The organism is Actinoplanes sp. NPDC051388, assembly GCF_055586225.1.
The window spans coordinates 281944-338885 of the sequence record NZ_JBVJIP010000008.1; the positions used below are offsets into that span (position 1 = coordinate 281944).

Consider the following 56942-nt stretch of genomic DNA (forward strand, 5'->3'; position numbering starts at 1 on the left):
GGTCCGCGTTGCCCGCCGACGGCTGGTGGCGGATCCCGAAGATCTCGGCGAGCTCCGACTCGAACCAGTAGCGCACCGGCGTGCCGCGCAGCAGCGGCCAGTTGGCGCAGAGCAGCCGCCACGCCGAGCGGGCCCGGTCCTCCGGCATCGGCCCCTCCCCCACGCCCAGGTCCTCCAGCGACACCCCGCCCGCGTGCAGCAGCCGCGTCAGGTAGTGGTCCGGCTGGATGAACAGCGCCGCCGGGTCGGCGAACGGCGTGTCGTCGCGCAGCATCCGCGGGTCGACGTGGCCGTGCGGGGACACGATCGGCAGGTCACTGACGGCTTGGTAGAGGCGCCGGGCGATCGGCCGGACCGCGGGATCGGCGGGCAACAGCCGATCCGCGTGCGGGGAGAGGGCAGCCATGCGGCTGAGCCTGTTCGCGACGCGACGTGTCGGCAAGCTGTTGCCATCTGTTGCCAGACCCGAGGTGGCAACTGTTGGCAACAGATTGCCTTCACCGGACGTCTCCGGAAACCATCGCGTGACAGTGATGCAGGTCACTGCATGGCGGCGGGTATCCCGAGGAGACGATTCTGATGCGTTACAGGAAAGCGATCGCGCTGGCCGGCGCCACCGTGCTCGTCGCCGCGCTGGCGGCCTGCGGGGGCGGCGACGACGGCGGTGGGGAGGGTGGCGACGGCAAGACCCTCAACGTGCTGATCGGCGCCAACACGCAATATCCGGCCGAGTTCGCCGCGTGGAAGCAGGCGGTCAGCGACAAGTTCAAGGCGCAGACCGGCGCGACGGTGAAGTTCGAGGAGTTCGCCTCCGCGAACGACGAGCTCACGAAGATCCAGACCTCGGTGGTCTCCGGCACCGGCCCGGACGTCTACGCGGTCGGCACCACGCTGACGCCCACCGCCTATTCGACCGGCGCCTTCGTCAAGCTCGGCGACGAACAGTGGACGAAGATCGGCGGCAAGGAGAAGTTCAACCCGGCGACGCTCGGCATCTCCGGGCCGGACGATCAGAACCAGGTCGGCATCCCGTGGGTCAGCCGGCCGTTCGTGATGGCGTACAACACGGAGTTGCTCGCCGCGGCCGGGATCGACAAGCCGGCGACCACCTGGGACGAGTTCGGCCAGCAGGCCAAGCAGCTGACCAAGGAGGGCCAATACGGCCTGGCGATCGCGTACAAGGACAACTTCGACCCGTGGAAGTTCGCCTGGGGCATGTCGGTGACGGCGGGCAACCCGCTGGTCGACGGCAAGACCGCGCGGCTGAACGACCCGATCACGAAGAAGGCGTACCAGACGTACTTCGGCTGGCTGGGCACCGACAAGGTGGTCGACCCGGCGGCCATCGGCTGGACGAACGCGCAGGCGGTGGCCGAGTTCGCCAAGGGCAAGACCGGCTACGTCGCGCTGGTGTCCGGAACCGCCGCCAAGGCGCTGGACTCGGGCGCGGTCAAGGACAAGTGGAAGTTCGCGCTGCTGCCCACCGTGCCGCCCGGCGCGACCACCCGCCCGGCCGGCGGCATCGACGCGGCCAGCATCCTGTCCGGCGACAACCTGCTGGTCGCGGACTACTCCAAGAACCAGGACCTGGCCTTCGAGTTCGTCAAGCTGGTGACCGACCAGGAGGCGCAGCTGGACTACTACAAGGCGGTCGGCAACCTGCCGGCCAACGCGGCGGCGCTGCAGACCCTGGTGTCGGACCCGAAGCTGGGCCCGGTGACCGAGGCCGCGAAGAAGTCGGTGGCGACCCCCTTCACCGGCGCCTGGGGCGACATCCAGCTGGCCCTGACGAACGTCGTGGTGCAGTCGCTGCCCGACCTGTCGAAGGGCGCGGTGAGTGACGCGACGCTGGACAGCCGGCTCGCGGACGCCCAGAAGGCCGCACAGTCCTCATTGGACCGGGCGAAGTAACACGGTGACCACCGAGAAGCGGCGCCGCGGCGTCACCCAGCAGCAGCGCCCGCTGTGGCTGCTCGCTCCCGGCGGGCTGCTGATGACGCTGATCATCATCATCCCGCTGGGGCTGGCCTTCTACATCTCGCTCATCGACCTCGACCAGTACACGCTGCGGCGCTGGCTGGACGCCGACTTCATCGGTCTGAAGAACTTCACCGAGGCGTTCCAGTCCGGCCTGCTGCACTCGATCTGGATCAGCGTCTCGTTCGCCGTGCTGTCCACCATCGCGACGGTCCCGTTCGGGATCGCCGCGGCGGTGGCCACCCAGAACGCCTTCCGCGGCCGCGGCCTGGTCCGCGCGGTCTTCCTGATCCCGTACGTGCTGCCGTCCTTCGTGGTGGCCACGGTGTGGCGGACCATGCTGCAGCCGGACGGCATCGTCAACAACCTGCTGGCCAAGGTGGGTGTCGACGGCGGGCTGTGGCTCAGCGGCCCGAAGTCCTACTGGACGCTGATCCTGGTGGAGATCTGGGCGGCCTGGCCGTTCATCTATCTGATGGCGCTGGCCGCGCTGCAGAGCGTCGACGGCGAGGTGCACGAGGCCTCGGCGATCGACGGGGCGAACTGGTGGCCCAAGCTGCGCTACGTGATCCTGCCCTACCTGCGCGGCCCGGTGCTGCTGGCCTGCCTGCTGGCCACGCTCAACCACATCAACAACTTCACGCTGCCGTTCGTGCTGTTCGGCGCGCCCGCGCCGGACGACGTCAACGTGATGCCGATGATCGTCTACGTGACCAGCTTCCAGAGCCTGCGCTTCGGTCTGAGCGCGGCGATGGCGATCGTGTCGCTGCTGCTCATCGCCATTCCCCTGTTCGTCTACCTGCGTGCGCTCCGGCTGGACGTGCACGAGGACGGAGGCCGGAAGTGACCGCCACCGCCGCCGGCGCGCGCCGGCCCCGACGCCGCCCGGCCGCCGGGGAAGCACATCGGCTGCTGCCCGCGCCGCTGCTGGTGATCGTGCTCGTGGTGCTCTGCCTGATGGTGCTGGTGCCGACCGCGTACATCGTGCTGGCGTCGCTGAACACCGACATCGGCGTGGCCGAGGGGCAGTTCTGGCCGAGCACGTTCACGCTGGACAGCTACAGCCGGATCTGGACCACCGCCGATCTGGACAACGGGCTGGTCAACAGCCTCATCGTCTGCGGGGCCACCGCGGTGGCGTCGGCGCTGCTCGGCACCATCACCGCATATGTGCTGGTCCGCTACACCTTCCTGGGCCGGCTCACCATCCTGCGCGGGCTGGTCGGGCTGCAGAGCGTCCCGGGCACGCTGATGCTGCTGCCGGTCTTCGTCCTCTACTCCTCGGCGGGCAACTACCTGGGGATCGCGATGGTCGGCACCCGCTGGGGGCTCTTCCTGGCCTATCTGACCTTCGCGCTGCCGTTCTCGACCTGGGTGATGGTGACCTATCTGCGCGGGCTGCCGCGGGAGCTCGAGGAGGCGGGCCGGGTGGACGGCGCGTCCACGCTGCGCATCCTGTTCCGCATCATCATCCCGCTGAGCGGGCCGGCGATCGTCGTCTCGGCGATCTTCGCGTTCCTGCTGGGCTGGAACGACGTGCTGTTCGCGAACGTGCTGACCCGGCCGGAGACGCACACCGCCGCGGTCGCGCTGTCGATCTTCGGCGCGACCCAGGAGGGCGGCGCGCTGCCGGTCTACTCGCAGGTGATGGCGGCCGCGCTGGTCACCGCCGCGCCGGTGGTGATCCTCTACCTGGTGTTCCAGCGCTACCTGGTCGGCGGGCTGACGGCCGGCGGGGTGAAATAGATGACCCGGGCGGTGGTGATCGGGCTCGGGACCGTGTCGGTGGTGCACCTGGCGGCCATCGACGCGCTGGCCGGGATCGAGCTCGCCGGCACCGCCAACCGGGACTACCGCGCACTGCTGGACGAGGTGCGGCCGGACGTCGCGCACGTGTGCACGCCGCACGACCGGCACGCCGAGGTGGTGATCGACTGTCTGGAACGTGGCGTCAACGTGCTGGTGGAGAAGCCGGTGGCGCACACCGTCGCGGAGGCCGAGCGGGTGATCGCGGCGGCCGCCGCACACCCGGAGCTGAAGGTCGGGGTGTGCCTGCAGAACCGCTACAACCTGGCGGCTCGGGCGGCCCGCGAGCTGATCGGCCGCCACCGGATCAGCGGCGCGAGTGCGACCGTGCTCTGGCACCGGGACCAGGCCTATTACGACGCCGCGCCGTGGCGCGGGCAGAAGAAGCGCAGCGGCGGCGGCGTGCTGATCAACCAGGCGATCCACACACTCGACCTGCTGGAGTGGCTGCTCGGGGAGGTGACCGACGTCCGCGGCGCCATCGGGCACTTCGGCGGGACCGACACCGACGTCGAGGACACCGCGACCGCCCTGCTCACCCACGCCGGCGGGGCGACCAGCACTTTCTTCGCCACGACCACCAACGTCGCCGACTCCCCCGTCACGATCGAGATCTTCACCGACGACGCGACGCTCACCATCCGCGGCGACCTGACCATCGAACACCGCGACGGCCGGGTGGAGACCGTCGCCGAACCCCGCGCCACCACCGGCAAGGCCTATTGGGGGGCCTCGCACGAACTGCTGATCGCCGACTTCCACCGCACGCTGCACCAGCCCGAGCCGTTCTGGATCGGGCCGCACCAGGGGGCCCGCTGCCTGCGGCTCGTGCACCGCATCTACGACCTGTAGGAGGACCGCGTCCGATGTGGACTCTTTCCGGATTCGCCGACGAGATCTCACCCGATTTCACCGAGCAGTGCCAGGTGGCCTCCGGGCTGGGACTCAGATATGTGGAAGTCCGCAGCGCGTGGGGCGTGAACATCCTCGACCTGGACGACGCGCAACTGGCCCGGATGAAGAAGACCCTGGCCGAACACGAACTCGGCGTCTCCAGCATCGGCTCGCCGATCGGCAAGATCTTCATCGACGAGGACTTCGGCCCGCACCTCGAACGGATGCGCCACGCCGCCGAGGTCGCGCACTTCCTCGGCGCGCCGTACATCCGGATCTTCTCGTTCTTCATCCGGCCGGGCGCGGACCCGGCGGACCATCGGGCCGAGGTGATCGACCGGATGCGCGCGCTGGCCCGGGTGGCCGAGGAGGCCGACCTGATCCTGCTGCACGAGAACGAGAAGGAGATCTACGGCGACATCCCGCGCCGCTGCCTGGACATCGTCCGCTCGGTGGGCTCGCCGCACCTGCGGCTGGCCTGGGACCCGGCGAACTTCGTGCAGGTCGGGATCGAGCCGTACACCGAGGGCTACGCGATCCTGCGGCCGCACCTGGAGTACATCCAGATCAAGGACGCGCGGGCCGCGGACGGCACGGTGGTGCCGGCCGGCGAGGGCGACGGCGAGGTGGCCCGGACCATCCGGGCGCTGCGGCACGACGGCTTCGACGGCTTCTTCTCGCTCGAACCGCACCTGGCCGCGCAACACGCCACCGGCGGGTTCTCCGGCCCCGAACTGTTCACCACCGCCTGGCGGGCCTTCACCGGCCTGCTCACCGCCGAGGAGATCGAATATGCATAGGCTCGCGCTGGTCGGCGCCGGGGTGATCGGCACGCACCACAGCAAGGTGATCGCGTCGCTGGCCGATCGGGTCGAACTGGCCGCGGTCGCAGACGTCGACCTGGACCGGGCCCGCGCCCTTTCGCCTCGCGCCTACGCATCGCTCACCGAGGCGCTGGCCGCGGAGGAGTTCGACGTGGTGGCGGTCTGCACACCGACCGGCCGCCACGGCTCGCTCGCCATCGAGGCCCTGGAGGCCGGCAAGCACGTCATCGTCGAGAAGCCCGCCGAGATCACGGTCGAGCGCACCGACGAGATCATCGAGGCGCAGCAGAAGGCCGGCAAGCTGGTCACGGTCATCTCGCAGCACCGGTTCGACCCGTCCACCGAGACCGTGATGGCGGCCATCGCGCGCGGCGAACTGGGCCGGCTGACCTCGGGCATCGCGTCGATCGACTGGTGGCGCGGGCAGAGCTACTACGACTCCGGCGACTGGCGCGGCACCTGGGAGCTGGACGGCGGCGGCGCGCTGATGAACCAGGGCGTGCACACGGTGGACCTGCTGGTCGCCGCGCTGGGCCGGCCGGTCGAGGTGTTCGCCTATGCCGGCACGCTCGCGCATCAGCGGATCGAGGTCGAGGACGTGCTGACCGCGGTGGTGCGCTTCGAGAGCGGCGCGCTCGGGGTGCTGCACGCGACCACGGCGGCCTATCCGGGGCTGAGCGCGCGGCTGCAGGTGCACGGCGATCGCGGCTCGGCCGTCATCGACAACGATCAGCTCGCCTTCTTCCAGGTCACGGCCGAGGGGGAAACCCCGTCCGAGGCATTGATGGGTACGACCACAGCCCGCGCCGTGCCCACCGCCGGCAGCGACCCGTCGCAGCTCTCGGACGCGCACCGCCACCAGTATCTGAACTTCCTGGCCGCCCTGGACGGCGAGGAGGAGGTCCGGGTGGATCTGCGCACCAACCGGCAGTCGATCGCGGTGATCACCGGCGCCTATGCATCGGCGCGCACCGGAAAGCCGGTGGCGTTGTGAGTCGCGTCGCCGCCAACCCGATCCCCTACTGGTCTGCGGCCGGGAAGACGCGTGAGGTCTTCGAGGAGGCGTTCCGGGACTTCCAGGACATCGGGTTCACCGCGGTGAAGGCCGACGTGCCCGAGGGGATGACGGCCGCCGCCTATCGGGAGTGGATCGCGTCCTTCGGTCTGGCGCCGTCGCTCAGCCTGTTCAACTCGCCGTTCGACGAGACCGTCGACCCGGCCGCCGAAGCGGAACGGGCCCGGCTGTTCGCCGCCGACCAGACGGCGCTCGGGCTGGATCGCACGATGGTGTCCTCGATGTCGCTGCCGGCCCGGCTCGCCCAGCCGGCGATCGGCGCGGACTTCGACGCGGCGCGGCTGGATCGGGCGATCGAGTTCTGCGGCGAGATCTGCCGGGTGCTGCGGGCTGAGGGTTTGCGGCCGCTGCACCACTCGCATGTGGGTGGCGTGTTCGAGACCGAGCACGAGATCACCAAGCTGCTCGACGACCTGGGTCCGGACGTGATCGGCGCCGGGCCGGACACCGGTCATCTGCGGTGGGCGGGGATCGATCCGGCGGCGTTCATCCGGCGTTACGCGGACCGGCTCGGCGGCATCCACATCAAGGACTGCTTCCCCGACCTGCTGGCGCCGCTGCCCGGCGCAGACCCCGACCCCGGCCTTGGCGCCGCCGGCGCCGCCGGCGCTGGCGAGGGTGTTGCCTATATGTGTGCAGAGCAAGCGAAGCGCAGCTATTCCGAAGCTACCGCGACCAAGCGGCTGTGGGCCGAACCGGGTCTCGGGGTGGTCGACTTCGACGCCGTGCTGGCCGCGATCCCGGCGGACTACGACGGCGACTTCATGATCGAGGTGGACGAGCCCAGCGTGGATTCGAAACGCGAGTCGCATCGGATGTCGTTCGACTGGGCGCGGCGCACCCTGGCGTCGCGAGTCAGCTGACGATCGACGGCCTGGTGATCCCGCGGGCCGACGCGGCGCCGGTCGGGCTGCGCTGGGCGGTGGACTGCCGCACCACCAGCCGGGTCGGCAGCACCAGGGGCGTGCCGCTGGGCCGGGCGCCGAGCGACACCGCGATGCAGTTCTGCACGCCGGTGAAGCCCATCCGGTAGAGCGGGGAGGCGATCGTGGTGAGCTGCGGCTCGACCAGTCCGGCGAACACGATGTCGTCGAACCCGACCACGCTCACCTCCTCGGGCACCCGTACGTCGAGTTTGCGGAGGCCCTTCACGATGCCGAGCGCGACCTGGTCGTTGTAGGCCAGCACCGCGGACGCCTCCTGGTGCGCGACCTTGCGGGCGGCGCTCAGCCCGGCCAGCACGTTCGGCTCGTTCGGGCCGATCCGGCGCGCGTCCAGGCCCAGGTCCGCCGCCGCGTCCCGCAGGGCCCGCCAGCGCACCGCGTCCGACCAGCTGGTCTCCGGCCCGGCCACGTAGTGGATGCGCTCGTGACCCAGCGCGCACAGGTGCTCGGCGGCCATCCGGATCCCGCGGTGGCTGTCGTTGATCACGCAGTTGGCCTCCGGGATGGTCCGGTTGAGCAGCACCACGGCCTTGCGCTTGGCGACCATCCGCAGCGCCGCGTCGGACATCCGCGAGCTGGCGATCACGATGCCGTCGACCTGGGCCAGCTCGTGCTCGATGGTCTCCCGCTCGACCTCCGGCGACTCGTTGGTGTGGGTCAGGATCAGCTGATAGCCGGACTCGCGCGCGGCTTCGTAGGCGCCCTTGATGATGTCGCCGTAGAACGGGTTGGTGACGTCCGCGACGACCAGGCCGATGGCGTTCTGCGGCGGGTGCTCGCCGGGTTGCCGGGCGGCCTGCGGCGCGGTGCGGTAGCCCAGCCGCTCGGCCGCCGCGAACACCCGCTGGGCGGTGTCGGCGTGCACCCGGCCGGGCCGCGAGAAGGCCCGGGACACGGTGGAGGCCGCCACGCCCGCCTCGCGCGCGACGTCGTAGATCGTCGGGCGGCCCATCGACACATGGTAGGGGCGGCAAAGTTCCCGCAACAGCTCTGTCATCAGGCGCCGACATATCGGTAGACGGCCCAGGGCAGAATGGGCGTTCGTGGAGATCCGGGTCCTCGGGCCGCTCGAACTGCGCACCGACGCCGGTGAATCGGTGCCGGTGGCGGGCGCGCGGCTGCGTACCCTCCTGATCTTGTTGGCCCTCGACCCGGGCCGCACCGTCGCGTCCGACCGCTTGATCGACGGAGTCTGGGGTGCCGAGCCGCCGGCCGCGGCGGGCAACGCGCTGCAGGCGCTGATCTCCCGCCTGCGCCGCGCCGGACTGACCATCGAAACCGTGGCCACCGGTTACCGACTGGTCATCGCTCCCGAGCAGCTGGACGCCTACCGCTTCGCGCAGATCGCCATGGACCGCCCGGCCGAGGCGCTCGCGCTGTGGCGCGGCGACCTCGAGTTCCCGGAGGCCTCCCTGCCCGAGGCGGTCGGCCTCACCAAGCTGCGGCTCACCGCGCGGCGGCTGGCGCTGGCCGACCGGGTGCGCGACGGCGAGGACGTCACCGCGGAGGTGGACGCGCTGGTCGAGGCCCACCCGCTGGACGAGCCGCTGGCCGCCCTGTCGATGCGGGCGCACGCGCGCGCCGGCCGGCCGGGCGAGGCACTGCGGATCTTCGAGGATCTGCGCCGCCGGCTCGCCGACACGCTCGGCACCGATCCCACCGCCGAGCTGGCCGAGCTGCATCTCGAACTGCTGCGCGCCGACGGCCCGGCGCCGCGCGGCAACCTGCCGGCGCCGGTGAGCAGCTTCGTCGGGCGGGTGGACGACGTGCGCAAGGTCCGGGAACTGCTCGGCGCGCACCGGCTGATCACGCTGACCGGGCCGGGCGGCAGCGGCAAGACCCGGCTGTCGGTCGAAGCGGCCGCGGGCGTCGCGGGCGAGGTGTGGCAGGTCGAGCTGGCGCCGGTGACCGACCCGGCCGAGGTGCCGTCGGCGATCCTCACCGCGCTGCGTCTGCGCAGCCAGATCCTGCTCGGCAAGCCCGGCGGCGGCACGGTGGCCGAGACGATCGACCCGCTGACCCGGCTCACCGAGGCGCTGGCCGGCCGCCGGATGCTGCTCGTGCTGGACAACTGCGAGCACCTGATCGCGGCCGCGGCCCGAGTCGCGCACGAGCTGCTGCGCGCCGCGCCGGAGCTGCGTCTGCTCGCCACCAGCCGGGAGCCGCTGGGCATTCCCGGCGAGCAGGTGTGGCCGGTGGAGCCGCTCGGCCTGCCGCCGGTCGACGCGTCCGCCGACGTGGCGGCCGCTTTTCCGGCAGTCCGGCTGCTGCTCGACCGGGCCGGTCCGGGCCTGATGCTGGACGACCGCAACGCCGGGGCGGTGGTGCGGATCTGCCGGGCGCTGGACGGCATCCCGCTGGCACTGGAACTGGCCGCCGCCCGGCTGCGCGCGCTGCCGCCGGAGGTGATCGCGGACCGGTTGGCCGACCGCTTCCGCCTGCTCACCGCCGGCAACCGGGCCGCGCTCCCCCGCCATCAGACGCTGCGCGCGGTGGTCGACTGGAGCTGGGACCTGCTGCCCGAGCCGCAACGCCGGCTGTGGCGCCGATTCGCGGTGTTCCAAGGTGGCGCGGACCTCACCGCCGTCGAGACGATCTGCGGCGCGGACGTCGACCCGCTCGGCGCGCTGGTGGACAAGTCGCTGCTGACGCTGCACGACGGCCGCTACCGCATGCTGGAGACCATCCGGGAGTACGGCCGGGAACGGCTGGCCGAGGCCGGCGAGGCCGAAGCGGTGCGCCGGGCGCACGCCGCCTTCATGCTGGCCCTGGCCACCGAGGCCGAGCCGCACCTGCGCCGCGCCGAGCAACTGACCTGGCTCGGCCGGCTCAACGACGAGCACGACAACCTGCACGCGGCGGTGCGCGGCGCGATCGAGGCCGGGGACACCGCGACGGCGCTGGCGCTGACCGCGCGGCTGGGCTGGTACTGGTGGCTGAGCGGGCACCGGGCCGAGGCGGCGGCGCTGTCCCGCGACGCGCTGACGCTGACCGGCGACGCGGATCGCGAGGATCGCGCCACCACGCTCACCTTCGCCGCCCTCAACGGGCTGGAGAGCGGGGCCGCGATCGACGAGGTGGTCGGCTGGTTCCACGAGGCCGAGCGACTGGTCGACGAGGGCCCGGTGCACGACTCGGCGCTGCTGCTGGTGGGCCCGATCGGCGCGGTGCTCAACGACGGCGGCGGATCGCGGGCCTTCGCGATGATCGAGGAGCTGCACACCGCCGAGGACCCGTGGCTGCGCGCGGTGGCCACGATGATGGGCGCCCAGCTGCGGCTGAACTACGGGCAGAGCGCCGACGTGGCGATCGCCGAGCTCCGCGAGGCGCTGGAGATCTTCCGGGCCATCGGCGAGCGCTGGGGCATGGGCTTCACGCTCAGCTCGCTGGGCGACCTGGCCGCCGCCCAGGGGGACTTCGCGCAGGCGGTGCGGTGGCAGCGGGACGCGATCGCGCTGGTCCAGGAGGTGGGCATCCACGAGGACATCCCGCAGTTCCTGGTCAAGCTGGCGCACCAGCTGTGGCTGGCCGGCGACCAGGCCGAGTCGCGCCGGGTGCTGAAGCAGGCCCGCGAGTCCGCCGCGGAGATCGGGCTGGGCGAGGTGATGGGCTCGGTGGAGTACAGCGCCGCGACCATCGCCCGGATGGAGGGCGACCTGGCCACCGCCCGCGAGCGGATGGTCGTCGCGACCGAGAAGATGGACCGCAAGACGTTCGCCCGCCAGTTCCGCGCGATCGTCCGGTCCAGCCGCGGGCTGATCGAGGCGGCCGACGGAGACCTGCCCGCGGCCCGCCGGCTGCACACCGACGCGCTCGAGTTCGCGGTGGGATCCAACGACCAGCCGGTGATGGCCGTGGTGCTGGTCGGCATCGCGGACCTGGCGTTGCGCGAGGGCGACCCGGCGCAGGCCGCGCGCATGCTCGGCGCCGCCGACGGGATCCGCGGCTCGATCGACCGCTCGGTGCCGGACGTCGATCGGATCAGCGCCGAAGCCCGCGCCGCACTGGGCGACGCGGGCTTCGAGGCGGCCTATTCGGAGGGCAGATCGGTGACCCCGTCGACCGCGATCGAAGCGGCCGGGCTACACCCTCCGCCGGAAGGCCCAGATGGACAGCGGCGCGAAGACCACCAGCAGGCCGGCCGCCCAGAGCAGTGACTGGGTCACCGGCCCGGCCACCGGACCGCCGCTGAGCAGCCCGCGGGTGGCGTCCGCGAGCACGGTCACCGGGTTGACCTTGACCCAGGCCTGCAACCAGCCCGGCATGCTCGCGGTCGGCGCGAACGCGTTGCTGGCGAAGGTCAGCGGGAAGATCAGCGCGAAGCCGAAGATCTGCACCTTCTCCGGCGCGCTGACCAGCATGGCCACCAGCACCGACATCCATGAGGCGCAGAAGCCGAAGAGCACCAGCAGACCGATCGCGGCGGCTACCTCCAGCGGGCCGGTGCCGATCCGGAAACCGAGGATGATCCCGACGACCAGCAGGAGTGCCACCGCCCACGCCTGCTTGACCAGGTCGGCGAGGATCCGCCCGGCGAGCGGCGAATACCGCGCGATGGGCAGCGACCGCAGCCGGTCGAACACACCCTTGGTCAGGTCGGTGTTCAGCCCGACGCCGGTGTTCATGGTGGCGAACAACAGGTTCTGCACGGTGATGCCGGCCAGCCCGAAGGTCAGGTACTCCCCCGGCGAGCCGGAGATCGCGCCGCCGAACACGTAGGTGAACAGCAGCAGGAACATCACCGGCTGCACGCTGAAGTCGATCAGCTCGAACGGGTTGTGCTTGATCTGCACCAGGGTGCGCCAGGCCAGCGTCCCGGTGTGCCGCACGCCGGCGACGGCGGTGACGGTGGTCATGCGTCGGCTCCTTCCTCGGCGGGGTGCCCGGTGAGGCTCAGGAAGACCTCGTCCAGGCTGGGACTGCGCAGGGCGAGCTCGCCCACCACCAGACCGGCGTCGTCCAGACGCCGGACCAGGGCCGCGAGCGCACCGGGGTCGGTGACCGGCGCGGAGATCACGTCGCTGCGGACGTCCACCGGGCCGGCCGCGATCTGGCGGACCACGGCGGTGAACTTCTCGGTGTCGTTGAGATCGGCCGGTCGCACGGTCAGGGTCTGCGCGCCGGCCTGCGCCTTGAGCTGATCGGCGGTGCCGGTCGCGATCACCCGGCCGTGGTCGATCACCACGATCTCGTCGGCCAGTTGGTCGGCCTCGTCCAGATACTGCGTGGTGAGCAGCACGGTGACGCCGTCCGCGACCAGGCCGCGGATGATCGCCCACACGTCGTTGCGGGCGCGCGGGTCCAGGCCGGTGGTGGGCTCGTCCAGATAGAGCATCCGCGGCCGGCCGACCAGGCTGGCGGCCAGGTCCAGTCGGCGGCGCATGCCACCGGAGTACTTGCCGGCCGCCCGGTCCGCCGCGTCGCTGAGATCGAAGCGGGCGAGCAGTTCGGCCGCGCGGGCCCGGCTGTCCCGCCGGGACATCCCGAGCAGCCGGGCGATCATGATCAGGTTCTCGGTGCCGTTGAGTGTCTCGTCCACGGACGCGTACTGGCCGGTCAGGCCGATCTGCTCGCGGACCTGGTGGGCCTGCTTGACGACGTCGAAGCCGCCGACCGTGGCGTGCCCGGCGTCCGGCCGGATCAGGGTGGCGAGGACGCGGACCGCGGTGGTCTTACCGGCGCCGTTCGGGCCCAGCAGGCCGAGCACCGTGCCGCTGCGCACCGCAAGGTCGACGCCGTCGAGGGCCACGGTGTCGCCGAAGCGCTTGACCAGCCCCTCAGCGACGATCGCGTGAGTCATCGAGTTTCTCCCGTCGTGTGGGTTACGACGGAAGACTGCGCCCAGCCGCTGACACGACGCTGATGTGTCGGCGGGCGCCGTGTCAGCCGGTGTCAGCGAAGCTTGCCCAGCCGCAGGGTGTTGGGAGGGGGCGCGAGCTTGTGGGGGGTGGAGGTCAGGGGCAGCCAGATCAGGAAGGCGACGGTGAAATAGACATAGAGGTTGCTGCCGATCAGTTCCAGGGGTGGGCGGGGGCGGGGTTCCCAGACCCAGAGCAGGCGGGACGTCATGACCACGTAGGCGGCGACGGCCAGCCAGAGCAGGCGGCGGCGGGTCAGGCCCTCGTCGACCAGGCGGATCAGGGCCGGCAGCAGCCACACGCAGTGGTGCACCCAGGTCACCGGGCTGATCAGGCAGCCCAGGACGCCGGTCAGGGCCAGGCCGCCGACGATGTCGTCGGGGGTGCGGTGCACGCGCCACGCCCAGAGAGCAAGCGCGGTCAGGACCAGGGCGATCCAGACGTACGAGGCGACCGGGTCGATCGGCAGCCTCGCCACGTAGCCCCGCAGGGACTGGTTGGACAGGAAGGACAGCACGCCGACGCGGTTGGTGTCCCACAGCGCCGAGGTCCAGAACTCGCGGGACTGGTCGGGGAAGAGCAAAGCTGCGAGGACGGTGGCCGCGGTGGCCGTACCCATGGCAGTGAAGGCCGCCCGCCAACGGCGGGTGACCAAAAGGTAGAGGATGAAGACGCCGGGCGTGAGCTTGATCGCCGTGGCCAGGCCGATGCCGACGCCCGCCCAGCGCCGGCCGCGGCTGAGCCCGAACAGCAGATCGGCCGTGACCAGGCAGAGCAGCAGCGTGTTGACCTGGCCGAAGGTGATCGTCTCGCGGACCGGCTCGAACGAGACGGCGAGGCAGTAGGCCACCGCGAACGCGAACCACGGCGTCCAGCCGAGGCGGCGGACCATCGGCCCGATCAGCCAGTGCACCAGCAGGCCGGTGGTGACCAGCGTGCCGAGGGTGGCGATGATCAGCACGAGCGGGAAGGGCAGGAACGCCATCGGCGCCATCACCAGGCCGGCGAACGGCGGATAGGTGAAACCGTACGGCGTGCCGGGCCGCAGCCAGTCGTAGACCATGCCGCCGTCGCGGAACCAATATTGCACCGCGCCGTAGTAGACCCGGCTGTCGAAGAACGCGTTGCGGGTCTCCGCCAGCCACACGATCACGACCGTGACGACCACCAGGCCGGCGACGATCGCGATCCGCTTCCTCAAGCTCGGATCCTTCTGACGAGCAGGACCAGCAGCAGAGCCGTCATCGCGATCGCGCCCTGCGCTTTCGTCGCCAACGCGAGGTTGTAGCCGTCCGGAAGACACAGCGCGGAAGCTACCGCACACGGCACGACCAGCCAGAGCGTGTCCCTCCGCAGCGTGGCGGCGAGCACGGCGAGCGGCCAGGTCAGATACCAGGGATGGAAGACCGGCGCCAGGACGACCGTGGCGGCCAGGGCCAGCCCGGCGCCGAGCAGCGGATCGCCGGTGCGCGACCGCCACCAGAGCACGACCAGCACCACGACCAGGCCGGCGATGCCGAGGGCGCGGGTGACCGGCACGGCGTCAAACGGAAAGCCGAACAGGTCGATCGTCATCCCCAGCGCGGTGGACGGTGAGGTCCACTGCACCGAGACGCCGCTGCCGGAGAGCCCGCGGATCCACCCGATGCCGAGCAGCGACGCGAGGCCGAGCGCGGCGACCGCTCCCCCGCCGAGGAACCACCGGCGACGACCGGGCGGCGCGAGCAGCATCGCGAACGGCAGCACCACGACCGCGGTGGCCTTCACCCCGATCGCCAGGCCGATCAGCACGCCGGCCGCGACCAGGATCCAGGTCTTCTCGCGGAGAGCCAGCGCCAGCCCGGCGACCAGCAGGCCGACCATCACCGCGTCGTTGTGCGCGCCGGACACCAAATGCACGGCGACCAGCGGGCAGGCCAGCGCGAGCCACACCGCCCTCGGAAGGGGAACGGCACGGCGGCGGGCCAGGGCCGGCAGGCTCACCGCGATCAGCACCACGCCGAGCACCGCGATCAGCCGCAGCACGACCAGCGCGCCGGTGAGCGAACCGGTCTTCGCCGCGACGGCCGCCAGGATCAGAAAGACCGGACCGTAGGGCGCGGGCGAATCGCGCCAGGTCGGCGCGACGGCATCCGTCCAAGGACAACCAAGCTGCTGTACGCCCGCCGAATACGGATCGTGCCCGGCGGCGAGAGCCCAGCCCTGGCACGCATAGGAGTACACGTCGTAGCTGCCCATCGGCAGCACCACCAGCAGCGGCAGGACCCAGAGTCCGGCCGTCACATAGGCCCACCGGGCGTCCGTCACGACCGACCGGCCGAGCACCCAGGCGCCGATCAGCAGCAGCGTCCCGAGCAGCCAGCACAGCGGGGTGAGCACGCCGTCGTCGCCGGCCAGAATCGTGCGGGCGGTCATCGTCGGCGCCCACGGCCGGTCCGCGCCGTGCCCGGCGGCGGCCACCGCGAGCAGCAGACTTCCGGTCAGCCCCGCGTAGCGGATCACGGCGGGGCGGCGCATGGCGGCCACCCTACATTGGGCTTCATCTGGGGTTTTCCGCCGCGGGTAAGCTCAGCGGTCTTCATCTGGGGTTTTCCGCCGCGGGTCAGCTCAGCGGTCTTCATCTGGGGTTTTCCGCCGCGGGTCAGCTCAGCGGTCTTCATCTGGGGTTTTCCGCCGCGGGTCAGCTCAGCTGACGCCGAGCGACCACCGGTAGGGTCGGCGGGATGTGGGCGCGGCGACGGCTGGAGTGGGTCACCGCCGGGTGGGCGGCGCTCCTCGGGGTCGCATACCTGGTGCTGCCGCCCATGGGTTCGGACCTGTCCGCGCAGGTCGCACGGGCCGGCTTCTTCGCCGCGCACGACTACACGCCGGTCGACCTGCACTGGTACGGCGGGGTCAACCAGCTCGGCTACAGCCTGGTGTCACAGCCCGTGATGGCCACGCTGGGTGTCCGGGTGACCGGCGCGCTGACCCTGGTCGCCACCGCGCTGCTGCTCGCGGTGCTGATGCGGCGCACCGAGGCGCGGCGGCCGTGGCTCGGCGCGCTGATCGGCGCGGCCTGCGTGGCCGGCAACCTGGTCTCCGGCCGCACCACCTATGGCCTGGGCGTCTGTGCCGGGGTGGGCGCGGCGCTGCTGCTGACCTATCGGCGCGGCGGGTGGGCGGCCGCGCCAGTGGCCCTGCTCGCCGCCGCGATCAGCCCGGTGGCCGGGCTGTTCGTCGGCCTGGCCGGGGCGGCGCTGCTGCTCAGCGGCCGGATCCGGAGCGGGCTGCTGCTCGCGGTGCCGGCCGCGATGCCGGTCGGGCTGGCGGCGGTGCTCTTCGGCGACGGCGGCTGGATGAACATCAGCCGCGCGGACACCGTGCGGGCGGTGGTCGTGAGCCTCGCGGTGGCGGTGCTGGTGCCGCTGCGCCCGGTGCGGATCGGCGCCGCACTGTCCGCCGCCGGGGTGTTGCTGGCCGGCCTGGTGCACACGCCGGTCGGGCTCAACGCGACCCGCCTGGCGATCATGTTCGCGCTGCCGGTGCTGGCGGCCTATGCGGTGCTGCCCGCCGTCCGGTGGACCCTGGCGCCGGTGCTGGTGGTGGCCGCGGCGGTGCAGCCACCGGTGGTGGTCGGCGACCTGCGGGACATCGGCAACCGCACCGCCGATCCGGCCTATTTCGAGCCGCTGCGCGCGCAACTCGCCCGGCTGCCGCTGACCGGCCGGCTGGAGGTGCCGCCGACCCGCGACTACTGGGAGGCGGCGCATCTGCCGGACGTGCCGCTGGCCCGCGGCTGGCTGCGACAGGCGGACATCGACCGCAATCCGCTGTTCTTCACGGTCGTCCCGGGGGCGCCCGGCACCGGGGTGCCGCTCAACGCCGACACCTATCGGGAGTGGTTGTCCGAGCTGTCGGTGCAATATGTCGCGGTGCCCGACGCGGAGCTGTCCTGGTCGGGCCGGGCGGAGGCGGCGCTGGTCACCGGCGGCCTGCCCTACCTGCGCGAAGTGTGGTCGGGCCCGGACTGGCGGCTCTACGCGGTGGCCGATCCGCAGCCGATCGTGGCGCCGCCGGCCGTTCTGGTGTCGCAGGACGCGGCGTCGCTGACCTTCGACGCGCCGGTCGCCGGGGACGTGATCGTGCGGGTCCGGCACTACCGCTGGCTGCGCTTGACGCCGGCCGCGGTGGTCGAGCCGTCCGGGGTGTGGACCCGCATCCGGATCCCCACCCCCGGCCGCTACACGCTTACTTCTTGACCCGGTAGAGCAGGTGCGTGACGCCGACGCCCTCGACGACCGAGATCGGGCCGTCGAGCAGCAGCGGCTTGACGCCCAGCGAGGGGAAGAACGGGGTGCCCGCGCCGAGCAGCACCGGCGCCAGGTCGACGCCGATCTCGTCGATCAGCCCGGCGTCCAGCGCCTGCTGCGCCATCTGGCCGCCGTTCACCGCGACGTTCTTGTCGCCGGCGATCTCGCGGGCCTTGGCCACCGCCGCCTCGATGCCGCCCTCGGTGACGAAGACGAAGTTCTCGTCGTCCTCCGGCCGGTCGTCGGGCCGCTGGTGGGTGAGCACCACCGTGGTGCAGTCCAGCGGGTGCCGGCCACCCCAGGCGTTGGTGAAGTCGTAGAGGTGCCGCCCGACCAGCAGGCAGCCGATGCCCTCGGTCAGCTCCCGCCAGTGCTCGGCGCTCGCCTTCGAGGTGCGGAAGGTCATGTCCGCGTGGCCGGTCGGGATCTCCACGTCGCCGTTGCTGTACCACTGGAACAGCAGGTCGAAGCCGCTTTCGCCGGGGCCCGCGATGTAGCCGTCGATCGACATCGTGGCGCCGGTCATGATCTTGCCCATCTCGGTTCTCCTTCGCTGGGTTCTCCTTGCCTACACCCAGGGGTCGGAGACGGACTCAGCTTCTCGACATCGCCGTCCCGATTTCTCGCATCGAATTCATGACGGCGGGGGTGGCATCGCCGGCCGTGGGGTCCCAGTTGGCCAGCACGGCATATCCCAGCAACCCCGCCGAGCTGCGCAGATAGCCCACGTCGGCGCGGATCGCGGTGTCCGTGCCGGTCTTGTTGCGCAGCGGGGTCGCGACGTGCGCCAGCGGATCGAGGTGCAGGGCGGAGGCCACCATCGACAGATCGGTGTTCAGCGCCAGCCAGCGGTCCAGCCGCTCGGACACGGCGGCCGAGATCAGCTTCCGCCGTCCGATCCGGAGCATCAGGCCGGCCAGCTCACGCGCCGACCCGTGTGACAACCGGGTGGTGTCCCCGGGCGCGCGGAAGCCGCGTACCCGGTCGTTGAGCGCGGTGTGCTCCAGCCCCAGCGCCGCGGTCAGCGCGGTGACCCGGGGCAGCCCGACGCGGTGCAGCAGCACGTTGGTGGCGTAGTTGTCGCTGACCGCCGCGACCAGCACGGCCACGTCGGCGACCGGCAGCGCGTCCACCGCCAGGTGCTGCCAGAGCCCGGAGTCGGCGACCGCCACCGCCGGATCGCGGGGCAGCATCTCGCGCTCGTCGAGGTCGCCCTCCTCGATCTGCCGGGCCACCTCGGCGAGCAGCAGGATCTTGCCGATGCTGGCGGTGGAGAGCCGCCGGCCGGGGTCGTGCGCGGCCTCCGCGCCGGGCCGCCCGGTGACGGCGATCGACCAGCTCACCTGCGGCGTCGCCGCTGTCACCCGGCCGATCGTCTCCCGAATGTCGCTCATCCGGCCATCATCGCGCAGGCGCCTTCTCGTCCTCCTCTTCGCGCGGCCCGGTCGGCGTGCGCGCCGTCGGCTGCTTGTCCGGCGGCAGGTTGCGCAGCAGAGCCTCGGCCATCTGCTTGAACTCGGCCTCGGTGAAGCCGAGCTTCACGTCCCAGAGCTTCGCGCCCTCCGGCCCGAACGTGGTCAGCTGCGGGCTCTGCTGCATCTTGTCGAGGGCGAGCTGCTGGGTGATGTCGGCGCCGAGGCCGCGCTTGCCCTCCAACTGGAAGACCTGCGTCGTGGACTTCTGCTCGCCCACCGCGCGCAGCTCGGTGACGGCCCTGGTGAGCTGGCCGGACGCCTCGGTGGGGGTGTTGTGGGCGCCGGTCTTGGCCTCGGCCAGCTCGAGGATGGCCAGCCGCCCGTCCGGGCCGGGCTCGACCACCATCGTGTCGACCTCGCCGACGGCCCGATAGATCTGGCCGTCCTTCTCGAACATCTTGGCGGTCTCCCCGCCGACCTGCTTGTCGATGTCCTTGGCCGACATCCGCCCTTCCTTGGTGAGCCGGGCGCGCTCGGCCTTGGCCCACTCGCCCACCGACTTCACGTCCGGCAGCAGGCGCATCAGCCCGATGTTGCTCAGGAATCTGACCTTCGGCCGGGTCGCGTACTGCGCGCGCAGGATCGATCGCTGCAGCGCCTCCCCGATCGCTCCCTGCGTCTCGGTGGGGCGGAAGTCCGCCGCGGTCTTGCGGACACCCTCCACGGCCTTGCGGAGCATCTGGGCGATCGCCTTCGCGTCGCCGCGCGCGATCGCGTCCTGGAACTCGGCGGCGTCCCACTTGCCGAGCTCCTTGAGCACCTGCTCGATGACCTGACCCTGCTCCTGCTGCACGGTCTTGCGCAGGGCCGCGTCCTTGAACGTCTCGGCCAGGATCAGCCGGGCCCGGGCCATCTCGAACTGCGCCTCGGCGAGCCCCGCCTTGGCCGCCGCCTGGGCCTCCTTGGTCATCGCCCGTTCCGCCAGCATCCGCAGCGGTGACTTGCTGCCCTCGACCGCGGCCAGCACCTTCTCGGGCGGCGTCTTGGCCCGGAAGTTCGCCAGCCCGGTCCGGGCCGGCTCCGGCAGCCGGGCGGCCAGGGTGTCGAGCACCTGTGCGGGGGTCGCACCCTCGCCGGCTGCCGCACGGGCCTCGGCCACCGGGTGCGGGCCGGTCTCCGGCGCGAGCGCGGCGCCGCTGCCGGGCTCGGCCTTCGCCGCGTCCAGCTTGTTCTGTGCGCGGGCGAGGTCCATCTCGGCGCCCTTGCGGGCCAGCTTGGGGCCGGCCTTCTTGCCGATCCGCCACATCACCACGAACATCATGATGTCGAAACCGATCGGCCCGATGCGCTTCAGGAACGCCTCGCCGGCCGCCTTCAGCTCGGCGGTCGAGGTGGCGGTGGTGCTGGCGTCGGAGAGGTCCGACCAGGCCACCGCGAAGCCGTAGATGTCCTCGATGGCGAACTGGCTGAGCATCACCGCGGTCAGCACCCCGGCCGCGATCTTGGTGACCCAGCTCGGGTCCGGCGTCAGCCACAGTCCGACGTAGATGCCCATGCTGACGACCAGCGTGACGAGAAACTTCGGGTCGGTGAACGCGTTCTTCGCCGCCTCGGCCAGCTCGCCCAGCACCGTGTTGTCGGCCAGCCGGAGCGCCATCATGATCTTCTGGCCGGAGCTGATCCGGTTGAAGTCGATCTTCTTGTCGGAGGCCGGGCCCGGGGTGCTGCGCGCGTAGTCCAGCAGCAGCTTGCGGTCGACCGGGCTGAGATTGCGCCACCCGGGGTCGTACTTGAACTCCTTGTCGTAGTCGGCGTCCGACTCGAGTTTGTCCGGGCCCGCCTGGTCCTTGGTCATGGCCAGGAAGGCGCCGTAGTCGTTGACGATCTTCTGCAGCACCGCGGTGGTGACCTTGCCGCCCTTCGAGGTCTTGAAGTACCCCTCGATCTTGTCGCGGTTCTGCTCGAGGAAGTGCGCGAACCTGATCCAGGACTCGCCGGTGGTGCCGAACTTCGGGTCCACCACCATGGCCCGGAGCACCTTGAAGAGGCGGACCGTCTCGGCCGGGCTCTCGGTGCCGGCCAAGCCGCCCGCGCCCTTCATCAGGCGGGCGATCTCGCGCCAGACCTCCTCCTCCTCGGCGGTCAGCCGGACCGCGTCCTCGTCGCCCGCGCCCTGCGGGTCGGCGCCGCGGCCGGCCTGGTCGGACTGCTGCGAGCCGGCGCCGTCCCCCTTGTCTGCCTGGCCGGCGCCCTTGTCGCCGCCGCCGATGCCGTCGCTGTCCCGGCTGCCGCCACCGCCGTCCCGCTCGTCCTGGCCTTCGCTGCCGTCCTGCCGGGTCGCCGGGCCGTCGCTCGACCCGGGACGCCCGGCCACCACGCTGAACCGGAACGACGCCGCCTTGGTCAGCTTGGTGCCGGGCGGATCCGTCCACTCCACCACGAAGCCCTTGCTGTTGGCCGTGCCACCGATCGGGGGCGTCGATGTGGTGCCGCTCACCGCATAGGTGCCCTCGCCGGGCTTGCCGTTGAAGCTCGCCTTGAGCGTCACCGTCTCCTTGCCGTCCAGCTCGAGCACCACGATGTCGCGGTCGACGAAGAGCGTGACCTGGGTGATCGTGTGCCGCGCCACCTTCGGCGCCGGCCCGGCGCCACCGGCCGGCGCGCGCATCACCTGCGCGACCGCGCGGTTTCCCGCGGTGGCCTGCAGCCGCAGGATGTCCGCGTAGGGAGCCGGCGCGGGCTGGTCGTGGACGACCGGCGACCGCGGCTCGACGGCCGGCGCCGGCTCGAGGTCCTGCTTCCTGTCGCTCACCGCGACAGCCTCGTCTTCCCTGATCAACCTCGCTGTCATCCAGCTGACATCGTCCACTGTGGGGGCACCGCGGCCGCCGACGCGGGCGTATGGTGCCGGGATGGCGATCGTTCACGGGCCGGAGCCGTGGATGGTCCGGATTCTCGACGAGCGGGGCGCAGTGTGCGGCGCCGGCCTGCTCGTCGCCGCCGACCGCGTGCTGACCTGCGCACACGTCGTGCCCGCGGCGCCGATCGTCGACTTCGTCGACCCGCCCGGCTCGGGCCGCTCCCGGGCCACCCCGGTCACCGGCGGCTTCTTCCCGCCGTCACCGACCCAGCTCGGCGACATCGCGTTGCTCGCGCTCGAGACGCCGCAACCCGGCCGCCGCACCGCCCGGCTGCGGCATTTCCCGGTGGGCCAGGTGGAGAGATTCCGGGCATACGGGTTCCCGCACGCCGACGAGATCGGTGTCTGGGCGGTGTCCACCCTGGTCGGCAAGGCCGGACCGGGCGGCGAGTGGATCCAGCTGCACAACGCCGGCGGCGGCCCGGTGCGCCCCGGCTTCAGCGGCGCGGGCGTGCTGGCCGAGGGCTACGACCACCTGGTCGGCATGATGGTCGCCGCGCACCCGGCCGACGACCAGGCGTTCATGATCCCGGTCCGCACCATCGCGCGTTACCTGCCCGGCGTGCCGTGGATCGTCGGACCGGCCGCGGTCGCCGCCGAGTTCGCCGGGTGGCGGCCGACCCGCACGCCCGACGTGGCGACGCTGCGCGAGGTGTCCGAGTTCGTCGCCGGCCCGTCCGGCGCCAACGTGCGGGTGCTGGTGAGCGGGCCCGACGACTCCCCCGGCACCGCCGCGGTGCACGCCGCGGTGATGTCGTCCGACCAGGTCACCGGCGGGGTGGACCTGATGGTGGACTGCGCCGGGCGCACGGTCGCGGAGATCGTGCGGCGGATCGCCGACCGGGCCGGCGTCGAGCCCCGGCACATCGCGGACGAGCACGCGCCGCCGATGACGATCGTGGTGAGCCGGGTGGACCGGGCGGTGGATCCGGCCGGGGTGCTGCGGTCGGTCGTGCATCCGCTGAGCGAGCGGGACCGAAACCGGATCCTGCTGACCTTCGGCGAAGAGCACTCCGCGGCGCTGCCGCTGGCCCGGTCGATCGAGAAGGAGCGGTCGTCCCGGCCCACCGCCGAGTTGACCGCCGCCGGCGCCCGGGTCGCCGAGGCGCGGCTGGCCGAGCGCACCACGGCAAAGCTGCACCGCCGGGCGGACTCGCTGGTGCGCGGGCTGCTGCCGCCGGTCCCCCGGGCGCCGGAGCTGCGCCGGGAGCTGGCGGCGCTGACCGCGGCGGCACGTGCCGGGCAGGACGTCGGCGCGGCCGCCGCGAGCCTGCGGGACCGGGCCGGCGAGGCGGTCGCGGACGCGCTGGCGGACGGCGACCGGCTCGCCGCGGTGCTCGCCGCGCACGCCGACCTGCGCGGGCTGCTGTCGTCCTATCAGCAGCTCAGCGCGCAATACGGGCACGCCGAGGACGCCACCCTGACGGCGCTCTACCGGCGGGCCTATGCGCTGCTGCACGACGGGCCGGCGGATCAGGCGACGGCGGAGGCCGCGGTGGACGAGTTCGCGGCGGCGGTCCGGGCGATGCGCCCATGAGGTGCCCACGGGCGGGGTGCGCCGGCACGGTCGATGACACCGGCTTCTGTGACACGTGTTTTCGGGCCGCTGTGGTCGTACCCGAAGAACCGGTCTTCGCGGTGCCCACCGCCGGCGTGCACAGTGCGGACTGCCCGCTGGCCGCCGGGGCGGACGCGGCCGGGAGCTTCGACGTCGCCGGGCTGGTGCCGCTGCCGGTGCTGGTCGCCTCCGATCCGACCAGCCGGCTGATGGACGGCACCGAACTGCTCAGCTCGCGCCGACGGTGTGGCTGGCAGGGCTGCGATGGCGAGATCGGCGGGAGTTACCGGGGGCAGCCGGGCCTGCTCGAGGGTGGTTGCGACAAGTGCGGGCATCCCTATTCGTTCCAGCCCAAGCTCAAGAAGGGGGACCTGGTCGCGGGGCAATACGAAGTGATGGGCCCGCTGGCGCAGTCCGGTTTCGGCTGGGTCTATCTGGCCCGCGACCGGCATCTCGACGGCAACTACGTGGTCCTCAAGGGACTGATCAACGCGCACGACAGCCGGGCCGCGGAGATGGCCGTGCGGGAGCGGCAATACCTGACCCGGCTGCATCACCCCAACATCGTGCGGATCTACAACGCCGTCACGCACGCCGACGCCGACACGGCCGAGCACACCGGTTACATCGTGATGGAATATGTGGACGGTCCGTCGCTGGACGAGGTGCGGCGCACGGCGCGGTCCTGCCCGATGGGCTGCGGGCGGCTGCCGCTCGAGCACATCCTGGGCATGGGCCACGAGATCCTCGCCGCGATGGACTACCTGCACGGCCAGGGGCTGCTCTATTGCGACATGAAGCCGGCCAACGTGATGCGCGGCAGCGACCGGATCACGGTGATCGATCTGGGCGGCATGAGCGAGATCGCGGCCGCCAACCGCGCCTCGGTCGGCACCCGGGGCTACCAGGCGCCGGAGGCCGAGATGCAGTCCCGCGGCGCGACGGTCAAGTCCGACGTGTTCACGCTCGGCCGCACGCTGAAGCGGCTGTTCGAGGACGCCGGCCGGGCCGAGGACGTGCCGCCGGTCGCCGCCGAGTCCTTCCGGCAGCTGCTGCGCCGGGCCACCGACGAGGACTACCCGCGCCGGTTCGCCTCCGCCGCCGAGATGTCCGAGCAGCTGCTCGGCGTGCTGCGCGAACTGCTCTCGCTGCGTGACCGGGCCGAGCACGCGGCCGCGTCGCTGCTCTTCGCGCCGACCGCCGCGGTGATCGACGGCGGGCTGGGCGCGGTGCCGCCGCTGGAGCGCTGGACCGCCACCCGGTTGCCGGCCGGCATCGCCGATCCGCCGTCCAACCGCTCGGTCGCGCTCGGCCTGCCGATCCCCCGGATCGACCCACACGACCCGGGTGCGCGCTTCCTCGGCAGCGGCGTCCGGCACGACCCCCGCGACCTGATCGCCCGCCTCACGCAGGGCGACGACGACTCGGCCGAGCTGTGGTTGCGCGGTTGCCGGGCGCACCTCGAGCTCGGCGACACGGCGCCGGCCGAGCTGTGCCTCCGCGCCGCGGAGACAACCCTGGGCGGTACGCCCGGAGCGTGGCGGCTGGAGTGGTACAGCGGTCTGCTGGCCTTCGCGAGCGGCGACATCGCGGCCGCTCGCGGGGAGTTCACCGCGGTGCGCGACTTCTGGCCCGGTGAGGTCGCGCCCAAGCTGGCCCTCGCGCTCTGCGCCGAGCGCTCCGGCGACTCCGAGGACCTCTTCCGAGCGGTGTGGCTGCGCGACCGGTCGCAGACCAGCGCCGCGTTCGGGCTGGCCCGGCTGCGGTTGCGGGCCGGTGACCGGGCCGGCGCGGCGGCCGTGCTCGACGAGGTGCCGACGATGTCCCCGCATCGGGACGCCGCCCGGATCGCCGCCACCCGCGCCTTCGCCGAGGCGCTGCCGGACCGGCCGGCCGAGGCGGACGTGTCCGAGGCGGCACGGCGGCTGCCCGAGTTGCGGCTGGACGGCGGCGACGCGAGACGCCGGCTCACCGCCGTCATCCGGCAGGCCGCCTTCGAGACCTCTTCGTCGCCGGACCAGGACACGGCGAGGCGGCTCGAGCTCTCCTATCGGGAGCTGGCCGCACAGGCGCGCACGCCGCGCGACCACGAGATCCTGGTCGACCTGGCCAACCGGGTGCGGCCGCGGACCCTGCTGACCTGGTGGCGGTGATGGACGAATTCGGCCTGGTGATCAGCGACCACAAGCACGTGGCGCTGGGCGTGACCGAGGTGCGTGCGGTGCTCACCGTGACGGCCGGTGCTCCCACGTCCGGCGGCCCGCCCGCCGCTCTCGCCGAGGTCATCGTCGTGGACACGTCCGGGTCGATGATGGTCGGTCCCAAGATGGCGGACGCCCGCCGGGCCACGGTGGAGGCGGTGGACGCGCTGCCCGACGGCGCGTTGTTCGCGGTGGTGGCCGGCGACCAGGACGCCCGGATGGTCTACCCGCTGATCCAGGAACTCGCGGTGGCCGGGCCGCGGACCCGTCGCGAGGCGCGGTCGGCGATCAAGAAGCTGCGGGCGTACGGCGGGACGGCGATGAGCACCTGGCTCAACCTGGCCCGGTGGCTGCTCGTCGACCAGGGCTACGACGTGCGGCACGTGACGCTGCTGACCGACGGCCGCAACGCCGAACGAGCCGGGCACCTGACTCGCGCGCTGGCCGAGTGCCGGCACGTCTTCCAGTGCGACGCCCGCGGCATCGGCGCCGACTGGAACGCGCGGGAGCTGATCGGCATCGCCGAGGCGCTGCGCGGCCAGGCCCGGGCGGTGACCGGCGACAGCGACCTGGCCGCCGAGTTCCGGGCGATCATGCGCACCTGGACCGCCAAGTCGGTGCCCGAACTGGTGCTGCGGCTCAAGCTCAGCCCGTTCGCCGAGCTCAAGCACCTGCGTCAGGTGCATCCGGTGAAGGCCGACCTGGCCGCGCACCTGCGGCCGGTCGCGGACGGCGCGCTGGAGGTCGCCACCGGCGCCTGGGCGCCCGGCGAGCAGCGCGACTTCGACCTGTGCGTGGACGTGGGCGACACCGGCGACCTGAGCGAGGATCTGCTGGCCGGGCGCATCGATCTGCTCACCGACGGCCGGCGGCAGGGCGCGCCGGCGCTGGTGCTGGTGCGCCGGATCGCCGACGACTACCGGTCCGCGCTGCCGGACCCCAAGCTGCGCGAATACTCCGAACAGGAGGAGCTCAGCCGGGTGATCGGAGACGGCTGCGGGGCCTATCTGAAGGAGCAGCGGGACCAGGCCGAGGCGCACTTCGGGCGGGCGCTGGTGATCGCGCAGCGGGCCGGCGACCACGACATGCTCGGCCGGCTCGGCCGGGTGGTGCGGGTGGAGGACGGCGGTGGCCGGGTGCGGCTGCGTGCCGACGTACAGGTGGAAGACCTGCTCGCGCTCGAGACCGAGTCCCGCTTCTCCCAGCTCAGCCGGTCGAGCCGGCAGCCGCCGCCGGCGGACGCCGGGCCGGACCGCACCTGCGTGTGCGGACGGGTCGTGCCGGGCTCGGCCAAGTTCTGCCCACAGTGCCGGCGGCCGCTGTGACCGGCACCCGCCGGACCGTGTTCCGGCTCTGGATCGCTCTGCTGGCCGCCACCCTGGCCACGCTGGCCGGCGCGGTGGTGGCGACCGATCTGGCCCGCCGCGACGCGAACGCGCTGCTGGCCGGGGAGGCGCCGGCCCGGGAAGGGCTGGCGGCGGCGCGCCAGTCGCTGGTGGAGGCGGACGCCGAGGCGCTCAACAGCTTCTGGGATCGGCCGGTCGGTTCCGGGCCGGGTGCGGCGTACCGGACGTCCATCGCCGCGGCCGGGCGACAACTCGCGCAGGTCGCCCGGGCGGACATCGGCGGCACCGCCGCCGAGGGCGTGCAGGTGATGAACGGCCTGCTGATCACCTACACCGGACTGGTCGAGCAGGCCTTCCGCGGCAAGGCCACCGACCTGCTGCCCCAGGCCTATCTGCAGTACGCACACCAGTTCCTGCACGACGAGATGCTGGCCCAGCTGGACACCCTGGTCGGCGCGGTGGACAAGGCGGCGCCGGCCCGGCCGCCGTGGGGCCGGCACCTGCTCTGGGCGGCGCCGCTGGTGATCCTGGCCGGGCTGCTCGGCTGGGCTCAGGTCTGGCTGTCCCGGCGGTTCCGGCGCACGCTGAGCGCGCCGCTGCTGGCCGCCGCCGCGGTCACCGCCGTGCTGGGCGTGACCGCCGTGCTGTCGCTGGATGCGGACGAGCAGATGACGACCGGCCGGCAGAAGCTGGCCACGCTGGTCGGCACCTATCGGGTCCGGGCCGACGCGGCCGAGGTCCGGGCCTGCGACAGCCTGCACCAGCTGCACCGGAAGAACGCCTGGCGGACACCCGAGCAGCAGGGCTGCGCGACCGCCCCGCCGGTGGCCACCGACCGCCAGCTGCTGACCATGGCCAACTCGGTCAGCATCACCGCCCAGTCGGCCGCGGCCACGGCGGCCCGCAGCACCGTCACGGTGATCGTGGTCGCGCTGCTGGCCGGGTTCCTGATCACCCTGGGGCTCCTGCCCCGCATCGAGGAATACAGGTTCCGGCGGCGATGAGATCTCAGGTTTTCCGGACGTGCGCTGTGCTGGCCGTGCTCCTGGTGCTCGGGCCGGCGGTGGCCGCGTGCGGTGGCGGCGGGGCCGCCGATCGCGCGCTGGTGGTGCTCGGCCCGTGGCTGCCCGAGGCGCTCGACAACGAGGACGAGAGCGACGTGTTCCGCAAGGTGCTGGACGAGTTCGAGGCGGCACACGACGTGGAGATCGACTACCAGGGCACCCGCGACATCGGCCGGGCGCTGAGCGCCAAGATCCGGGACGGGACGCTGCCGGACATCGCGATCATGCCGAACGTGGGCGAACTGGCCGGCTATGCGACCGAGGAGCTCGCCCAGCCGGTCACGTCCGTGCTCGACGGGGTGTCACCGCCGTTGGAGGGCCCGGTGGCGGTCAACCACCGTGCGCTGTGGCGGGGCGCCGAGGCGTACGCGGTGGCCGTCAAGATCGACCTCAAGAGCCTGATCATCCACTCCGCCGGCTTCGAGCCGTCCGCCCCGGCGACCCTGGCCGATCTCGACAAGATCGGCGCGCCGTGGTGCCTCGGGTTGGGCGCGGCGTCGGTGCCGGGGTGGCCGGGCACCGACTGGATCGAGGATCTCCTGCTGCACACCGAGGGCCCGGCGACCTATCAGGACTGGGTGGCCGGGGACGTCCCGTGGACCGACGAGCGGGTGCGGAAGGCCTTCGAACGATTCGGTGACTTCGTGGGCGACCCGCGGGAGGCGCTGCTGACCAGCCCGGCCGAGGCGGCCCAGAAGATGTCCGCGGGCGGCTGCGGGCCGATGCACCAGAGCTCGTTCTTCGCCGGCGAGTCCGGCGAGTTCCTGACCTTCCCGCCGGGCAAGGGTGGTGCGGTCGAGGTCTCCGCCGACTTCGCGGCCCGGTTCTCGACCTCGCAGGACGCCGAGGAGCTGCTGAAGTTCCTGGTCGACGGCAAGGCCTGGGTGCGGCTGAGCGGCGAGACGGTGTTGCCGGCGAGCCCGAATCCGGCGATCTACACCGGCCCGCGGAAGACCGTCGCGGAGACGCTGAGCACCGCGCAGAGCCGGTGCCTGGACGCCTCGGACGCGATGCCGACCACGATGGCGGCGGCCTTCCAGACCGCGGTGCTGGAATACGTCGCAGCACCGGACCAGCTGGACGACATCCTGAAACGGCTGGACCTCGTCCGCGACGCGGTGCCCCACGAGCAATGGCTGCGAATCCGCTGCACCTGAGCTCAGAGTGGCGTCGGCTGGCGGGCCACGCCGTAGGTGGTGCCGGCCCGGTCCCGCTCGAGCCAGCCGGTGTCGACGAGCATCCGGCGGACCGCGGCGACGTCGTCGGTGATCGTCGCCAGCTTGCGGTTGATCTCGCTCTCTTCATAGAGCCCGTCCAGCGCGAGGAAGCGGACCAGCAGCTCGCCGAGCTCCGCGTACTTCGGGCTCATCGTGGGCGGCATGCTGCTCAGCCGGCCGTGCGCGAAATGACCGCGCAGCTGCGGATATCCCGCCAGCACGCCGGCGATCGGCTGCAGCCGGTCCACCGCCGCGGCCGCCTCGCGCAGCTCACCGATCTTGGCGCGGTAGACGCCGTCGCCGGTGCCACTGGCGATGCCGAGACCGACCAGCCGGGCGCACGCGTCGCCCACCTCGGCCTTCGAGAGGTCGAGCGGATAGGCCAGCTCGGCCAGGGTGGCGCCCTCCTTGCCGCGGTGCGCCAGCTCGGCGAAGACCCGCAGGCGGGTGGGGCTGGACAGGGCGGCGAGCACCTCGGCGGCGCGGGCGGCTTCGATGGACATCCGGCCAGCCTAGGAACCGGCCGGGCCACCGCGCACCCGATTTTGCGCCAACGTCCGAACTGGACTTCTCCATCCAATCCACCGATGTGGATGCCCCGGGGTGACGCGCCGCGGCCCGACGGCCTAATCTGACCGCTGCGCACCGTTGCGGACGAGGGAAACACGGGGGATTCGATGACGGGCAGTGTGATGCGTCGTGCCTGTGCGGCCGGCGTCGCGGCCGGGCTGATGGTGCTCGGCGGCTGGTGGGCCGCGGGTCCCGCGGCCGGCGTGAGCGGCGGCGAGCCGGCGCCCACGGAGGGTTACGGTTTCGCGGCGCACATCCTGGTCGGTGACACCGCCCGAGCCTGCTCGGGTGCGCTGATCGACCCGGAGTGGATCGTCACCTCCGCGTCCTGCGTGTCCGACAGCACCGTGACCGCCGGTCCCCCACCGGCGCCGATGACGGTCACGATCGGCCGCACCGATCTCGCCGCGACCACCGGCGGCCAGCAGCACTCGGTCACCCAGGTCGTCCCGCACCCCAGCCGTGACGTGCTGCTGGCCAAGCTGGCCGCGCCGATCACCGCCGCGACGCCGGTGCCGCTCGCGAGCACCGCGCCGGTGGCCGGCGAGACGCTGCGGGTGGCCGGCTTCGGGCGCACCGCGACCCAATGGGTGCCCGAGCGGCTGCACACCGCCGCGCTCACCGTGCAGGAGATCGGCCCCGACGGCACCTCCTTCCGCCTGGTCGCCCCGCCCGAGACCCCGGCCTCGATCTGCAAGGGCGACTCCGGCGGCCCCACCCTGCGGCCGGACGGCACCTCCTTCCGCCTCGCCGGGCTGCACCACTCCTCCGGGCAGGCCGGCTGCTTCGGCATGCCCGCCGACCAGACCACCAACGAGACCGTCGAGACCCGGCTGGACGACCTGGGCGACTGGATCCGGTCGCACACCCGCGGCGACAACTTCGTGCGGATGGCCACCAGCGCGGCGGTGCTCGACACGCGCAGCGCGATCGGCGCGCCGACCGGCGCCCGGGCAGCCGGAGCGACGACCACGTTCCAGGTGACGGGCGTCGGCGGCGTGCCCGCGACCGGAGTCTCCGCGGTGCTGCTGGACGTCACCGCCATCACGGTGGCCTCGGGCACCTACCTGTCGCTCTTCCCGGAGGGCACCGCGCGCCGCCCGGTGTCGATGGTCAACGCCGACGACCACCAGATCATCTCGAACACGGCAGTGGTGCCGGTGTCGGCGACCGGCAAGGTGTCGATCTACAACAGCGGCGCCGGCGTGCACATGGTCGCCGACGTGGAGGGCTATTACACCAAGGCGCCGACCACCGCCGGCAGCGGCTTCGTGCCGGTGACCCCGACCCGCCTGGTCGACACCAGAAGCGGCCTGGGCGGCACCGCGGGCGTCCTCAACCCCGGCACCAGCCGCGCTTTCACCCTGACCGGCGGCGTGGTCCCGACCGGCTCCACCGGCCTGATGATCAACCTGATCGCCACCGGCGCGACCGGCCAGGGCTGGGTGGGAACCTTCGCCACCGGAGGCACCACGCGCAGCGTGATGGACTACGTGACCGGCACCACGTCCCACGGCGTGACGGTGAAGGTCGGCACAGACGGCCGGGCCACCTTCACGAACAGCCCCGGCGGCACCGCGATCAACCTGGTGATCACCGCCGAGGGCTATTTCACCCCGACCGCGACCACCGGCGCCGGCCTGCGCACCCTCCCGGCCCGCCGCCTGCTCGACACCCGCTCCGACGGCCCGCAGACCCCGCTGGCCGCCAACGCGGCAACCGAGATCGCCACAGGCCTGCCACCCGGCTCGACGGCGCTGGTCAACCTGACCGTCATCAACAACGCCGCCACCGGCTACCTGCGAGCCTGGCCCACCGCCGGCACGGAGACCATCACCTCCCTGCTGAACTACCCACCCGCGAACACCAGCGCCCGCTCCTGCTTCTCCGCGGTCCGGGTCGGCGCCAACGGCAAGATCAGCGTCCGCAACAACTCCACCGGCACGACCGACCTGGTGATGGACCTCCAGGCCTGGCACGCGCCATAAGCCGCGGTCTTTACTCAGGAGTGGAAGGACGGGCGCGGCCTCCGGCCGCGCCCGTTCCGGCATCCCGACGACCCGACGACCGTCGGGTGCGGCCAAGACCGGACGAGTTGGATCGCGCCCTCGGTGACGCTGAATTCGGCGCGCTACCACGGCCCGGTGTGCGCCTGGGAAGAAGACCGTCGGCGACCAGCCGGCGGAGACGGTCGGCGGAGACGGTCGGCGGAGCCTTCCTGTCGGATGCGGAAGTGTCGCCGGTTGCCGACCATGACATGGCGCAGGCCCAGCCGCGACCAGCGGCCGCCGAGCAGCTCCACCTCGGCGCTGATCGCGCAGCCCGGACGCGGCCGGCCTGATCTCCGCTGCACCATCCCGTGTCCGGCATTTGAGGTCAGCCGCCACCTGCTAACGTCCGCACGGCCGCTTGCGAGTCGCAACCACCCAGGAGGTTCGCGGTGACGGACACGACCTGCCACATGTCGATCTCGCTGGACGGCTTCGCCGCCGGGCCGGACCAGAGCCGCGACGACCCCCTGGGCAAGCGCGGGCGAGAGGTGCACGGCTGGCACATCGGCGACCCGCGAGCCAACGATGCCGACAAGGTCGCGGCCGGGTGGCTCATGCGTCCCCGGGGCGCCTATGTGATGGGCCGGAACATGTTCGGCCCGATCCGCGGGGACTGGGAAGAGGAATGGACCGGGTGGTGGGGCCCGGAGCCGCCATATCACGCGCCGGTGTTCGTGCTGACCCATTACGCACATGACCCGATCGAGATGGAAGGCGGGACGACCTTCCACTTCGTGACCGGAGGCTTCGACGCGGCCTACGCCGCAGCGCGCGAGACCGCCGGCGACAAGGGCGTGGACATCGCCGGTGGGGCTTCGACCGTCCGGCAGGCCCTGATCGCCGGCGTGATCGACGAGTTCACGCTCGACATCGCCCCGGTCCTGCTCGGTTCGGGCGAGCGCATCTTCGACGGCGTCGAATCCTTCGGCTTCGAACCCGTCGAGGTGCTCCACTCACCGCTGAGCACCCACATCCGCTACCTCCGAGTCAGCTGACTCCGCAGGAGCTGCCGGCCAGGTCGCCGGCCCGGATCCGGACCCCGCCGACGGAGACGTCGTCCGTTCAGGACAGGTGGTGCCCTGCCCGGTGCCCGCTGCCCGTCGAGCGGTCAGGTCTCGGCACGGCGGCGGTCGCCGTTTGCCAAGAAGGTCCCGACGACCACGGCCTGAACCACCGACTCTCACAGCGCGCGCCTGGAGGCCGCGAGCTTGCGGCCGCGGCGGCCGGAGGCGAGTTTCGCACGGCTCTCCGGCCCGGGTCAGAGAGCTTGGGCCAACTCGTCGACGAGGTCGATCGTTTCGGTCCAGCCGGCTGTGTCGGGGAAGTGGGACGTTGCGACCGAGCGGACGTCGAAGCGGTTGCGTGGGGTCAGGCGGTCGGCTTCGGCGATCATGCGGTCCTGCAGGGCCACGGGCAGGCACCGGTCTCGGGTGTGCCGGATGTACGTGCGCGGAATGCGCCCCCACGTCTCCCGGTGCCCGCGGGCGTCGTCGAGGGGCACCTGAGCGGACTCGTCGGGCTGCTGGGCGTTGAGCATGTGCAGGAACTCCGCCTCCGTCGCCTCGGCCAGGAAGGCGCCCTTCAGCAAGGCCAGCACCTGCGGGTCGGCGGTGCGCCAGTTGATGCGGGAGCCGCCGATCGTCGCCGGGTCGCCGATCGCGGCCGCGGCCAGGTCCATCAACCTGGTGCCCTCGGCCTCGGGCACGGTCAGGTAGTCACCGCAACTGCGCAGGTCGACGCAGCAGAACGCGGAGCTGTAGACCAGCCGGTCGATCAGGTGCGGCACCTCGTTGCCCACCCGGCTGAGCGTGGCGCCGGCCATGCTGCCGCCCCACAGCAGCACGGGCCATGTCGGGCCGTGCGGCGCACCACCGCGACGGTCCGCTCGACGAAGTCGTCCAGGGTGATGCCCGCCATCGGCGACGGCTCGGTGGCCAGCGCCCCCATTCCCTCGCGCGGGACACATCGGGAGCTACCAACTTCGGAAGGGGCCGGACCGACCTCGGTCTACGAGATCCGAGACCAAGGGAGGTCTACGAGATCCGAGACGAAGGGATCAGCCGTCGAGCAGGCGCAACTTCGAGAAATGCTTGGCGCCCGCGTCGACGATCTCGGCATCCATGGTCACACCCCAGCTCGGGTCGGCAGCCAACCGCCGAGCCTCGTCGACGGTCAGCGCGGGCGGCGCGTCCGGGTTCTTCTCGCCGTCCCACGGCAGGCAGGTGGATACGTCGATCTGCACGTTGGTGCCGTCGTCCCACTGGGCTGTCACGACCACGTCCTGATAGCAGTTGCCCGGAAGGCGTTGCACCTCGACGACCGGGCTCGCGCCGCTGCGTTCCGGGCGGTCCGGGTTCTTGTCACGGGACACGTCGATGGCCAGTCGCCCGGCGCCGGTGCCGTCGTTCAGCAGGAACTGCACCCACGTCCGGCCCTTCTGGTCGTAGGTCGAGTAGCGGCTGATCGTACGGTCGGGGAAGGCCCGCGCAACCACCTCGAGGACCGACCGCGCGGTCGCGGCCTTGCGCGGTCGCACCGCCGCGGGCGACCCGGCCGCCGCGGCCGCCCCACCCAGCTGTTCCCCCGCGGCGGGCGCGGCCTCGGCGGTGCTCTCGTCCGCGGACCCCAGCGGGACCACGGAGAAAGCCAGGATCGCCGCCGCGGCAAGCGCGACCGCCCCACCCGCCGCGACCAGCGCATTCCGCGCCCGCTTCCGCGGCATCCGACCGGAATACACCGAAGCGGACGGCTGCGTTCCGGCATGAGAAGAGCCGGCAGGGCCGGCAGAAGGAGGGTTGGCAGGGCCGCCAAGAGAAGAGCCGGCAAGGCCGGCAAAAGAAGGGCTTGCAGGCCCGGCATGAGCAGAGCGACCAGACCCGGCATGAGCAGAGCGCGCAGGCCCGGCATGAGCAGAGCGCGCAGGCCCGGCGTGGGAAGCGGCGAGCAGCCCGTCGAGCAACTCCCGCGCCGTCGGCCGCCCCCGCGGATCCTTGACCAGCGCCCTCTCCACCAACCCACGCAGCGGTTCCCGCACCCCCCGCAGATCCGGCGGCTGCGTGATGATCCGCATCGCCGTCGCCGGCGCCGAATCCCCCGCGAACGGCGTCCTCCCGGTCGCCGCGAACGTCATCATCACCCCCCAGGCGAAGATGTCCGCCGCCGTGGTCACCTCCCGGGCCGACTCCGCCTCGAACCGCTCCGGCGCCATGTAGGCAACCGTCCCCACCATCTGGTCGGTCCGCGTGTGCATGCTGGTCGCCTCCAGCGACCGCGCGATGCCGAAGTCGATGACCTTGACCCCACCCACCGCCAGCAGCACGTTCTCCGGCTTGAGATCGCGGTGGATGACGCCCGCCCCGTGGATCGCCGACAGCGCCGTGGTGAGGCCGACCGCCAGGCTGTGCAGCGCGTCGGGCGCCATCGGCCCGTGGTCGCGCACCTGCTGCGCCAGGCTGGGCCCGTCCACATATTCGACCACCAGGTAGGGCGGGTCGTTGGAGAAGTCGGCGTCGAGCACCGCCGCGGTGGAGAACGACGGCACCTGCCGCAGCCGGTTGACCTCGCTGCGGAAGCGGCCGCGCAGCTCGTCGTCCCAGGCCAGCTCGGCGCGGATCACCTTGACGGCGACCAGCCGGCCGTCCGGCGCGCGGCCGAGATAGACCGTGCCCATGCCGCCGCCGCCGAGCCGTTGCAGCAGCTCGTAGTGCCCGAGCCGGAGCATGCTCATGAATCCCCCTCGATATCAGACGCACGCCGTGGGGGACCATACCGGTCGATGATTGACGCATGAATCAATTGCCGCGAAAAGCACGGAGATCCGAGTCAATCGCGCAAAGTCGCGTCGAAGGTGAACCGATCGGCGAGATCATTCGTATTCCGGAGTCAGGCCGGAACCTGGACTGCTGGTAGAACTCAGGGATGGATCTCGTTGCCGAGTTCGTCGCCGCGACCGACGCCCTGGAGCACGCGGAGCTGCACAGCCTGATGATCGTGCAGCACGGCGAGGTGGTCACCCAGGGCTGGTGGGAGCCCTACGGCCCGGACAAACCACACCTGCTCTACTCGCTCAGCAAGAGTTTCTCGTCGACCGCACTGGGTTTCGCGGTGGCCGAGGGCTCGGTGGATCTCGATGCCACAGTGCTCTCCTATTTCCCCGAGTTCGACCTGCGGGTCACCGACGAAAGATCAAGATCCATCCGGGTACGCGACGTCGCCGCCATGTCCAGCGGCCACGAGGACGAGACCATCGAGCAGGCCTGGGCGGCCGGCGACGGCGACCTGCTCCTCGGCCTGCTGCTCGTGCCGCCGGAGCGCGACCCGGGCACCGTGTTCGCATACAACCAGCCGTGCACCTACGCGCTCTCCGCGATCATCCATCGGGTCCACGGCGTGCCGCTCAGCGAGTTCCTGCGCCCGCGGCTGTTCGAGCCGCTGGGCATCGACACCTGGGGCTGGACCACCGACCAGCTCGGTCGCGAGCACGGCTTCTCCGGCCTGCACCTGCGCACCGATGCGATCGCCAAGCTCGGTCAGCTCTACCTCAACGAGGGCGAGTTCAACGGCCGCCGGTTGCTGGATCCGGCGTGGGTCGCCGAGGCCACCCGGTCGCACATCACCACCGGCAAGCCCGAGGTCGACTGGAACCAGGGCTACGGCTTCCAGTTCTGGCGCAGCCGGCACGGATATCGCGGGGACGGCGCCTTCGGCCAGTACATGCTGGTGTTGCCGGAGCTCGACGCGGTGGTCGCGATCACCGGCCAGAGCGAGGACATGCAGGGCGTGCTCGATGCCGCCTGGGCACATCTCGTCCCGGCCCTCGGCGGAGAGGCAGGGGCGGCGACGCCGCCGGGTGGTGCCCTGCCGCGACCTCTTCCGTCCGGTACGCCCGGAAAGCTCACCTCCGGCGTCTACACACCGTCGCCGGCGAACGACCTCTCGCGCCTGACCAGCGTGGAGGTGGGCGCCGACCGGCTGACGCTGATCGACCGAGGCGGCCCGGTGACCGTGGCGCTGGACGACGCCGGCAGCTGGACCGAGACCGGCCCGGCGGCCACCGCGCAGGCCTGGCAGGACGGCCGACTGGCCGTGGACATCGCTTTCACCGAGACGCCACACCGCCTGCATCTGCTGCTCACCCCGGCGGCGCAACAGTTCGAGGCGCACTGGATGACGACGCCGATCGACGGGCGACCGCTCATGGGGATGCGCATGCCGCGCTGAGCGGTGGCCCGCCGACCGTGGGAGCGGGCGAGGGTTCCACGCCGAGTCTCGGGATCTCCGGCCCGGGCCGCGGCCGCCCGGCCGTCCGGTCTTCACTCCCATGCGCACCTCCCGCGGCGCCCTGACCGGCGTGCTGCCCCGCGGCCGCCACCGGCAGGTCACGTTCCCGCTGAATCCGTTCATGGGCATGATGGGCGTCGCCTTGGCCGCGGCCGGCACGCTGACCGACCCCATGCTCAACTCGATCCCGCCCACCCTCGGCGGCGGCAACATCGACATCAACCTGCTCGGCCGCGGCGCCAGCTTCTATCTGCCGGTGTTCGCCGAGGGCGCGCTGTTCTACGTGGGCGACCCGCACCTGGCGATGGGCGATCGGCCTCTCCGACCCTGACGGCATCCGGAACGGCCAGGGCGGCGACCTGAACATCGCCATGCGCCGAGCGGTGGTCAACGCCCTCGACTTCCTCGAGCACGACCTCGGCATGGACCGGGCGGTCGCCTACGCCTACCTCTCCGCGGCCGCCGACTTCGAGGTCTCCCAGGTGGTCGACCGCACCACCGGAGTGCACGGCGTCATCCGCAAGAGCGACTTCTGACCGGTACGCGAGCGCACCACGGTCCCGCCGCGCGCGGTTAGCGTCGGGGCATGACCACCGTCGGGGATCGGATCAAGAGCCGCCGGTTGCAGCGCGGCTGGAGCATGCGGCACGCGGCCGGCCGGGCCGGCATCTCGCACGCCACCTGGAGCCGCATCGAGCGCGGCCGGCAGGCGGCGGACAACCGTTTCGTGCTGGCTGACATCGCAGCCGCGCTGGAGTGCTCCCCGGCCGACCTGGCCGGGGTCGCGGTGCCGGCCGGCGACCGGGCCGTGCTGGACGCCCAGGCGCGGGTGCACGCCGTCCGCCTGGCGCTGGTCGACGCCGACCTCACCGAACCGTCCGATCGCCCCGCACCGCCGGTCGCCGAGCTGGCCCGCACCGCCGATCTCGTGGACGGGCTGCGGCGGCAGTGCGACTACGCCGGGGCGATCCGGCTGCTTCCCGATCTGATCCGCGACCTGCACGCGGCGGCGGGAGGCGGTCCGGCGGCCTTGCGGGTGCTGTGCCACGTGACCTTCATGGCCGCTGGTGTGGTGCGCAACCTCGGCCATCCGGCGGACGCCTGGCTGGCCGGCGAACGGTGCCGCGATGCGGCCATGGCGACCGGGGATCCGGTGCTGATCGGCTATGCCGCCCATGCACGAGCGACCGCGGCCACCGCGTGCGGCGCGCTCCGGCGCGGAGTCACGCTCGCCGGACGCGCGGCGGATGAGCTGCGGCCACATCTCGGGGCGCCGGGAGCCGTGGAGATGTTCGGGTCGTTGCAGCTCGCTTGCGCGTATGCCGGGAGGGGGGTGAAGGAGATCGAGGAGAGCCGGGCGCGGGCCGACGAGGCGGGGGCCCTGGCCGCGCGGACGGGTGAGACGACCACGATGGGGCTCTACTTCGGACCGACGAACGTCAACATCTGGCGGATCGGCATGGAGGTGGACGGCGGCGACCCCGGACTGGCGGCGCGAATCGCCCGGGAGACCAACCCGGCGGCCATCCCGCGGAGCTTCCGGCAGGTGTTCTTCTACGCCGATGCCGGCCGGGCCTACGCCCGCCTGCGTAACCACGACCGCGAGGCGATCCGCTACCTGCTGACCGCTGAACGTCTGGCCCCGCAACATATGCACACCTCGGCCCTGGCCGCCGAGACGACGAGGGCCTTGCTCGAGCGCTCCCGCCGCAGCGCCGCCGGCACCGAACTGAGAGGCCTCTGCGAGCGCATGCGCGTGGCATAGCGCCGAGGATCGCACCTGACCCCGGCCGAGGCTTAGATGCGCTCGGAGCGGACCCAGCCGTTCCAGCCTCGCTCGCGCATCAGGTCTCGCATGCGTTCGGCCCCGGGGTGGGCCTGGTTGGCGAGATCGTCCATCAGGTCGAACGGCAGGTCGTCCTCGGCCACCTCCTCCTCGTTCACGACGCCGGCGGCCTCCGCCTCCTCGGCCAGCGCGGCCATGATGTCGGCGGCTTCGACCAGCAGCTCCTCCTTGGCCTCGGCCTCGTCGCCGTCGAGGAGCGCCGACAGGATCCGATAGAGCCGGACCATCCGCGGGTCCTCGAGCGCCGCGAACTTCGCGGGCATCCACTTGCGGATCTCGTCGGGCCAGCGGGCCGCCCCCAGGATCCAGCCGTCCCGCTCGCCCTCCACGATCCGCTCGGACGCCCCGATCTCGCGGAGCCGATCGAGATAGGCGACCACCTCGGGCGGGAGCACCAGCCCGTCGCCGGCGGCCAGCTGCGCGATCTGCTTGCGGGCCGTCTCCAGCCGGTCGATCTCGGCGCGCAGGTGGTTGTCGATCTGTTCCACCGCCGCGGCGAATGTCGAGTCGTCGGCGGAGAGCATCTCGCCGATCCGGGACAGCGGCACGCCGGCTTCGGCGAGGGTGCGGATCTTGATGAGGGACACGGCCGCCGACGCGCGGTACCGCCGGTAGCCCGAGGCGTCCCGCTCCGGCTCGGGCAGCAGCCCGATCTGGTGGTAGTGCCGCACCGCGCGAACCGTGACGCCGGCATAGGCCGCCAGTTGCCCGATCGTAAGCATTCTCGAATCCTGCCCTGGAAAAGTCGGCTCAGCTGATCCGGCGGCGGTAGGTGAGGACGGCGAACACGTAGGCGACGACCAGGAGGCCGACGCACCAGGCGAGCGCGACCCAGATGCCGCTGCCGACCGGTTGTTCGGTGAACAGGTCCCGGACGGTGTTGACGATGGAGGTCACCGGCTGGTTCTCGGCGAAGGCGCGCACCGGACCCGGCATGGAAGCGGTGGGCACGAAGGCCGAGCTGATGAACGGCAGGAAGATCAGCGGGTAGGCGAACGCGTTCGCGCCGTCCACCGAACTGGCGGTCAGGCCGGGGATCACGGCGAGCCAGGTCAGTGCCAGGGTGAACAGGACGAGGATGCCGGCGACCGCGAGCCACCCCAGCACGCCCGCCCCCGACCGGAAGCCCATCAGCAGGGCGATCAGCAGGACCACGACGAGCGAGATCAGGTTGGCGACGAGCGAGGTCAGGACGTGCGCCCACAGCACGGCGGGCCGGGCGATCGGCATCGACTGGAACCGTTCGAAGATGCCGCTCTGCAGGTCTTGGAAGAGCCGGTACGCGGTGTAGGAGATGCCCGAGGCGATGGTGAGGATCAGGATGCCGGGCAGTAGGTAGTTCACGTACCTGCCGGTGCCGGCCTGGATCGCGCCGCCGAGGACGTAGACGAACAGCAGCATCATGGCGATCGGCGTGACGACCGTGGTGATGATCGTGTCCGGGCTGCGGGCGATGTGGCGCAGCGAGCGGCCCAGCAGGACCGCGGTGTCGCCGAGGAAGTGCCGGTTCATTTCTTGCTCCCCACCAGGGTCAGGAAGACGGTTTCCAGGGTTGGCTGCTTCTCGACGTACTCGACCTCGGCGGGTGGCAGCAGCCGTTTGAGCTCGTCGAGGGTCCCGTGCACCAGGATGCGGCCCTCGTGCAGGATCGCGATCCGGTCGGCGAGCTGCTCCGCCTCTTCCAGGTGCTGGGTGGTGAGCAGCACGGTGGTGCCGCTCTCGGCGAGCTTCCGGACGGCCTGCCACACCTCGATGCGCCCCTCCGGGTCCAGCCCGGTGGTCGGCTCGTCGAGGAAGACGACCGGCGGGCTCCCGATCAGGCTCATCGCGATGTCCAGGCGGCGGCGCATGCCACCGGAGTAGGTCGCCACCCGCCGGCCGCCGGCCTCGGCCAGCGAGAAGCGCTGCAGCAGCTCGTCCGCGATCGCGCCCGGACCCTTGAGGTGCCGCAGCCGGGCGACGAGGATCAGGTTCTCCCGCGCGGTGAGGATCTCGTCGACCGCCGCGAACTGCCCGGTCAGGCTGATCGACTCGCGCACGTCGGCGGCCCGGGTCGCGACGTCGAAGCCGTGCACCCGGGCCGTCCCGGCGTCGGCCCGGAGCAGCGTGGACAGGATCTTCACCAGCGTGGTCTTGCCGGCCCCGTTCGAGCCGAGCAGAGCGAAGATGCTGCCCCGCGCCACGTCGATGTCCACGCCGCGCAGCACTTTCAGGTCCTTGAAGGACTTCTCCATGCCCCGCACGTGGATCGCAGGTTCCCCCGGAATGTTCATGCGGACAGCATGGAGGGTTGACGCTGCGTCAGGGTCAAGCGGTGAGCCGCGCGATCGCGGCGTCGATCACGGCAGGCGGACCACGTCGGCGATCACCACGTCCTCGCCGTGGAAGCGGGCCACCGCCGGGCTGTCGTAGACGATCATGGCCAGCTTCTCGTCGATCAGGCCCATGCCCTCGGCGTGGTCGTCGCCCTCGCCGTAGAGCAGGTCGAGCTCGCGGGTGATCAGGTCGTCGCGCACCACGGCCGGCATGTCCACGCCCATCGCGCCGTGCCAGCGATAGATCCGCACCGGCCCGTCCAGGTCCATCGTCGGCCCGGCCAGCACGAGCAGATCCTCCCCCGCCGGGCACAGATCGCGCACGCCCAGCCCATCAAGATCAAGAACATGTTTCCGGTACGCGCGCCCGTCCGCGAACAACCGCAACCGCAACCGCCCGGGCTCAGCCGGATCCACGTACGGCCGCAACTCCAGCACGAACGCCCAGCCCCGCAGCACCGGCCCCCGCAGCCCCAGCAGCACCCGGTCCCCGCCCACCGGGTCGTCGTGCACCGCGATGCCCTCGATGTCCAGCCCGTTGTCCTTGCCCGGAATCGGCAGGAACAGCGCCAGATGCTCGTCGTCGGCGAGTAATCGGCGCAGGTCGTCCTCGGGCGCCAGGGCGGCGGGCAGGTGCGGCGCGCCGTCCACGTCCAGGGAGTGCACCGGCGTGGGCAGGCCGTCGACGGTGGCGACCGGCAGGCGTACCAGAATCTGGCGGTTGGCCTGGCCCTCCACCTTGCGGAGCCGGCGCAGCGCCTTGTCCCCGTGGTGCCTGGCCTTGATCTGCTTGCGCCGCAGGCTGTGCGAGCCGACCGCCCAGAGGAAGTGCCCGGTGCGGGCCAGCCCCTCGATGTCCGCCTCCTCGTCGGCGTCCTCGCCGGGGAGGTCCACGAAGTCGCCGAGCCGGAAGGACCGCTCGTCCGCATATTCCGTGGGGCTGGCCGGGTCGTCCGCGACCAGGCGCTCCAGGGTCGCGGTCTCGTCGCCGGCGATCCACACCACGCTCCCGTCGACGCGCACGGCGGACAGGTTGGTGTGGGTGGCGGCGGCGCGGGAGAGGTGACTGAAGCGCAGCCGGACCGTGTGTTCCAGGGTCATGCTGATCATCGTGTCACCCCTGCCCGACACCGCCGCAAGTGCTGAACGTCAGACCGGGATCAGTGGAACATCGCCGGGCGGAAGCTGACGTCGTCGATGACCGGTCCGCAGTAGCCGGGCGTCGTGGAGTTGATGGTCACTGCGGTGCGGAAGCGCCAGGCCCGGAAGACGACGCTCTTGTGCTTGTACTTCATGTTCAGCGTGGTCTGGTTGGTCTTGTGGTACGCGAAATGCTGCTTGAGGTAGCCGTCGGCCAGAATCGTGCCGGTCTTCACGTCCGGCGCGCAGGCGAAGTTGCCGGCCACCGCGTAGGTCAACCGGTACCGGAGCCCGGGGATGGTCTTGTACTCCCGGGTGACCGCCCCGGCCTCGCTGCCGCTGAGGTCGATCGACTGCACCCCGTCGGCGGCCTGCCAGTAGCCCTTGCCGATCAGGTCGACGCTGCCCTTGGTGACCTCCCACGGACCGATCCAGCCGCCGTTGCCGAAGGTGCTGAAGGTGTTCGCCGCGAGTATCGGCTTCTCGAACGAGTCGCCGGGGCCGGCCGCGCGCGCCGGGCCGGCCGTGCCGAGCACCATGGCCGCCGTCAGCACCGCCGCGCACGCCATCCTGGATGTCTTCATTCGCCTATCCCCTTTAGTTGTCGTCAATCAACTACTGGGAACAGCCAAACGCGGCGAATCACCCGAGGAGCGGCGAATCCGGTAAATACATCCGATCCGCTTGACTTGACCGATTCCAGAGACGGGGTTGGGCGCGCGGGGTGCGGGTACGTCCACGGGATGGACAACGCATCGGAACCCAGGAAGCCCACGACCACGGATGCCGGCGTCCCGGTCGCCAGCGACGAACACTCGCTCACCGTGGGGCCCGACGGGCCGCTGCTGCTCCAGGACCACTACCTGATCGAGCAGATGGCGAACTTCAACCGGGAGCGCATCCCGGAGCGCCAGCCGCACGCCAAGGGCGGTGGCGCGTTCGGCCGCTTCCAGGTGACGCAGGACCTGAGCGCCTTCACCCGGGCCGCGGTCTTCCTCGCCGGGCGAGGAGACCGACGTGATCATCCGGTTCTCCACCGTGGCCGGCGAGCGGGGCAGCCCGGACACCTGGCGGCACATGAACGGCTACGGCAGCCACACCTACCTGTGGATCAATGCCCAGGGTGAGCGCTTCTGGGTGAAGTACCACTTCAAGACCGACCAGGGCATCGAGTTCTTCACCCAGGACGAGGGCGACCAGATGGCGTCCGCGGACACCGACTACCACCAGCGCGACCTCTTCGACCACATCGCCGCCGGGGAGTTCCCGAGCTGGACGCTGCACGTGCAGATCATGCCGTTCGAAGAGGCGAAGACCTATCGCTTCAACCCGTTCGACCTGACCAAGGTGTGGCCGCACGCGGACTACCCGCTGCGCGGGGTCGGCCGGCTCACGCTGGACCGCAACGTCACCGACTACCACACCGAGATGGAACAGGTGGCGTTCGAGCCGAACAACGTGGTGCCCGGCACCGGCCTCTCGCCGGACAAGATGCTGCTGGCCCGCGGCTTCAGCTATGTCGACGCGCACCGGGCCCGGCTGGGCGTGAACTACAAGCAGATCCCGGTCAACTCCGCGCACGTCGAGGTGAACAGCTACTCGAAGGACGGCGAGATGGTCCGCTCGGCGGCCACCCTGCACGCCGAGGACGACGACTGGGGTCAGCCCGGCACGCTCTATCGCGAGGTGCTGGACGACGCCGCGCGCGACCGGCTGGTCACCAACATCGTCGGGCATCTGCTGAACGGCGTCTCCGAGCCGATCCTGCAGCGCGCCTTCGAATATTGGCGCAACGTGGACAAGGGTCTGGGCGAGAAGATCGAGGCCGGCGTGCGCGCCAAGCAGGACGAGAAGGACCCCAAGGCGGGCGAGCAGGGGAATCCCGCACGGTCGGCCATGCAAGCCAAGGCGTAGCCATGGGTTGACGGACGGCGCACGGGCCAGAAGCATCTACTGCGGTCGATGTTTCCCGGAGGTTACCCGTGCGCCGTCCTGCCGTCGTGGTCCTGACCCTGTTGGCGTCCCTGCTGGTGGTGATGCCCGCCTCGGCCGCCGAGCCGGTGGACGTCTACACCTATCTGGACGATCCACAGCTCACCGGCGAGGGGCAGGAGGAGCCGCACGCGGACCTGCGGCCGTACCCCGATGAAGCCGCCGCCCTGGCGCGGACCGCGCCCAACCCGCTGGTCAAGAGCCTGAACGGCGAGTGGCGGCTGAAGATCTTCGACAAGCCGCAGGACGTGCCGGCCGCGTTCCACGGCGCCGGGTTCGACGCGAGCCGGTGGCCCGCCGCGACCGTGCCGCACACCTGGCAGTCCGACTTCATCGACCACCCGATCTTCCGGAACATCCCGAGCGAGATCGTGCCGGACGACCCGCCGCGGGTGCCGCGCGACGTCAACCCGACCGGCGCCTACGTGCGCGACTTCCACCTGCCGGCGGACTGGGCGGGCGGCCGCGTCTTCCTCCGCTTCGAGGGCGTGACCAGCAACTACCTGGTCTGGGTCAATGGCGCCTACGTCGGCTACGACCAGGGCGGCTACACGCCGGCCGAATACGACATCACCGACCGGCTGCGGCCCGGGAAGAACACCGTCGCCGTGCAGGTGCACCGCTGGGGCTCGGGCGCCTATCTGGAGGACGTGGACCAGTGGCGGTACAGCGGGATCTTCCGGGACGTCACGCTCTATCGCACTCCGCAGACCCGCATCCGCGACGCGTACATCACCACAGACCTGGACGCGTCCTATCGCGACGCCGTGCTGACCGCCCGCGTCAAGGTGGCCGGGACGCCCGGCACGGTTCAGGCGAGGTTGTTCGACGGGGACCGGCAGATCGCCGCGGTGGAAAGTCAGGGTTCGACGCTCACCATGCCGGTGGCCGACCCCAGGAAGTGGAGCGCCGAGGAGCCCAACCTCTACACGCTGGTGCTCCAGACCGGTGAGCACATCACCTCGCAACGCGTCGGCTTCCGGGAGATCGAGATCCGGGACAAGACGATCCTGGTCAACGGCAAGCGCATCCTGATCAAGGGAGTGAACCGCGCCGAGACGGACCCGGACACCGGCCGGCACAACAGCCGCGCGGCGATGCGCAACGACGTCTTCCTGATGAAGAAGCTGCACGTCAACGCCGTCCGCACCTCGCACTACCCGTCCGACCCCTACCTCTACGACCTGGCCGACGAGCACGGCCTGTGGGTCGACGACGAGGTGGACATCGAGACGCACAACCACGAGAGCTGCCCGAACAACTGCCTCGCCGACCGGCCGGAGTGGCAGGCCGCGTTCGCCGACCGGTTCCGGGCGATGGTCGAGCGGGACAAGAACCACCCGAGCGTCATCTTCTGGGACACCGGCAACGAGGCCGGGCTGGGCGCCGCGCACTACGCGATGGCGGCCTGGGCGGACGCCAACGAGCCCACCCGCCTGCTCTACCACCAGTCGAACAGCCCGGACGGCGACGCGCCCTACGCCGACGTGGACGGTCCCCGCTACCCGACCCCGCAGCGGCTGGAGAACCGCACGCTGAGCAGCGCCAAGCCGATCGTGATGGGCGAATACGCGCACGCGATGGGCAACGGCCTCGGCAACTTCGACCAGTTCTGGGCGCTGGCCCGCAAACATCCGTCCATGCAGGGCGGCTTCATCTGGGACTGGGCCGAGCAGAACCTCCGCCAGCCGCTCTACGTCCTGGACGACAACGCGTTCCTGGTCGGCAAGCCGGCGGTGAAGGACGGCGTCATCGACCTCTCCGGCCTCGACGACTTCGTCGACGTCTTCCGCGACCGCAAGTTCGACCTCACCGGTCCGTTGCGCCTCGAGGCCCGGGTCGAGCCGGGTGCGTGGTCCGGCAGTTTCCCGATCCTGACCAAGGGCCTGGGGTACGCGCTGCAGATGCGCGACCGGGACACCCTCGAGTTCGGCGCCGACATCAACGGCTGGACGACCGTGGCGGCCGACGTGCCGGCCGACTGGTATGACAACTGGCATTCCGTGGCCGGCTCCTATGACGGCGGTGCTCTGCGACTCTTCATCGACGGCGCCGAGGTGGCCTCCCTCCAGCGCTCCGGCGCCGTCGACCCCGGGCTGTTCGAGGTGAACATCGGGCACAACGCCGAGACCCAGCAGGACAACGACCTGTGGAGCGCCCGCACCGGTCACGGCCGGCTCGACTACGCCCGCATCTACGGCAGCGGCCCGGATCCCGTGCTGTCCCTGGACTTCGACAGCGTGCAGCGCCGCGGCGACTTCCTCAGCCTCGGCATCAGCCTCTCCGGCACCGACGGGCTGGTCGGCTCGGACCGCTATGTGCAGCCGGAGACCGCGGAGATGGCCTGGGCGCAGGCCCCGATCCGGATCACCTCGCCGGGCGCCGGCCAGGTCCGCGTCCAGAACGAGCAGACCACCGGCACGCTCGCCACCCGGATCGACTGGAAGATCACCGAGCAGGACCGCACGCTGGCATCCGGCTCCCGCACACTCTCGCTGGCGCCGTCGCAGACCGTCGACCTCTCCCCCGGCACCGGCCCGCCGAATCCGGCCGATCGCGAGCGCTTCCTGACCGTCACCGCGGTCAGCACGCAGGACGTCGCCTGGGCCCGCGCCGGCTGGGTGCTGGGTCAGGGTCAGTTCGCGGCCGGCGGCCGGGCGGTCCCCGGCATCCTCCCCCGCCCGGTACGCGGCGCGCCCGCACTCGTCGAGGCCGACGGCCGGGTGACCGTCTCCGCCCCCGGATTCAGCTACCGCTTCGACGACGGTGTCTTCGCCTCGATGCGGGCCGGCGGCCGGGAGTTGCTGCGCGGCGGTCCGGTGCTGGACGTGCTGCGACCGCCGACCAGCAACGAGACCTATGACTGGGGCACCGACGACCGGCGGGTCTGGCACGACATCGGCCTGGACGCGCTCACGTCGACGGTGACCGGGGTGCGCACGAGCACCGAGGCGGACGCCGCCGTGGTCGAGGTGACCAGCCGCCACGCCGGCATCAGCATCGCCTTCGACCAGAAACTGACCTACCGCATCGACCGGCGCGGCACCATCACGCTGCGCCAGGAGGTCACGCCGTCCGGGGCGGGCACGGCCGCGCTGCCCTATCTGCCGCGGGTCGGGCTCTCGATGCGGGTGCCGCAGGCGATGCGGGAGTTCGCCTATCACGCACGCGGTCCGCAGGAGACCTACAACGACCGCAAGAGCGGCGCGGCGATGGGCGTCTACCGCAGCACGGTGGACGACGAGTACGTGCGCTACTCCCGCCCGCAGGCCAACGGCAACCACACCGACGCGCGCTGGGCGGCGCTCACCGACGGCCGGCACGGTCTGCTGGTCGGCGGCATGAACGACGTGAGCGTGACCGCGTACGACGACCTGGACCGCGCCGAGTACGACCACCAGTTGCCCCTGGTCAGGAACCCGGGCTGGGTCACGTTGCACGCGCTGGCCGGCGAGACCGGCATGGGCGAGACGCCGAACTCGGTGCTCGCGCCGTTCCGGCTGCCGGCCAACCGGTCCTACGCCCAGGATCTGGTGCTGCGGCCGCTGACCACGGCGGAGGCGGCCCGCGGCGGGGTGCCGAACTCGGACGTGCCGGCGCCCTGCCCGCCGACGGTCACGATCGACGCGCCGGACACGGTCACGCCGGGCAGCCCGGCGGCGGTGGACGTGACCGTGGCGGCGCAGTGCGCACTGTCGAGCGCGACGGTGACCTTGGACGCGCCGGACGGTTGGACCGTCACGCCGTCTTCGGTGACGTTGAGTGGCGCCGGGACGGCCACCTTCCAGGTCACCGCGCCGGCCGGCACCGATGTGGGCACTCATCCGCTGACCGCGACCGTGGTGAGCACCTCGCCGGAGGGCTTCACCACGACCACCACCGCGTCGGCCGAGGTCGCGACGCCGCTGCCGGAGGGCTATGCCTGGGTGAGCGATCTGCCGTTCGAGGCGGTCGCCAACGGGTGGGGGCCGGTGGAACGGGACATGAGCAACGCCGAGCAGCCGGCCGGGGACGGTGGGCCGTTGACGATCGCGGGACGCGCGTACCCGAAAGGGCTCGGGGTTCATGCTCTCTCCCGGGTGACCTTGCCGCTGGGCGGTGACTGCACGCGTTTCCGGGCGGACGTGGGTGTCGACGACGAGACGGGATCGGGCGGATCGGTGGCGTTCTCGGTGTGGCTGGACGGGGTCTCGGTGTGGGACTCGGGGCGGGTCACCGGCAGCGGCGGCGCGGTCGCGGCCGACGTCGACCTGACCGGAGCCGGCACGCTGGAGCTGCGGGTGACCGACGCGGGCGACGGCAACGGAAACGACCACGCGGACTGGGCCGCCGCGCGCCTATCCTGCTCCGGGTGAGCGTGCGCGCGATCCTCGACACCGACACCTTCAACGAGATCGACGACCAGTTCGCGGTGGTCTACGCGATGCTGTCGCCGGAACGGATCCGGCTGGAGGCGCTCTATGCGGCGCCGTTCCACAACGACCGGTCGACCGGCCCGGAGGACGGCATGGTGAAGAGCTACGAGGAGATCCGGCGCCTGCTGGACCGGCTGCCCGAACCGCATCCGCCGGTGCTGCACGGTTCCCGCAGCTGGCTGCCGGCCGCCCCGAGCCCGGCGTCCGAGGACCTGATCCGGCGGGCCCGCGCCTCGGACGAAACACTGCACGTCCTCACCATCGGCGCGCCGACGAACGTGGCCGCGGCACTGCTGGCGGCCCCGGACATCGCCGAGCGGATCGTGGTGGTCTGGCTCGGCGGCAACCCGCGCTACTGGCACCGGGCCGTCGAGTTCAACGCCGAGCAGGACCTGGCCGCCTCGCACGTGCTGCTGGACGGCGGCGTCCCCCTGGTGCACGTGCCCTGCCGCAACGTCACCGAGCACCTCCGCACGACCAGACCCGAGATCGACCGGTACGTGCGCGGCACCGGCCCGATCGGCGACTACCTGGCGAACATCTTCGACGACTACGTCCCGGACGACGTGGCAGCGTCGAAGGTGCTGTGGGACATCGGCGTGGTGGCCTGGCTGATCGACGAGACCTGGGTGCCGACCGCGCGCGTGCACAGCCCGCTGCTCACCGCGGACGGCACCTGGAGTCACGACCCGGCCCGGCACCTGATTCGCGAGGCGCTGTCGGCCGATCGGGACCGAATCTTCGCCGACCTCTTCGGTAAACTCGCCGCCCATGGCTGACGTGACGCGGGACGTCCTGTTCGACGTGCACCTGGCCCGGCCTCTGCTGGTGGGCCATCTCGAGGCGCGCCGGATCCGGATGGGCCCGGGCGTGGCGGCCGGCCCGCATGTGCACAACGGCCCGGTGGTCGGCACCATCATCGAGGGCTCGGCAATCTTCCAGATCGAAGACGGCCCGGAGAAGATTCTCGGCCCAGGCGACGCATTCTTCGAGCCGGCCGGCGTCCGAATCACCCGCTTCGACGCCCAAGAGGATGGCGTGGTGTTCGTCGCCTTCTTCCCACTAACCGACGGCCAGGCCTCCGAGATGACCACGCTCTAGCGAAGCTTCGAACCCAGCCAAGGCTCTCAGGGACGTCCTCCGCGCCGTAGGCGGAGACAACAGATCCGCACCGATCAACGGCGCTCTGCGAGAGGCGGACGGAGACGTGCGCCCTCAGTTTGACGACGCCGTAGCCCATAGCCCCTCCACGGCCGAGGTAGTCACCGACAAAAATGAGCGTCAATCACGTTGTTGCAGGCTGCGACAATGAGGCCGACTGTCGGGCTGCTAAGGCCATCGTTCTGTTGCGCAGAAAGGACAGGGCGCCAATGGGTCGAGATGGCGTGCCAAGTTCACTGGACGCGGAGAGCCGCTTAGTCACCGATTCGAGGACCTGCGGATCAGCGACTTCACCATTCATGGTGAAGTCTATCTTCATGGTGCGACTGATTTCGATTTCAGCCAGCGTGAAGACTTTTGGCACACGGTCATGACGAACGAACGAGTCGTCATTCCCGATCGAGTCTTGGACGCGGCCCACGACTTCCTCCTAATATTGGACTTGAGCGCAGGTGAAATTGATCGCGACCTCTTCTTCAGTGCTCAGAGACGGGGAGCAGCGGACTATACGGCCATCTTTAAGCGCGAGCAGAAAGACCTACAGAGCCAACGAAACAGGATCGCGGACAGTATTGCAGGGATGATACTCATTGCTCCGCTAATTCGGGCAGGGGTCCTGGTCCCTGTGGGATCTACTCAGTACTTCCCCTTTGGACCGGACGAAGATATTCCGGTAACCGGCATGACCGACGTCCTTTACGGACCAGCCTCCCTTCTTTGCGAGGACCCCTATATAGCCTGGGTAATCTCCAACCGGGTGATGCGTCTTCCCAAATGGGAGGCGCAGGTCCTTGAAATTGGATCCGGATACAGCCCAATCATCACTGCTCAACGCATGCTCGGATTTGAAGGATCCAGTGATGAAGTCGAAGTGGCCGCAACCATCGAGAAAACAGTTGACGAACTCATCGCTTCATACGGCAAATCCTCGACAGGCGACAGTGACGATCTGCACGCGAGCATGCAGAATGCGGTGACTCTCAATTACATTTTTAGGCACACTGGGTTTCGGTCATTAACGTCAAACCACTTTGCCGCCACACATATGTGCCGGTCTTCCATGGCACTGATCGAGGGTATTTCGGAGGATCGGGTTGGCAGCTTCGATCCATTTACGATGGCGGCCCGATACAGCGTGCCGAGCCTCCGACATGTCGCGGTATCGGATCTGATTCGATTGCGGCTCAACGAAGAGGTCTATGCAGAGTTTCGCGAGTGCATTACAGACTTGGTTTTGAGTTCGACCCCACGCGACCTTGACCGAGGATTCCTTGATTTTCAAGAAGTCGTCCGCGATCGCCAAGAGAAAGGTAGCAAGTTCTCTAAGTGCAAACCATCGTGATATCGAGACCGCGTGTTCGATCTTGTCGTCCGTAATTCGTCCTTGATGCATGACCCCGTTCTTGAACATGTCAGTCCAAAGACGATCAGACGTTAGCGATCGACGCTTTACCGGCTGTCAAGTCCGCATCGACCGGCCCGTTCCAGCCCGACTCGATCTCGTCCACGTCGGCTCGACAGATGAGATTCGAGTCATCGCCAGCCGTCCGGCATGGGAAGCATCGCCACCTGCCGAGTGCGTGCCGGAGCCGGATGGAGACGTCAGGCCTTGGCGGGGTAGACGCTGTGCCGGTGGCTCAGCACATTCTGCACCGCCTCCTCGTCGAAGGGCTCGCCCAGGAAGTTGAAGAGTTCGCGGATGTGGCCGGTGTCGGCGTGGATTCGGTCGTATTCGAAGTGGAAGTGCCGGTGGTCGGATGGGATCTCGCGCAGCCGCTCGTCGGCGGCGCGGATCTTGGCCTCGGCATCCTTCACGTCGACCCACCAGCCGCTGCGGGCCACCGCGGCCGGATCACGGTGGTTGAAGATGATGCGCGCGCCTGGGAAGGCCTCCCGCAGGAACGCCAGGTATTCGGTCAGGTCCTTCATGTGCTGCGGCGTGTAGCGGATCTCCTTGAAGCCCAGCACCCGGTCGCCCGGCTCGGGGCGCAGCACGTTCGCCACGAAGCTGCCGACCAGGTCGGCGCGGAAGGCGTGCTCTCGGATCAGCGGGGCGCCGTACCAGCCGCTGTGCGGGATCAGGTCGTCGGTGCTGGAGAACTTCGTGCGGGCCTTCGCCACCGCCGCGTCGGCCTGATAGAGCCGGTACAGCGTGTTGTAGTTCTCGCCGCGGATCCGGTAGCCCGGGATCGCGTTGAGCAGGCCCATCAGCAGCGTCGAACCGGACCGGCCGTAGGTCACCACGAACACCCAGTCGTAGTCGCTGACCGGGCTCGACCGGCGCGACGCCGCGTGCAGGCCGCGGCGCAGCAGGCGGCTGCCGGCGTGCCGCAGCGGCGACAGCAGGCGCCGGACCGGGCGTGGGATGTGTTCGCGCATGGTGCCGACGAACGCTAGACACCGTCGGTGGCCGGCAGACCAACGTCAGATGTACGTCAGGGCAGCACCCACGTCTGACCGCTCCCGCCGCACTCGGCGAGCACCACGTCGCCGTTCCCTGGTCGGGTGAGGCACTGGCCGGTGCCGACGTTGATCAGGGTGTTGCCGGACCGGGCCCGCCACTGGCCGGCGTCGCCGTCGCCGCAGCTCTGCAGCTTGACCTCGCCGCCGGTGGACTGCGCGCACGAACCGCTGACCCGCAGCGTGCCGTCCGCGGCGAGGGTCCAGCGCTGCGAGGAGGTGCCGTTGCAGCCGCGGTGCGCCAGGCTGTCGCCGAGCAGGATGATGCCCGCGTCGATGTCGAGGCAGTCGCCGCCGCCGGTGATCGGGCCGGTGCGGTCGCTGCCGGGCGGCGGCGCGGTGGTGGGCGCGGGCGGCCCGGCGGGCGGTTGCACGCTGGGCGGCCCGGACGGCTTGCCGCCGGTCGCAGCCCCCGCGGCGGCCGGGCGGGACGACTGGCCGCCGCGCGACGGCGACGGCGAGGTGGAGGACGACGCGGACGCCGAGGCCGACCCCTGGGGCGTGGTGGATCCGGTGGCCGGCGGACCGCCGCCGGGGAGGCCCAGCACGGGCGCGTTGGCCGCGGGCGGCTCCTCGTCCTCGGAGCCCGGCCACAACGCGAACATCGTCACCACGACCGCGACCACCAGCGCGAGGCCCGAACCGATCAGCCAGAACATCTGCCGGCGGTCGTTGTCGCCGGTGACGGCGTGGCTGCGTGGCGCGCCCGGCGGCGTGGGCGTCGGCAGCACGGGCACCTCGAGGGTGCCGTCCGCGGCGTCGGGTCCGGCCTCAGGCTCGGGCGGCGGCTCGTCGATGAAGTCGCCGCTGCCCTCCGGAAGCACGTACGGCCGGATCAGGACCCGGTCGCCCTCGCTCTGTTCCGCCATCTCGTCCCGCACCCGATTCTCCCCACGTCGCCACACAAGGGACGCCGGGTGCAGAAGCTACCTGGATCGAGATCATTAGTCACGTTCTGAAGAAACCAGGGTCTCGCCCTCGAAGATGCCCAGGGTCTCGCGGTAGAGCTCGATGCCGACGCCGTTCGGGTCGCGGATGTAGAGGCTGTCCTCGACGCCGCGGTCCGGTCCCAGGTAGTCGATGCCGGCCGCGTCCAGGCGCTCCTTGGCCGCGGCGAACTGCTCCGGGCTCACCGACAGCGCGATGTGCTGGACCCCGCCGATGGTCTCCTGGAAGTCCGGGTGGTCGTGGCCCGGGAAGTCGAAGAAGCCGAGCAGCGTGCGGTTGCCGACGTCGAAGAAGAAGTGACTGGACCCGGCGTAGTCCCGGTTTTCCACCAGCTCCACCAGCGGAAACCCGAGCAGGCCCTGGTAGAAGCCGATGGTGGTCTCCACGTCGCGGCAGATCAGCGCGGCGTGGTGGATGCCGCGGGCGGCCGACGCGGGGCGCTCGCCGAGGGGCTTGAGGTATTTGTCACGCAGCACGGCTCGCCGTTCACGAACGGCTTCCAGCTCCGCACCTTCGGGTTGTGGCATGGGCTGCTCCTCTCGGTGGGATCATCCTGCCATGGTGTTTCCGGTCTACGGCGCGACCGGCGGCGAAGTGGGCGGGCCGGCCGGTCACAGTTACGCGGTCGTGCTCTCCGGCGCGGCCGCCGAGCGCTCCGAGGTGCTCGCCGCCCTGCGCGGCATCAGGTTCAGCGGCTGGCTGGCCCAGCCCGAGGACGGCTGGCTGCCGGCGGTCGCCCGCCCGGCCGCCGGGACGGTGGCGAGCGGCCGGCGCGGCGTGATCGGGGTCGGCGCGGCGCTGGCCGAGCGGTTCGACGTGCCGGTGCTCGCGGTCCGGGTGCTGAACGACCGGCAGCTGATGCTGGCCGCGTGGGCCGAGGGCGAGGAGGCCGGGGTCTATGTGAGCGACCCGTCCAAGGAGCCGGGCGCGGACGAGGACACCCTGGACGAACCCCTGGGCACGATGCACGCGGACGCGTTCGCCGCGGTGTGCGACCGGCCGGACGCCGGTGACGACCTGGGCGATCTGCTGTCCGAGCACCTCGACCCGGAGAGCACGATCGAGTCCGAGCGGCTCGGCCGGGTGGCCCGCCTGCTCGGACTGCCGACCTGGCTGGTCGCCGCCGCCACGCTCCCCCGCGACATCCCGACCGGGCCGGGCCGTCGCGACCTGACCCGGCTGGGCGCGGGCGTGCCCGGGCTGCCGGGCATGCTCACCGGCTGGGCCGCCGGCGTCGTGCGCAAGCGGCGGCCGCCACCCCCGGCGATCGCCGACCCGCCGATCGGCAGCAGCGGGATGGACCCCTGGCTGATGTGAGGACCGTCAGAGGCCGTGCCCGATCGGATAGAGCGTGCCGGTGCCGTCCGCCCGCGGGATGCTGACCGGGAGCCGGCCGCCCGGGTCGATCTCGCCGTAGAGGGCCCGGGCCAGCGACTCCAGGGACGCGGCCGTGTAGCCATAGGTCGCCAGGTAGGTCGGCGCCTCCGGGAAATGGGCGATGTCATAGGGGTTGCGCACGCCCGCGACCACGACCGGTTTGCCGGTGGCCAGCAGGGCCCGGACCAGCGCGTGCTGGCCGGTCGAGGCGGCGGCCGCGTTCATCGTGGACACCACGATCAGGTCCTGGGTCGCGGCCACGGCGGCCACCGCGTCGATCGTCGCCGCGGTGGGGGCGGTGCCGGTCTCGCGCACGGTCACCGTCTGCCCGCGCCGGCCGATCGCCGCGCCCAGCGTGCTCGTGGTCGTCACGCCCCAGCCGGTGACCAGCACGTTGCGCGGTCCGGCGGCGAGCGGCAGCAGGCCGGCGTCGTTCTTCACCAGCGTGGTGGTGTGGTCGGTGATCGCCCGCTCGGCGGCCTGATGGGCGGGCGCGCCGACGACCGCCGCGGCCCGGTCCGGGCTGACGAACGGCTTGGCGAACAGGCCGCGCTTCAGCTTGAGCCGCAGCACCCGGGCCACCGACTGGTCCAGCCGGCGCATCGAGATGCGGCCGCTCTGCACGGCGCTCAGCACCGCGGCATGGGCGGTGTCCATCTGCGGCGCCAGCACGAGCTGGTCGGCGCCCGCCTCGAAGGCCGCGACCGGCGCGACGTCCGGCGGGTAGGTGCCGGTCGCCCCGCCCATGTCCAGCGCGTCGGTGACGATCAGGCCGTCGTAGCCGAGCTCCTCGCGCAGCAGCCCGGTGAGGATCGGGTGGGACATGGTGGCCGGGGCGCCGCTCGGGTCGACCGACCGCAGCACCACGTGCGCGGTCATGATGGTGTCGACGCCCTCGCGGATGGCGGCCCGGAAGGGTGGCAGGTCGATCGCCTCGAGCTGCTCGCGGGTGTGCGTGACCTCGGGCAGTCCGAAGTGGCTGTCGGTCGCGGTGTCACCGTGGCCGGGGAAGTGCTTGGCGACGGTCGCCACCCCGCCGGCGTGGTAACCGCGCACCTGGGCGGCGACCATGCTCGACACCAGGGCCGGGTCGGCGCCGGCCGACCGTACCCCGATCACCGGGTTTGCGGGGTTGACGTTGACGTCGGCGACCGGCGCGTAGTCCTGGTTGATCCCGACGGCCGCGAGCTCGGCGCCGATGACCTGGGCGGAACTCTTCGCGTCGCGGGTCGAGCGGGTCGCGCCGAGGGCCATGTTGCCCGGCATCGCGGTGGCCGGGGCGGTGAGCCGGTAGACCACCGCGCCGCCCTCCTGGTCGGTGGAGATCAGCAGCGGGATGTGCGGCCCGGTGCGCAGCGCGGCGGCCTGCAGTCCGTTGGAGAGCGTCGCGATCTGCCGGGGGTTCTGCACGTTGTCCGGCCCGCGCCGGGCGTCGAAGTAGATGACGCCGCCGGGCTGGTATTTGTCGATCACCTCGGCCGGGGTGTCCACGCCGTAGAGCGCCTGGTTGCGTGCGGCCGCCGCGGGCGTGACCGTGCGCGCGTCCTGGCCGTAGACCTCCACCACGAAGAGCTGGCCGACCTTGTCCCGCACCGACATGTGCCGGAGCATCCAGGAAACCGTGCCATCATGGGCGCCCGCCGGCACCGCCGTGGCGGCCAGCACCGTCCCGAACGCGACAGCGAGAACGCAGATCCTTCTCCACACGATCCATCACCCCCATAGATCGGCCTCACTCTACGCGCGCTCCGATTCGCCGGCATGAAAGTCGCGTCCGTGGGGAACCAGAAACAGGCCGCCCCCGTCCAACGGAGCGAAATCATGCGCTCACGCTGGGCATACTCGACATGATCAGCAAAGAGAGCAGTTTCTCAGCAATCGATGGTGCTGAACTGCTCACCCCGATGCTTGATCGGCTGTCGTCGATCCTCTTAATGTCCTGATCGGGCAGCCGGCGTGTGACCCGCCCCGGGGGCCTGGGCGTAGGGCTCGTCCG

The 56942-nt window shown here is 71.2% G+C and carries 49 protein-coding genes (1 of these 49 running past the window's edge); 27 read left to right on the forward strand and 22 right to left on the reverse strand.

Annotation, left to right across the window (positions count from 1 at the left end):
• A protein-coding gene (uxaC, locus tag ACZ6TI_RS22035) for a glucuronate isomerase (RefSeq protein ID WP_465346963.1) crosses the window boundary here: on the reverse strand, positions 1-406 show its beginning. 989 nt of this gene lie to the left of the window's left edge; 406 of the gene's 1395 nt are visible here — the first part of the coding sequence; the start codon lies at positions 404-406; its stop codon lies beyond the left edge, outside the window.
• A gap of 173 nt (positions 407-579) precedes the next feature.
• Between uxaC and ACZ6TI_RS22040 the strand changes: the two genes are divergently transcribed.
• Genes ACZ6TI_RS22040 through ACZ6TI_RS22070 form a run of 7 tightly spaced genes read left to right on the forward strand, consistent with a single transcriptional unit; the run spans position 580 to position 7439 of the window.
• Positions 580-1911, forward strand: coding sequence for an ABC transporter substrate-binding protein (locus ACZ6TI_RS22040; protein WP_465346964.1), 1332 nt, complete (start codon positions 580-582; stop codon positions 1909-1911).
• 4 nt (positions 1912-1915) lie between these two features.
• Positions 1916-2824 carry a carbohydrate ABC transporter permease gene (locus tag ACZ6TI_RS22045; protein ID WP_465346965.1) on the forward strand — a complete coding sequence of 303 codons (909 nt, stop codon included), beginning with the start codon at positions 1916-1918 and terminating at the stop codon, positions 2822-2824.
• Complete coding sequence (locus tag ACZ6TI_RS22050; protein WP_465346966.1) at positions 2821-3723, forward strand: carbohydrate ABC transporter permease; 903 nt, start codon at positions 2821-2823, stop codon at positions 3721-3723. Before ACZ6TI_RS22045 ends, ACZ6TI_RS22050 begins: the two co-directional genes overlap by 4 nt.
• The gene (locus tag ACZ6TI_RS22055; protein ID WP_465346967.1) at positions 3724-4635 is read left to right on the forward strand and encodes a Gfo/Idh/MocA family protein; all 912 of its coding nucleotides are present in this window, start codon (positions 3724-3726) and stop codon (positions 4633-4635) included.
• A 14-nt stretch (positions 4636-4649) separates the two neighbouring features.
• On the forward strand, positions 4650-5477 hold the full coding sequence (locus ACZ6TI_RS22060) for a sugar phosphate isomerase/epimerase family protein (RefSeq protein WP_465346968.1): 828 nt from the start codon (positions 4650-4652) through the stop codon (positions 5475-5477).
• On the forward strand, positions 5470-6495 hold the full coding sequence (locus tag ACZ6TI_RS22065; protein ID WP_465346969.1) for a Gfo/Idh/MocA family protein: 1026 nt from the start codon (positions 5470-5472) through the stop codon (positions 6493-6495). The genes ACZ6TI_RS22060 and ACZ6TI_RS22065 overlap by 8 nt, the downstream gene beginning before the upstream one ends.
• Positions 6492-7439: a sugar phosphate isomerase/epimerase family protein gene (locus ACZ6TI_RS22070; protein ID WP_465346970.1), complete on the forward strand. Its 948-nt coding sequence runs from the start codon at positions 6492-6494 to the stop codon at positions 7437-7439. The genes ACZ6TI_RS22065 and ACZ6TI_RS22070 overlap by 4 nt, the downstream gene beginning before the upstream one ends.
• On the opposite strand, the gene ACZ6TI_RS22075 is transcribed toward ACZ6TI_RS22070, so the two are convergent.
• Complete coding sequence (locus tag ACZ6TI_RS22075; RefSeq protein ID WP_465346971.1) at positions 7432-8472, reverse strand: LacI family DNA-binding transcriptional regulator; 1041 nt, start codon at positions 8470-8472, stop codon at positions 7432-7434. The genes ACZ6TI_RS22070 and ACZ6TI_RS22075 overlap by 8 nt on opposite strands.
• A 91-nt stretch (positions 8473-8563) precedes the next feature.
• Here ACZ6TI_RS22075 and ACZ6TI_RS22080 point away from each other — a divergent pair, with 91 nt between their 5' ends.
• A complete protein-coding gene (locus ACZ6TI_RS22080) occupies positions 8564-11677 on the forward strand; it encodes an AfsR/SARP family transcriptional regulator (RefSeq protein ID WP_465346972.1) in 3114 nt (1037 codons plus the stop codon).
• Here ACZ6TI_RS22080 and ACZ6TI_RS22085 read toward each other — a convergent pair.
• From ACZ6TI_RS22085 to mptB, 4 genes are all read right to left on the reverse strand, one after another.
• Complete coding sequence (locus ACZ6TI_RS22085) at positions 11603-12376, reverse strand: ABC transporter permease (RefSeq protein WP_465346973.1); 774 nt, start codon at positions 12374-12376, stop codon at positions 11603-11605. The two genes, ACZ6TI_RS22080 and ACZ6TI_RS22085, sit on opposite strands and share 75 nt — an antisense overlap.
• Positions 12373-13320, reverse strand: coding sequence for an ATP-binding cassette domain-containing protein (locus tag ACZ6TI_RS22090; protein WP_465346974.1), 948 nt, complete (start codon positions 13318-13320; stop codon positions 12373-12375). Before ACZ6TI_RS22090 ends, ACZ6TI_RS22085 begins: the two co-directional genes overlap by 4 nt.
• A gap of 92 nt (positions 13321-13412) precedes the next feature.
• A complete protein-coding gene (locus tag ACZ6TI_RS22095) occupies positions 13413-14579 on the reverse strand; it encodes a glycosyltransferase 87 family protein (RefSeq protein WP_465346975.1) in 1167 nt (388 codons plus the stop codon).
• On the reverse strand, positions 14576-15895 hold the full coding sequence (gene mptB / locus ACZ6TI_RS22100; RefSeq protein WP_465346976.1) for a polyprenol phosphomannose-dependent alpha 1,6 mannosyltransferase MptB: 1320 nt from the start codon (positions 15893-15895) through the stop codon (positions 14576-14578). Before mptB ends, ACZ6TI_RS22095 begins: the two co-directional genes overlap by 4 nt.
• Positions 15896-16101: 206 nt before the next feature.
• On the opposite strand from mptB, the gene ACZ6TI_RS22105 reads away from it, so the two are divergent.
• Positions 16102-17619: a hypothetical protein gene (locus ACZ6TI_RS22105; protein ID WP_465346977.1), complete on the forward strand. Its 1518-nt coding sequence runs from the start codon at positions 16102-16104 to the stop codon at positions 17617-17619.
• On the opposite strand, the gene ACZ6TI_RS22110 is transcribed toward ACZ6TI_RS22105, so the two are convergent.
• Genes ACZ6TI_RS22110 through ACZ6TI_RS22120 form a run of 3 tightly spaced genes read right to left on the reverse strand, consistent with a single transcriptional unit; the run spans position 17609 to position 21897 of the window.
• Positions 17609-18208 (reverse strand): dihydrofolate reductase family protein, encoded by a 600-nt coding sequence (locus ACZ6TI_RS22110; protein WP_465346978.1) that lies wholly within the window; start codon positions 18206-18208, stop codon positions 17609-17611. The genes ACZ6TI_RS22105 and ACZ6TI_RS22110 overlap by 11 nt on opposite strands.
• Before the next feature lie 55 nt (positions 18209-18263).
• Positions 18264-19064: a serine hydrolase gene (locus ACZ6TI_RS22115; protein WP_465346979.1), complete on the reverse strand. Its 801-nt coding sequence runs from the start codon at positions 19062-19064 to the stop codon at positions 18264-18266.
• Between the two features lie 7 nt (positions 19065-19071).
• Positions 19072-21897, reverse strand: a complete 2826-nt coding sequence (locus ACZ6TI_RS22120; protein WP_465346980.1) for a hypothetical protein — start codon at positions 21895-21897, stop codon at positions 19072-19074.
• Positions 21898-21997: 100 nt separating this feature from the next.
• Between ACZ6TI_RS22120 and ACZ6TI_RS22125 the strand changes: the two genes are divergently transcribed.
• The 5 genes from ACZ6TI_RS22125 (at position 21998) to ACZ6TI_RS22145 (ending at position 29331) form a co-directional block, all read left to right on the forward strand.
• A complete protein-coding gene (locus ACZ6TI_RS22125) occupies positions 21998-23542 on the forward strand; it encodes a trypsin-like peptidase domain-containing protein (protein ID WP_465346981.1) in 1545 nt (514 codons plus the stop codon).
• A 71-nt stretch (positions 23543-23613) separates the two neighbouring features.
• Complete coding sequence (locus tag ACZ6TI_RS22130) at positions 23614-25716, forward strand: tetratricopeptide repeat protein (RefSeq protein WP_465346982.1); 2103 nt, start codon at positions 23614-23616, stop codon at positions 25714-25716.
• On the forward strand, positions 25716-27089 hold the full coding sequence (locus tag ACZ6TI_RS22135; RefSeq protein WP_465346983.1) for a vWA domain-containing protein: 1374 nt from the start codon (positions 25716-25718) through the stop codon (positions 27087-27089). The genes ACZ6TI_RS22130 and ACZ6TI_RS22135 overlap by 1 nt, the downstream gene beginning before the upstream one ends.
• Positions 27086-28114 (forward strand): hypothetical protein, encoded by a 1029-nt coding sequence (locus tag ACZ6TI_RS22140; protein ID WP_465346984.1) that lies wholly within the window; start codon positions 27086-27088, stop codon positions 28112-28114. Before ACZ6TI_RS22135 ends, ACZ6TI_RS22140 begins: the two co-directional genes overlap by 4 nt.
• Entirely contained in the window at positions 28111-29331 is a 1221-nt protein-coding gene (locus ACZ6TI_RS22145; RefSeq protein ID WP_465346985.1) for an ABC transporter substrate-binding protein, read from the forward strand. Before ACZ6TI_RS22140 ends, ACZ6TI_RS22145 begins: the two co-directional genes overlap by 4 nt.
• Before the next feature lie 2 nt (positions 29332-29333).
• On the opposite strand, the gene ACZ6TI_RS22150 is transcribed toward ACZ6TI_RS22145, so the two are convergent.
• Positions 29334-29894, reverse strand: coding sequence for a DUF2087 domain-containing protein (locus ACZ6TI_RS22150; RefSeq protein WP_465346986.1), 561 nt, complete (start codon positions 29892-29894; stop codon positions 29334-29336).
• Positions 29895-30068: 174 nt separating this feature from the next.
• Between ACZ6TI_RS22150 and ACZ6TI_RS22155 the strand changes: the two genes are divergently transcribed.
• Entirely contained in the window at positions 30069-31949 is a 1881-nt protein-coding gene (locus tag ACZ6TI_RS22155) for a trypsin-like serine protease (RefSeq protein ID WP_465346987.1), read from the forward strand.
• 452 nt (positions 31950-32401) lie between these two features.
• Positions 32402-33007: a dihydrofolate reductase family protein gene (locus ACZ6TI_RS22160; protein ID WP_465346988.1), complete on the forward strand. Its 606-nt coding sequence runs from the start codon at positions 32402-32404 to the stop codon at positions 33005-33007.
• A 263-nt stretch (positions 33008-33270) separates the two neighbouring features.
• Here the strand turns inward: ACZ6TI_RS22160 and ACZ6TI_RS22165 are convergent, their stop codons facing one another.
• Positions 33271-33855: an alpha/beta hydrolase gene (locus tag ACZ6TI_RS22165; RefSeq protein WP_465346989.1), complete on the reverse strand. Its 585-nt coding sequence runs from the start codon at positions 33853-33855 to the stop codon at positions 33271-33273.
• 213 nt (positions 33856-34068) lie between these two features.
• Positions 34069-35739, reverse strand: coding sequence for a serine/threonine protein kinase (locus tag ACZ6TI_RS22170; protein ID WP_465346990.1), 1671 nt, complete (start codon positions 35737-35739; stop codon positions 34069-34071).
• A gap of 191 nt (positions 35740-35930) precedes the next feature.
• Here ACZ6TI_RS22170 and ACZ6TI_RS22175 point away from each other — a divergent pair, with 191 nt between their 5' ends.
• The 4 genes from ACZ6TI_RS22175 (at position 35931) to ACZ6TI_RS22190 (ending at position 39057) form a co-directional block, all read left to right on the forward strand.
• Positions 35931-37232: a serine hydrolase domain-containing protein gene (locus ACZ6TI_RS22175; RefSeq protein ID WP_465346991.1), complete on the forward strand. Its 1302-nt coding sequence runs from the start codon at positions 35931-35933 to the stop codon at positions 37230-37232.
• A gap of 100 nt (positions 37233-37332) precedes the next feature.
• Positions 37333-37623 (forward strand): acetamidase/formamidase family protein, encoded by a 291-nt coding sequence (locus ACZ6TI_RS22180; RefSeq protein ID WP_465346992.1) that lies wholly within the window; start codon positions 37333-37335, stop codon positions 37621-37623.
• 40 nt (positions 37624-37663) lie between these two features.
• The gene (locus ACZ6TI_RS22185) at positions 37664-37828 is read left to right on the forward strand and encodes a hypothetical protein (RefSeq protein WP_465346993.1); all 165 of its coding nucleotides are present in this window, start codon (positions 37664-37666) and stop codon (positions 37826-37828) included.
• A 50-nt stretch (positions 37829-37878) separates the two neighbouring features.
• Positions 37879-39057 (forward strand): helix-turn-helix domain-containing protein, encoded by a 1179-nt coding sequence (locus tag ACZ6TI_RS22190; RefSeq protein WP_465346994.1) that lies wholly within the window; start codon positions 37879-37881, stop codon positions 39055-39057.
• A gap of 32 nt (positions 39058-39089) precedes the next feature.
• On the opposite strand, the gene ACZ6TI_RS22195 is transcribed toward ACZ6TI_RS22190, so the two are convergent.
• The 5 genes from ACZ6TI_RS22195 to ACZ6TI_RS22215 form a co-directional block, all read right to left on the reverse strand.
• A complete protein-coding gene (locus ACZ6TI_RS22195) occupies positions 39090-39860 on the reverse strand; it encodes a MerR family transcriptional regulator (protein ID WP_465346995.1) in 771 nt (256 codons plus the stop codon).
• Positions 39861-39888: 28 nt separating this feature from the next.
• Entirely contained in the window at positions 39889-40650 is a 762-nt protein-coding gene (locus ACZ6TI_RS22200) for an ABC transporter permease (RefSeq protein WP_465346996.1), read from the reverse strand.
• Positions 40647-41411, reverse strand: a complete 765-nt coding sequence (locus tag ACZ6TI_RS22205) for an ABC transporter ATP-binding protein (protein WP_465346997.1) — start codon at positions 41409-41411, stop codon at positions 40647-40649. Before ACZ6TI_RS22205 ends, ACZ6TI_RS22200 begins: the two co-directional genes overlap by 4 nt.
• A gap of 66 nt (positions 41412-41477) precedes the next feature.
• Complete coding sequence (locus ACZ6TI_RS22210; RefSeq protein ID WP_465346998.1) at positions 41478-42554, reverse strand: DUF3616 domain-containing protein; 1077 nt, start codon at positions 42552-42554, stop codon at positions 41478-41480.
• 59 nt (positions 42555-42613) lie between these two features.
• On the reverse strand, positions 42614-43177 hold the full coding sequence (locus ACZ6TI_RS22215; protein WP_465346999.1) for a DUF642 domain-containing protein: 564 nt from the start codon (positions 43175-43177) through the stop codon (positions 42614-42616).
• A gap of 159 nt (positions 43178-43336) precedes the next feature.
• On the opposite strand from ACZ6TI_RS22215, the gene ACZ6TI_RS22220 reads away from it, so the two are divergent.
• The 5 genes from ACZ6TI_RS22220 to ACZ6TI_RS22240 all read left to right on the forward strand — a co-directional run bounded on the left by ACZ6TI_RS22220 (position 43337) and on the right by ACZ6TI_RS22240 (position 50101).
• Positions 43337-43720 carry a catalase gene (locus tag ACZ6TI_RS22220; RefSeq protein WP_465347000.1) on the forward strand — a complete coding sequence of 128 codons (384 nt, stop codon included), beginning with the start codon at positions 43337-43339 and terminating at the stop codon, positions 43718-43720.
• On the forward strand, positions 43611-44507 hold the full coding sequence (locus ACZ6TI_RS22225; RefSeq protein WP_465347001.1) for a catalase: 897 nt from the start codon (positions 43611-43613) through the stop codon (positions 44505-44507). The genes ACZ6TI_RS22220 and ACZ6TI_RS22225 overlap by 110 nt, the downstream gene beginning before the upstream one ends.
• Positions 44508-44575: 68 nt before the next feature.
• Complete coding sequence (locus ACZ6TI_RS22230; protein WP_465347002.1) at positions 44576-48940, forward strand: glycoside hydrolase family 2 TIM barrel-domain containing protein; 4365 nt, start codon at positions 44576-44578, stop codon at positions 48938-48940.
• Positions 48937-49779 carry a nucleoside hydrolase gene (locus tag ACZ6TI_RS22235; protein ID WP_465347003.1) on the forward strand — a complete coding sequence of 281 codons (843 nt, stop codon included), beginning with the start codon at positions 48937-48939 and terminating at the stop codon, positions 49777-49779. Before ACZ6TI_RS22230 ends, ACZ6TI_RS22235 begins: the two co-directional genes overlap by 4 nt.
• A complete protein-coding gene (locus ACZ6TI_RS22240; RefSeq protein ID WP_465347004.1) occupies positions 49772-50101 on the forward strand; it encodes a cupin domain-containing protein in 330 nt (109 codons plus the stop codon). The genes ACZ6TI_RS22235 and ACZ6TI_RS22240 overlap by 8 nt, the downstream gene beginning before the upstream one ends.
• A gap of 184 nt (positions 50102-50285) precedes the next feature.
• Here the strand turns inward: ACZ6TI_RS22240 and ACZ6TI_RS22245 are convergent, their stop codons facing one another.
• Positions 50286-50582 carry a hypothetical protein gene (locus ACZ6TI_RS22245; protein WP_465347005.1) on the reverse strand — a complete coding sequence of 99 codons (297 nt, stop codon included), beginning with the start codon at positions 50580-50582 and terminating at the stop codon, positions 50286-50288.
• Between the two features lie 21 nt (positions 50583-50603).
• Between ACZ6TI_RS22245 and ACZ6TI_RS22250 the strand changes: the two genes are divergently transcribed.
• On the forward strand, positions 50604-51503 hold the full coding sequence (locus ACZ6TI_RS22250; RefSeq protein WP_465347006.1) for a hypothetical protein: 900 nt from the start codon (positions 50604-50606) through the stop codon (positions 51501-51503).
• A 260-nt stretch (positions 51504-51763) separates the two neighbouring features.
• On the opposite strand, the gene ACZ6TI_RS22255 is transcribed toward ACZ6TI_RS22250, so the two are convergent.
• The 3 genes from ACZ6TI_RS22255 to ACZ6TI_RS22265 all read right to left on the reverse strand — a co-directional run bounded on the left by ACZ6TI_RS22255 (position 51764) and on the right by ACZ6TI_RS22265 (position 54096).
• A complete protein-coding gene (locus tag ACZ6TI_RS22255; protein ID WP_465347007.1) occupies positions 51764-52540 on the reverse strand; it encodes a sulfotransferase family protein in 777 nt (258 codons plus the stop codon).
• 56 nt (positions 52541-52596) lie between these two features.
• On the reverse strand, positions 52597-53502 hold the full coding sequence (locus tag ACZ6TI_RS22260) for a ricin-type beta-trefoil lectin domain protein (RefSeq protein ID WP_465347008.1): 906 nt from the start codon (positions 53500-53502) through the stop codon (positions 52597-52599).
• A 63-nt stretch (positions 53503-53565) separates the two neighbouring features.
• A complete protein-coding gene (locus ACZ6TI_RS22265) occupies positions 53566-54096 on the reverse strand; it encodes a VOC family protein (protein ID WP_465347009.1) in 531 nt (176 codons plus the stop codon).
• 31 nt (positions 54097-54127) lie between these two features.
• Here ACZ6TI_RS22265 and ACZ6TI_RS22270 point away from each other — a divergent pair, with 31 nt between their 5' ends.
• Complete coding sequence (locus ACZ6TI_RS22270) at positions 54128-54886, forward strand: hypothetical protein (protein WP_465347010.1); 759 nt, start codon at positions 54128-54130, stop codon at positions 54884-54886.
• A gap of 6 nt (positions 54887-54892) precedes the next feature.
• Here the strand turns inward: ACZ6TI_RS22270 and ACZ6TI_RS22275 are convergent, their stop codons facing one another.
• On the reverse strand, positions 54893-56653 hold the full coding sequence (locus ACZ6TI_RS22275; RefSeq protein WP_465347011.1) for a glycoside hydrolase family 3 protein: 1761 nt from the start codon (positions 56651-56653) through the stop codon (positions 54893-54895).
• Between the last annotated feature and the right edge of the window lie 289 nt (positions 56654-56942).

What these genes read in the sequence shown, in the direction of transcription:
- ACZ6TI_RS22040 (WP_465346964.1), top strand. Translation starts at nt 580, where the DNA reads ATGCGTTACAGGAAAGCGATCGCGCTGGCCGGCGCCACCGTGCTCGTC.
- ACZ6TI_RS22055 (WP_465346967.1), top strand. Translation starts at nt 3,724, where the DNA reads ATGACCCGGGCGGTGGTGATCGGGCTCGGGACCGTGTCGGTGGTGCAC.
- ACZ6TI_RS22060 (WP_465346968.1), top strand. Translation starts at nt 4,650, where the DNA reads ATGTGGACTCTTTCCGGATTCGCCGACGAGATCTCACCCGATTTCACC.
- ACZ6TI_RS22065 (WP_465346969.1), top strand. Translation starts at nt 5,470, where the DNA reads ATGCATAGGCTCGCGCTGGTCGGCGCCGGGGTGATCGGCACGCACCAC.
- ACZ6TI_RS22075 (WP_465346971.1), bottom strand. Translation starts at nt 8,472, where the DNA reads ATGGGCCGCCCGACGATCTACGACGTCGCGCGCGAGGCGGGCGTGGCG.
- ACZ6TI_RS22085 (WP_465346973.1), bottom strand. Translation starts at nt 12,376, where the DNA reads ATGACCACCGTCACCGCCGTCGCCGGCGTGCGGCACACCGGGACGCTG.
- ACZ6TI_RS22090 (WP_465346974.1), bottom strand. Translation starts at nt 13,320, where the DNA reads ATGACTCACGCGATCGTCGCTGAGGGGCTGGTCAAGCGCTTCGGCGAC.
- mptB (WP_465346976.1), bottom strand. Translation starts at nt 15,895, where the DNA reads ATGCGCCGCCCCGCCGTGATCCGCTACGCGGGGCTGACCGGAAGTCTG.
- ACZ6TI_RS22105 (WP_465346977.1), top strand. Translation starts at nt 16,102, where the DNA reads ATGTGGGCGCGGCGACGGCTGGAGTGGGTCACCGCCGGGTGGGCGGCG.
- ACZ6TI_RS22110 (WP_465346978.1), bottom strand. Translation starts at nt 18,208, where the DNA reads ATGGGCAAGATCATGACCGGCGCCACGATGTCGATCGACGGCTACATC.
- ACZ6TI_RS22115 (WP_465346979.1), bottom strand. Translation starts at nt 19,064, where the DNA reads ATGAGCGACATTCGGGAGACGATCGGCCGGGTGACAGCGGCGACGCCG.
- ACZ6TI_RS22125 (WP_465346981.1), top strand. Translation starts at nt 21,998, where the DNA reads ATGGCGATCGTTCACGGGCCGGAGCCGTGGATGGTCCGGATTCTCGAC.
- ACZ6TI_RS22135 (WP_465346983.1), top strand. Translation starts at nt 25,716, where the DNA reads ATGGACGAATTCGGCCTGGTGATCAGCGACCACAAGCACGTGGCGCTG.
- ACZ6TI_RS22145 (WP_465346985.1), top strand. Translation starts at nt 28,111, where the DNA reads ATGAGATCTCAGGTTTTCCGGACGTGCGCTGTGCTGGCCGTGCTCCTG.
- ACZ6TI_RS22150 (WP_465346986.1), bottom strand. Translation starts at nt 29,894, where the DNA reads ATGTCCATCGAAGCCGCCCGCGCCGCCGAGGTGCTCGCCGCCCTGTCC.
- ACZ6TI_RS22155 (WP_465346987.1), top strand. Translation starts at nt 30,069, where the DNA reads ATGACGGGCAGTGTGATGCGTCGTGCCTGTGCGGCCGGCGTCGCGGCC.
- ACZ6TI_RS22170 (WP_465346990.1), bottom strand. Translation starts at nt 35,739, where the DNA reads ATGAGCATGCTCCGGCTCGGGCACTACGAGCTGCTGCAACGGCTCGGC.
- ACZ6TI_RS22175 (WP_465346991.1), top strand. Translation starts at nt 35,931, where the DNA reads ATGGATCTCGTTGCCGAGTTCGTCGCCGCGACCGACGCCCTGGAGCAC.
- ACZ6TI_RS22180 (WP_465346992.1), top strand. Translation starts at nt 37,333, where the DNA reads ATGCGCACCTCCCGCGGCGCCCTGACCGGCGTGCTGCCCCGCGGCCGC.
- ACZ6TI_RS22185 (WP_465346993.1), top strand. Translation starts at nt 37,664, where the DNA reads ATGCGCCGAGCGGTGGTCAACGCCCTCGACTTCCTCGAGCACGACCTC.
- ACZ6TI_RS22190 (WP_465346994.1), top strand. Translation starts at nt 37,879, where the DNA reads ATGACCACCGTCGGGGATCGGATCAAGAGCCGCCGGTTGCAGCGCGGC.
- ACZ6TI_RS22195 (WP_465346995.1), bottom strand. Translation starts at nt 39,860, where the DNA reads ATGCTTACGATCGGGCAACTGGCGGCCTATGCCGGCGTCACGGTTCGC.
- ACZ6TI_RS22200 (WP_465346996.1), bottom strand. Translation starts at nt 40,650, where the DNA reads ATGAACCGGCACTTCCTCGGCGACACCGCGGTCCTGCTGGGCCGCTCG.
- ACZ6TI_RS22205 (WP_465346997.1), bottom strand. Translation starts at nt 41,411, where the DNA reads ATGAACATTCCGGGGGAACCTGCGATCCACGTGCGGGGCATGGAGAAG.
- ACZ6TI_RS22210 (WP_465346998.1), bottom strand. Translation starts at nt 42,554, where the DNA reads ATGACCCTGGAACACACGGTCCGGCTGCGCTTCAGTCACCTCTCCCGC.
- ACZ6TI_RS22215 (WP_465346999.1), bottom strand. Translation starts at nt 43,177, where the DNA reads ATGAAGACATCCAGGATGGCGTGCGCGGCGGTGCTGACGGCGGCCATG.
- ACZ6TI_RS22220 (WP_465347000.1), top strand. Translation starts at nt 43,337, where the DNA reads ATGGACAACGCATCGGAACCCAGGAAGCCCACGACCACGGATGCCGGC.
- ACZ6TI_RS22240 (WP_465347004.1), top strand. Translation starts at nt 49,772, where the DNA reads ATGGCTGACGTGACGCGGGACGTCCTGTTCGACGTGCACCTGGCCCGG.
- ACZ6TI_RS22255 (WP_465347007.1), bottom strand. Translation starts at nt 52,540, where the DNA reads ATGCGCGAACACATCCCACGCCCGGTCCGGCGCCTGCTGTCGCCGCTG.
- ACZ6TI_RS22265 (WP_465347009.1), bottom strand. Translation starts at nt 54,096, where the DNA reads ATGCCACAACCCGAAGGTGCGGAGCTGGAAGCCGTTCGTGAACGGCGA.
- ACZ6TI_RS22270 (WP_465347010.1), top strand. Translation starts at nt 54,128, where the DNA reads ATGGTGTTTCCGGTCTACGGCGCGACCGGCGGCGAAGTGGGCGGGCCG.